Origin of the sequence: Ferrimonas futtsuensis DSM 18154 (assembly GCF_000422645.1) — a bacterium.
In the GTDB taxonomy this organism is placed as follows: domain Bacteria; phylum Pseudomonadota; class Gammaproteobacteria; order Enterobacterales; family Shewanellaceae; genus Ferrimonas; species Ferrimonas futtsuensis.
Genome location: NZ_AUGL01000021.1, coordinates 1 through 56312, shown reverse-complemented (window position 1 = coordinate 56312; position 56312 = coordinate 1). Strand labels below are relative to the sequence as shown.

Sequence of the window (56312 nt, the reverse complement as noted above, 5' to 3'; positions counted from 1 at the left end):
TCATGCCATGTTGATGTTCCACATGGCCGATTTCATGGAGCAGCACCGCCGTCAGGGCGTTGGGCGCCGGCTCCATCAGAGTGACAATCTCGTCGGTGACGACCACGGTGCCGTCCGGCAAAGCAAAGGCATTGGCGCCCATTTTGCTGCTGCGAAACAACAGCTGATAGCCACTGCCGTCTAATGACAACTGCTGCAACGCGTGTTGCCACTGACCTCGTACCCGTTCTTGTTGCGTCTCACTGAGCTCACTGGGGTCCATCAGGGTCTTGTCCAGCAGATAGAGTGTCTGCTCGCCTAGCTGGCGCGGCACCGCATCGGGCAACAGCGACACTGAGGCATCGGCCGCGGCCGGAAGAGCCTTGGTGACCATCACCCACAAAAACAGGGGCACCACCAGTACCCCGGCCAACACTGCGCTCCAGTGTCCCTCCAGCCAATGCAAGGCTCGCTGACCGCCGGAGGTTTGTGGCCAGCGAAACCGGACGTCGTCCGGGGTAAACAGGCCACCGTCGGCAAAGCGCAGCTCCACCGCCAACCCGGCCAGCACTTCCCCCTGCTCACAATCATCGAGGTCGCAGCACCTGTGTGGGGCACTGCTGCCCTCAAGGTAGAGACTCAACTCTTCCTGAACCAGTTCGACCCGCCCCTTCTGGCTTTGACTGCTTCCGGGGGCCAGGTAGACCCCCTCTATCTGAAGGCTCATTGACCAGGCCTATCAGGTGATGGACAGATCAAGGTCAAACAGACCCGCCGCCTCTTCACCGAAGGCGGAGTCCCCTTCGCCAACGGTGTTGGTGAGGGCATCGGCACCAGGCAGCAGCATGACGCCAATGGCGTTGGTCATGTACTTGAGCTTGCGCACCTGGGTAACCGGATAGGCCAGCCCCAGGGTGCAGGCCAGCATCAGCGCATTGATGGTCATCATTCTCATATAACTGCCGGTCTTAATCTCGGGCTTGAAGGTGACCACACCCTCAATCTGAGTCTCGCCAATCAGGTGATTCAGCACAATGCTCTGATACAGGGCACGCACCATAAAGCTGACCAGGAAGGCGCCGGCGTAAAACATCAGAATGGGTATCAGCTGGAAGTCCGGCTCGCCTTCGGCGTTGAAGCTAGCAAAACCCTCGCCCACTCCCAGCACGGTAAAGAGGGCAATGAACAGCACAAAGCCCAACCCCAGACCGGCGAAGGAGGCTTTGTAGTAGCTGCCGCTGGAGGTGTTCACTTCGAAACGCTTGCCGCCATAGGTGGTGTGGCTGTAGAGATACTGGTCCATCTTCTTGAACACCCAGGGCATCGCCAGATACAGGGTAAAGGCGCCAACGATGGGCAGAAGCACAAAGGTCGCCAACAGGCCGAAATAGCTGCCCTCGAAGGAGAAGCGCACGTTCTTGTAGGCGGTCATCCGCATGGAAAAACGCATCCCCTGCAAAATCAGCCAGGGGGTTGCGACCAGCAGAGCCAAACTGAACAGCATGCCGGCGATGGGGAAAAACTGAGACAGGACGGAAAAGGCGATCAGCACCGCGACGGCTATCAATCGCCCTTTGAGGATCTGCATCGGCTTGGCCAGGTATCGGAAGCTGTGCCCCTCCAGTTTGGTGTGTCCCAACAGGTACTGATTATTTCGAACCTTGGCCCAGGCGCTGTAGATCCCCAAGGTGACGATGCTCAGCAGCAGATTGACGATCCAAAGCTTAAAATAGTCGCCACCGTTACCGGAAAACTCAAACGGGGCCTTCTTGGCTTGTTTGCTCAGGGTTGACTCTCTCTCGGCAACCAGCTGGCTCTGCTGCCGATGTTTCTCGCCGATCAGCTGCTGGAGGCGGGCGGCCCGTTGCGGAAAAGCGTTCTCATCCAGCTGGCTCAAGGCATCGATCAGTTCGTCCAGGCTGTAGTTGTCGTAGTTAGGTTCCATCTGGCCTCTCGTATCCCTTCTCCAAATTTGGAGACAATAAATTTCTGCGCCCTAATCTACCTGCATCCACTAGTGAGATAAAGGGGAGGTGATCTCAATATATTTAATTAAATCAGTGTATTTGTCACATGAGAGAAACCACGGCAATGGCGGTCAGTGCAAACAGGGGGATGTTGGACAGCAGATAGACCGCGAACCGAAGCTCTATCTTGTTGTTCAGGGCCTGCACCAGGCTGTGTACTATTCGCAGCACCACATAACTCCAGGCGAGTGCCAGCACCAATCCGCCCTGCTGCTCCATCAACACCAGGGCGATCACCAGGGGATAGAACAGGGTCGGCTGTTCCATCAGGTGGTTGTAATTGTCGGCCTTCCAGCGGACCGACGGTGGCAGTTGGTCCATCTGCTCCCCCCTGGGGACATTGGGATCGAGGGTCATGCCGGTTTGGAGGATGGCGGGGATTCGGGTGAAGTACATCCACAGCCACATCATCAGGGACCAGGAGATCAGCGCCACGATAGGGCCAAGCAGAGGAAAAGGTTGGGACATATCGACGTCCTGTCGAACTAGTAAACTGAAGGACTCAGTAACTCACAGCTCAACACAGGTTTCAACCTGACCGCCGTATAAAGCGTTATCTGGCCGTCGACACCACCGCCAGCCCTTCAAACTCGATCCTGTCTTCCCTGATAAGACGCTGTTCAACCAGATAGTGTTCCAGCTCATGAAGCATCTGCATCACCAGGTCCGACTGGCGAGACAGCTTTCGCATCAGGTCCACCAGGGGTTTGCCCGTTTGCCCGGCGTCCACCGCCACCATCAGCTCAGACAGTGTCTGATGAAGATCCTTATGACTCTGGTGCAGTTTGTTAAACCAGATGGTGTTTGAAAAGCAGCGACCCGGGCCATAAAGCCACTTTCCCAGGCGGCATTGGGTGTGGTGGGCTTCGGGCCAACTCAACGTACTCGTATCACTGATGAAACCCAGGTTGTAGACGCTGTCAATGACCGCTTTACGCCACTGAATATGGTCCAGTTGGGCCATGTGCAACATCCCCAGCAGCTGAGATGGCCAATGACGCCCTTCCTGCAGAAAGGTGAGAAAGTGGTTCAGTGGCAGAGGTGGGCTGATCCAGTAGCCCTGGGCCACACTGCAGCCGGTATTTTGCAAGAGCCGATAGCACGACTCGGTCTCCACCCCTTCTGCAACGATCTCCAGATCCAGGTTATGGGCCATCTGTATGCTGGACTGAACGATAGAGAGTTCCTTCTCGGACGCCTCTACCTGGCTGATGATCGACTTGTCGATCTTGATGGTGCTGAAAGGCCAGCGTGCCAACGTCCCCAAGTTGGAAAAACCACGACAGTAGTCGTCCATCACCAGGCGAATACCCATGCTTTTGAGCTTGTTCAGATTCTCTATCACTACCGGACACTCATTGAGCACCACGGTTTCCGTCAGCTCAATCTCCAGCTGTTCCGGGATGATCTCTCCCCGTTCAATCCCTTCCAAAAGCACTTTCACCAGCTTTCGGTTCTGAAAGTCATGGGCGGAAACATTAAAGGAGATGGGAAGCGGTTTGTTTTCCCTGTTGATCTGACCAATATCGTCGATGATACGTTTGACCATAGACAGGGTCAGCCGGTTAATAAATCCGTTGGATTCGGCCTGGGGAATGAAGGCCCCGGGAAGAACCACCGTGCCGTCCGATTTGATCCAGCGGATCAAGGCTTCGGCACCGCAGATCTCGCCAGTAACCATGGAAACCTTTGGCTGGTAGTAGAACTCAAACTCCCGCTTGTGCAGCGCGCTTTCCAGATCGCGTCTTGTTGTTGCCCTGGCGCTCATATAGATGTCCGGTGGTTGGTGACAAAGAAAACAGAACTGATCTTGTTGCTATGCCCAATATCCTTGGCATCTGAACTGAAGAGCACCTTCAATTGTTACCTATCACGTGCAACTTCAATGAGTTGCAATCTGCTCTACCAAGCTCATGTGAAACTCTAATTTCTGAATTCTGCAATCGAAAGTACGAAGATCTCAGTTTTAAGCCAAACTAATATAAAAAGTGACAAGGAAGGTAATATTCCCCATTATTACCAGTCACAGCACACAAATAGGGTTCAAGCACATTCCATCAAGCTTGAATAAAAAAGGGACCCTGTGGGTCCCTGAACTCAGTCTTGAGTGACGGCGGGTTTGTACGCCTTGGTGCCCCACAGAGGCACGGTGGAGAGCGAGTGCTTATAACTGCCCTTGGTCTCTTTGGTGCTGTAGGCGATGTAGAGCAAAGTTTGCGTCTTCTGATCCAAAATGCGCCTGATCTTCAAGCTCTTGAACAACACACTCTTAGACTTTTTAAACACCACCTCGCCAGACTTGCCGGTATCGATGGCCGCGATCATCTGAGCTGTGATCTCCCCGGTCTGTCGACAGGCGATGCCCATATCGCTGGGATCGGCAAAATCCAGGTCCGCTTCGATGTTGGAGATGTGACAGGTGACACCGGTCACTACCGGGTCCTGCAGCACCTCGACCTTGATGTCCTTGGTGGTGAACAGCCCCAGGGAGACATCCCCCACCTCGTTGTTGTCGCAACCCGACAAGGCCAGGGCCGTCAGGGCGAGAATCCAGGCTCTCATGGTTTACTCCGGTTTAAGGCGGGTGATCTGATTGTCATCAAACTGATGCTTCAGGACATCTTTGGAGAGGTGGTTGATCTCCCCATCCTTTCCCACAGTCAGATGCTGATTCTCATGGTTATGATTGGACTGCCACAGGATCAGCGCCTGCATGGCCGACTCACGCTGTTCATCGGTCACCAGGGTGCCATCAGGCCATTTGCCGATCTCTACGGCGGTTTGCAGCTTCTGCGCCAGTTCTGCGTCCATATTCGCTGCCAGTTTTTGCCACTCCATGCCTATCCCCTTTTGTTCAGCGCGATTCTGACCCGGGTCACCAGGTAGCCGACAAAACCCACGGCCATCATGCCGATACCCACAGGCTTGCGCCAGTTCGCCGCCTGCTCTCCACCCCAAAACCATAGGGCAAAGCCGCCGACGAAGGCCAGCAGGGCCAGGAAGCTGTGATTCATCAGTTGGGTTTTCTTGTTGATGGTCGCGATGCGCTGGGCAGATTCAATCTTGTCGCTGTCACCATCCAGCACCACCTGGCAATGACTGCAGGTTTTCGCCTTGTCTGAGATGCGTTTGCCACAGGCGGGGCAATCAATTAACGCCATTTCCACTCCTTGTCATCTATCCCCTGACCGGCGCGGGCCGGGGCTGTCTTGCGCCGCCCACTATTACAGAGCCAACCTCCAAGGTAAAGGGTTTCGTCGGCCGGGACCAAAGCGTTTAGCCTGACAAACAGAAACGCCGCCTGCGGGAGGCGGCGCTTCACTCCGACAGAGGCACTATTCTGTCGGTGTCTGAGCCTTGTCCTCAGCCTGCCCCTTTACATCGGGGGAGGTAGACCAGTAATTGGCCACCGTCTGCTTCATCTCCCTGGAGAGCAGCAGGATGCCGAACAGGTTGGGCAGGGTCATCAAGACAATGGAGACTGCGGCCAGGTTCCAGACAATGGTGGTGTCTGCCACCGCCGCAATCATAAAACCGGCTACGTAAAACACCCGGTAGGTGAGAATCCAGCGACTGCCGAACAGGTAGGTCACCGCGCGGTCACCATAATAGGACCAGGCGATGGCCGTGGAGAAGGCAAACAGCAGCAAGCCAATGGAGACCACATACTGCCCATACTCTCCGAAGTAGCCTCGGGTAAAGGCCTTGGTGGTCAACTCCGCCGAGTGAATCAACGAGCGCCCCTCGATGGTCACATCCAGATCCATCGGCTTACCCTTGGCAATCTCCAGGTTGCCACTGAAGGGGAAGCCTTTCACGGTATAGCGCACGTCTTCGGCCACAGAGCGGGCAGCAATCAATGTGAAGTCCTGATTTACCGCCACACCGTCACGAACAACGATGACGCCGTTGTAGGCACTGACCTTGGAATCCTGACCGGTGAGGTAGTGAAACAGCTCGGTCTTGTCGCCGTCGACGCCATCGCTGTAGTGGCCCTGTACATACTCGACGTCGGCGGTCTGGAAGCTGTTGTGGTGCTTCTCGGTCCAGACCCCTGAGGAGAGGATCACCATGCCGGTAAGGGTACAGACGATGATGGTGTCGATGAAGGGCTCCAGGATGGACACCATGCCCTCGGACACCGGCTCATCGGCCCGGGCGGCGGCGTGAGCAATGGGCGCACTACCCTGACCCGCTTCGTTGGAGAACAGGCCCCGGTTTACCCCTCGGTTAAAGGCGTAAGCGAAGGTGGCACCCAGGAAGCCACCGGTGGCGGCGGAACCGGTGAACGCGTCTTTGAACACCGACACAAAAGAAGGCACCAGGTTTTCGATGTTGTAGAAGATCACCGCCAACGCCCCGATGACGTAAATCACCGACATGAAAGGCACCAGGGTGGAGGTCACCTTGGCGATGCGGCTGATGCCGCCGAGGATCACCAGCGCCAGCAGGATGGAGAGTACGCCGCCGGTGACCACCGGAGCGATGCCAAACGTGGCCTCCATGGATACGGCGATGTTGTTCACCTGGGGCATGTTGCCGGTGCCGAAGGAGCTGACAATGGTGGCCAGGGCGAAGATCACCGCCAGCCACTTCATGTTCAGCGCCTTATCCATGAAGTACATGGGACCGCCAGCCATGGTGCCGTCGTCGGTTTTTTCCCGGTACTTGTGGGACAGGGTCACTTCCACGAACTTGGTGGTCATACCCAGGAAGGCGGTCATCCACATCCAGAACAGCGCCGCCGGACCCCCTAAGAAGATGGCCAGACCCACACCGCCGATGTTACCTGTTCCCACGGTACCGGACAGCGCGGTGGAAAGAGCCTGAAAGTGGCTGGTGTCGCCAGCCATTTTGGAGTGGTCATGTTTACCCCGCACGATACTCCAGGCACGGCCGAAATAGCGGATCTGGGGGAACCCAAGGTAGAGGGTAAAGAACAGGCCGACGCCCAGCAACACCCAGGGGAACCAGGCTGCGGAACCGAGAAACCCGTCCAAGGTCAACAGAAAGTTATTGATTGCCTGCAAAACGATTTCCTTATTATTGTGCGGGGCCACTTCCGGGGCCCGATCTGTTTTGTCCCTCCCTACCCTATCAACAAGGCTCCTCAGGGCTCAAGGCACCCGATTTTTGTCCTAAACAGCGGTATTTCCCAGTTAAACAGCCATTCAGCAGCAGAGGATCCTAGCCTGATGTCGGCGTTGAAAATTTGTGCGTTGATGAACTGATATTCACCGCCGGATCCTCCGGCGGCAAATGTAAAGAAAAAGTAGGCAGGGAAGGAGGTTGCTGCGAATTCTGGTGAAGATATAACCGAAGACACTCTGTTGGCTCGTTCAGAAACCGTCAGGGTTCAACCGGTTATGCTGAAGCCAGTCCCGATTTCGTCACCAAGCCAAGGAGTACTCATGAGTAAGCTCAGATACATGCCCCGCCCCATTCCCTGGGCCGTGGTCCTATCGATACCCCTGATATTGGCGGCGCTGATTGCTGTTCCGCCTGTCTTCGCCAACGACGCCGAGTGTCAAAGCTGCCATACCACAGAGGATATGGCCGAAGCTGAACACATGGACACCGAAGGCATGAGCTGTCTGAGCTGTCACGAGGCTCACGACTAAAGGTTGTCGGCGGCGGCCTGCAGGGTATAGCCCCCTGTCGGCGAGGTAGCAGACAGCCTGGTCTGCACCCGAAGGATCCCATCCAGCAATGGCGAGTCCCGACGGTAGGCCAGGTATATCTCCCGCTCCATCAGGCTGCCCTTACTCAGTCTGAACAGCTGACCATTCTCCAGGAAAGGCTCCACCATGGAGAGTGGCAGGTAGGCGGCGCCGCCCCTTTTCAGAAGTATGTCCAGGGCGATGCGCGCACTGCTGGTGCGCATCGCCGGTGGCACAGAGCCCAGATGCAACTCTGCGTGGGCCTGGGCAAACTGCACCCCCCAGTCCACGAAGATGTATTCCCCGCTGAGCGCCTGATCCGCAGACTCCTGGCAAGTGCTCACCAGCACCAGCTCCAACCTGGCCACTTCGCAGCATTCAAGCAGTTCAGACTTTATCGGTTCAAACAGGATCCCCATGTCCAGGGTGCGCTGCAACAGCGCCCGGTTCACCTGCTCCTGGCTTAGGGTATCGGCACTGAAGGCGTAGCCGCTCATTGACTCGGTGATCAGCCCAAGGCAATGCTGCAGGTAGGCATCCCAGATATTGGGGCTCCCCGCCAGAGTCAGCTGCGCCTGCTCCCCCTTGGCCAGCTTCAGGTCATCCTTAGCCTGCTGCAGGGTACTGACCATCACCTCGGCATAGCGAACCAGCCTCTCTCCGGTGGAGGTGAGATGGATGTTGTTGCGTTGTCGTACGAACAGAGAAGCATCGAAAAACTCCTCCAGTTGCTTGATGCGGGCACTGACCGCCGCCTGGGTGATATTCAGGCTGTCGGCGGCACGGCCAAAATGGCGCTCTTTGGCCACTTCCAGAAAGGTTCTAAAGACTTTGACGTCCATGGCGACTCCAACGGGTTTCTGCGCCGATGTTAACAATGAATTTTTGTCGAGACGATAGAAATTTATCGTTTTTCTTTATCGAGTTTCAGATCTATCTTTCGCGCGATCTCATGCCTTGAGTGAACACCATCAATACGTTGAAATATTTAATCTTTATTGGGATTTGTTATGTCTGATGTCGATTTTCGCTTCGGTAGCAAACTGTTTGTGGATAACAACAGATATGCCAGAGGATTTAATCGCTCCGGTGACTTCACCATTGGAGAAAGCCACCTGCTCACCAGCTTTGGTACCACCATGCAGGGGTTAGCAGCCGGTCACCTTGAGCCCCAATCTGACACAGAGCACCATTTTCAGCAGGTGTGTCAGGCCAAGGCGGATCCCGAAACACCTCTGGAACGTGTATGGCTGAAGTACCAGAGATTGGCTAATGGCAAGCCAAAGATCTACACGCTGCACGACAGTAACGTCAGCATGGATCTGAACAGCCCTATTGATGACGACTAATTTTGGACAGGCTTAATGAACATCTGTTTCCTCATGTACCCATGGCAGCGTATCGACCCTGCCTTTGACTCCACTCTGCGCCTTATTCATGAATGCGCCATTCGGGGCCATACCGTGGCGATCACAACGCCCAACAGCCTGACCATGCGCGATTCCACCGTGTATGGCTTTTGCGATGTCATCATAAAGAACCGAGCAGTGTCTGAAAAAGTAGAGCGTTTCTATGCGACTGCTGAGATGCGCAGGGTAAAGCTACCCATGGCCGGGTTTGACTGCATCTTTATGCGAGCCAACCCTCCTCTGGATACCCTGGCACTGAACTTCCTGGACTCCATTAAGCAAGACACTCTGATCATCAATGATCTGGAGGGACTGCGCATCGCCAACAACAAGCTGTACACCGCGGGTTGGTCCGGTCCTGCAGGTCGATTTATTCCCAACACCCATGTCTCCAAGAACAAGGAGTACCTGATGCAGGTGTTGGAAGAGAACGACGCAGGCAAAATGATCCTCAAGCCGCTGAACGGCTACGGTGGACACGGGGTCATCGTAATCGAAAAAAGTGCACAACAGAGTGTCAGCTCCCTGCTGGACTACTACATCGGAAGCGGCGACAAAAGCAACTATGTGATCCTGCAAGATTACATTGAGGGCGCTGAAGAGGGCGACAAAAGAATCCTGATGCTCAATGGCGAGCCCATCGGCGCCATGCGCAGGGTTCCAGCCAAGGGGGATGTACGGTCCAACATCCATGCCGGTGGCAAGGAGGTCAAACATACCCTGACCCGCCAAGAAAAGCAGCTGTGTGCCACCGTCGGCCCCAAGCTGGTTCGGGACGGACTCTATTTCGTTGGCCTGGATGTGATTGGTGACAAACTGTTGGAGGTCAATGTCCTGAGTCCCGGAGGCATTACCCGGATCAACAAACTCAATCGAGCCCGTCTGCAGAGACAGGTGATCGACTGGGTGGAGAACATCATCGACAGCCGCGAACTGTTGCTGCAACGTAAATCCGATTACCGTCAGGCGATCCTCGATGCAAACATTATCCCTGACTGAAGCCATTGAGCTCATCGAAGCCGCAACGCCCTTCACCGCCGTGGTGGAGGGATGCCTGGAAGTCAAAATTGATGCCTACCTGCCCGTGGTGGCCACAGCCATCCACGCGGGGGGACAATTACGACGGGAGCTTCTGGACAACTGTCTGTTGTCGGACAAAGAGCGTTTTTACGAAGAAGATCCGGCGACTGACCAGTTCATCTCTTCTCAGCCGATCACTCTGGTGGGCCGAGATTCCAGGTTTGAGTATGACCTCAACCGCCCCAGGGCACTGAGCACCTATTATCGCTCAGCCTGGAGCAGGCAGGTGTGGCAAAGACCGTTAAGCAGCAGGCAACGGGTGCGGAGTCACCTGAAACACCAGTGTTTCTATAGGCTGTATGACGCCTTGTTGGGCAAGCTAGAGGGGCTGTTCCCCAATGTGCTGGTGTTTGACATTCACAGCTACAACCACAAGCGTATTGAGCGCCAGGTGCCCCTGTTCAATGTCGGCACCGCCCAGATCGACATGGAACGCTGGGGTACGGTCGTCGAGCGCTTCAACCGTGAACTTAATCGGATTCAACTCTCGGACATCAAGGTGGAATCAAAGCTCGATGAGGTGTTCCAGGGGCGCGGATACCTGATCGCGCACACCAACGCCCGATTTGATCGCACCCTGGTATTGCCCACAGAGGTAAAGAAGGTCTACATGGACGAAGATTGTGGCACGATGTTTCCACTCATTGTTCAGGACCTGAGCCTGGGGATGAAGGAAGCCTTCGCCCAGACTGCGGCCTACTTTGCCAGACGCCACAATAAAAGGACCAAGACCAGTAAGAACCAGATGCTGAGTCAGTTTATTGATCAGGATGTACTGGATTTGGACAGGCAGTTGGCTTCGATAGGAAAGGGACTGGAAACCCTACCCTACTTGAATCCGTTGAACATTGAACAGGAGCGCCGCCGTTTCCGCAGCGGCTGCCGCCGGTTCAGCCCCAGATTTAAGTACAAACCGCTGGCGGTGGACCCTTTCCTGCTGAAAGAGAAGCTCTATCAGCTTCCTTTCGAGAAGATATCGGACCCGGCCATACGCACCCTGTATCAGGGCATTGCCGACAACCTGTCCCGCAGGGTGGATATGCTGACCTCTGTTGGCAAGGAGGAGTTTCGTTACGCGAGCTTGCGCTACTATGGCAGGCCGGATGTCGAAGCGGTGCAAAAAGCCCGTTTTCTCCTTCAGGCCGCCCCCCTTATGGAGGAGGAACAACCACAGCCAGCGATCAACGCAGAGCAGGCGGTACATCGCCTCCAGTTATGCGCCGATGCCTGGGGATTGAAGTGTCGGGTACAAATGAGCAGTCGCCTTGCCGCCAAAGCGATGGTGGTGTCGGGCCGGGGCAAACCTACGCTGCTGATCAACAGGAACCGCAGCTATACCGACCGCGAGTTGTCAGCGCTGGAGCTTCATGAACTGGGCATCCATGTCGCGACCACCCTGAATGGACGCCGACAGCCCTTGCAGGTTCTGAATCTGGGTCTGCCAGGCAGCAATCAGACCCAGGAAGGCCTGGCTATCATGGCCGAGTATTGTGGAGGGACCCTGACCCTGGAAAGGCTCAAAATACTGGCCAGCAGGGTTCTCGCCGTCGATTCGATGCTGGTGGAAGATGACTTTGATCAGACCATGCAACGGCTTATTGAAGAAGCCAGATTGAGCACCGACGCCGCCTTCGATGTGGCTGTCAGGGTATACCGTTCAGGCGGCCTGACCAAAGATTATCAGTATCTGACAGGGTTCCTGAAGACTCTGATGCTGTCCGGCAACCGCGCTATGGAGCCCTTGCTTGCAGGTAAGGCGTCGATGGAAAACCTTGACCTGCTAGAGGAACTTTGCCAACGAAACTGGATCACAGCGCCAACCTCGTTGGTCGCGTTGCATCCAGAGGGTGACGAGGATCCTATTATCAAGTATCTGGTCAGAAGCCTGCTCCACTGATGGGATAAAAATAAAGGGTGCCCTCGGGTGCCCTTTTTCTATGCGCGAGCCAATGGGATGCAGTATGCTGGAGCCCTGGCCTCCACAGGAGCAGAAAGTGAACATAGAAAACAACAGCGTTGTATCCATCGCTTACACCCTTCGACTGGTAACCGGTGAGAAGGTGGATGTCGTCTCACGCAATGATCCCCTGGTGTATGTTCATGGCAAGGGCGATCTGGCAGAGGGGCTGGAAGAGGTGCTTCTGGGGCACAAAGCCGGCGATCACCTTACCGTCACCCTGACACCCGATCTGGCTTTCGGTGACCACGACCCCGCCATGGTCAGACAGGTGGACGCCGCCATCATTAAGGGCGCCGAGCAGCTTAAGGTAGGCATGCAAATTCATGCCGAGACCGATCACGGTCCCATGGAGCTGACACTGACCGAGATCAACGGCGACACCCTGACTCTGGACGCGAATCATCCTCTTGCGGGAAAAACCGTTATCTTCGACGTCTACATCTGCAAAGTCGCGCCGTCGGATGAGGCGACGACCAACCCGCTTAACTGAAGGATGTGCTGCTGCGTTCCTCCCGGAACAGCAGCTTTGACTACGGACCCACCAGCTCTGGTATACACTTTAAGGGAGACCCAATACCAAGGAGGTTCCTATGGGCGCCGCCATCAAAGTCATTGACTACCTTGATTCACTTGGGGTGCAGTATCAGTTAGTTCCCCATGCTCACAGCCAGTCATCCATTCAGTCCGCCACCAACGCCGGTGTTCCCGCCAGACAAACTGCCAAGTCTGTTGTTCTCGAGGACAACGAAGGTCGCCGTATTCTGGCCGTGGTTCCGGCCGCCAACCGGGTGGTGATTCAAAAACTCAGCGAACAGCTTAAGCGGGAGCTGCACCTGATCCCCGAATCCAAATTGAAGGGTCAGTTCAGTGACTGTGAGCTGGGTGCGGTGCCCCCCGTGGGCAAACCGTACAACCTGATGGCCGTCTACGAAGATGACCTGTGCAAAGAGGACCACATCTATCTCGAATCAGGCGATCACGAACACCTGATTCGCATCAGCCGCAACGGCATGCAGGCCCTGATGGCCAATCAGGCCCACGGCCACTTCAGTGCCACTTCCGTGGCCAATGAAAAGCCCAGACGAGCCTGGGACTGGCAGTAGCACTTTAGCGTGATCAAAAAGGGCGCCGCTTGGCGCCCTTCTGTTTACTGTTTCTTTATTCCAGCCAGCATTGACAGGAAAAACTCCGCGCCACGCTTGCGGGCAAAGGCCACATTGCGCTCGGGAATCTCCTCCGGATTGTCATAGGCCGCCAATGCCCTGGCCATGCTCTCTTCCCGGATCAGGTGGATGGTTGGCCAGGGAGAGCGGTTGGTGAAGTTGGCCGGGTCGGCTTCCGGCTCCCCGGCAAAACAGTAATCCGGGTGGAAACTGGCTAGCTGATACACACCCTCATAACCTTGCATCTGCAGCAGAGCATTGGCCAGCTCCACCAGCTCCAGATACTGGTCAAAATCTGCGAACCCCTGGGTCAGGACACACAGCGTGGTGGCCACATTCGGGTGTTGATCCAGGTATTGGCACTCCAGAAACAACGTTTCCAGTGCGCTGGGCAGTTCCTCTGAGTCGATCTCGGCGTAACGGATGGTATCCGCTTCCACCTCCCGCCGGGCAAAGGGGCACAGGTTGTACTTCATGATGACCCGCTCCACCCAGGCGCGGGTCTGGCTCAGGGCATGGTGTTCCTTCACAGACGGTCTCCTCCATCACTTCCCCTCATTAGGGAGCGCGAAGGGTAGCACAGACTCGGGGCCGATGCCGCTGCTAAGCCAACCAGAAGCTCAGGTGCATGATCAGGGCGACGGCGGTCAGCCCCTGGCGCAGTCCTCCATAGCCCTGGGGCTGGCCCTCTATCCAGCGATCGCTGACCAGCATCAGCAGGTAGCCCACCGCCAACCAGGGCAAAGCCCCCACTGGGCCCAGCCCCACCAGGGCCACCCAGGCCAGAATGCTTGGTATCATTGCCAGATAGGTTTGCCAGGGACGCGCTTTGGCGATGACACTCTGATACCAGTGGATTCCTCCCAAAAAGGAGAGAATGATGGCGCTGTACTGAGAAAAGCCCACGAGCGCCGTGTCCGCAGAAATAGCGCCCAGCACCATCATCATGGGCAGGGCTATAAAGGGGATCAGCCCGGCGGCGCCGAGCCAGTAGGCGTGTATGTGCATGGGACCTCCGGAAGCAGCTCAAGACAAGGTGCTACGCAGAGGTCCACAAAAGGGATCTATCTGGTGACCATTTTAGCGATCGCTTCGGCGCGCTCCTCATCGGTCATCTCTGACGGCGGGGGCACCAGAATCCCCTGCTGGCAAGCGGGACGCTCAGCCAGTTCATCGAGCCAGCGCTTCAGGTTGGGCAGACCGTCGATGGGGATGCCGCTCCACTCATGGGTGCGCACCCAGGGCCAGGTGGCCATGTCGGCGATGGAGTACTCGTCAGTCAGGTAACGGGTCTTGGCCAGTTGAGTGTCGATGACTTCAAACAACCGACGCCCCTCCTTCTGATAGCGCTCGATGGCCGCCGGGATCTTCTCCGGAAAGTAGCGATAGAACACATTGGCCTGGCCCATCATCGGACCAACGCCCCCCATCTGGAACATCAGCCATTGAATGACCCTGGAGCGCGCCTTCGGGTCCTTGGGCAGAAACTGACCGGTCTTCTCTGCCAGGTAGAGTAGGATGGCACCAGACTCAAACACGGCAAAATCATCGTTATCCCGATCCACGATGGCGGGAATGCGGCCATTGGGGTTGATACTGACAAACTCAGGCTGCTTCTGATCCAGAGCCATCAGGTCCAGAGGATGGACCCGATACTCCAGTCCCATCTCCTCGAGGGCGATGGACACTTTGTGGCCATTTGGGGTCGCGGCGGTATACAGATCAATCATGATTACTCCTGGTTAACGGAATGCGGGACGGGCGGCCACCAGAGCACGCCAGCGTTCAATGTTGGGGTACGAGTGCGCCATGGAGAACTTCACCCTCTCCATAAAGGCCAACAGCGACCAGGCGGTGATGTCGGCCACCGAGAAGCGATCGCCAGCCAGGTAGACACTCTCACCCAAACGCGCCTCCAACCTGGGTAGAAATTCATCCAACCGCTTTCTGGATTCCTCACCCCAGGCCTCGACGCACCGCTCTCTGTCGGCATAGACGCCACTGAGGTTACGAAACGCCTGAAACGCCGGAACCAGCCCCTGAAATTCAACGATTCGAGTCCACATCTCCACCCTGCCCTGCTCCAGTGGTGACCTGCCGAACAGGCCCGTGGGGTTCAGGGCATCAACATAACGGCAGATGGCCAGGCTTTCACAGATGGCCTCGCCGTCATCCAGTTCCAGAACCGGCACATGGCCATTGGCGCTGAGTCGTCGAAACTCAGGCGAGAGATTTTCCCCATCGCGAATGTTCACCTCCTGACGAGGCACCTCCATGCCGGCTTCCGCCAGAAACAACGACACTCTCAGGCAGTTTGGGGTGGGGGCAGTTTGATGGATCTTCATTGACACTCCTTTTCCGGAACGATCGTTTAGATTAGAATCTATCCATATCAGAACGAACGGTCAAGAATTTTGGAGACGCTATGGCAAGGCAATGTTGCTTCGACAGGGAGGAGGTGCTGGAGAAGGCGATGGGCCTGTTCTGGCAGCGGGGCTTCGAAGCGACCTCGGTGGCCAACCTGGTGGAACACCTGGGTATCAACCGCTTCAGCCTCTACAACAGTTTTGGTGACAAACACCAGCTCTATCACCTGTGCCTCAAGCATTATCAGGAAACCTACGCCAAACCCAGGCTGCAGCCCTTATTGACCAACAACGCGGGACTGAAAGAGATCGAAACCCTGCTGGCTCAGATGTGCCAGGAGGTTGAGCCGGGTTATGGCTGCTTCCTGCAAAGTGCCCTGCTGGAACGCAGGCAGCTGGATCAACAGGTGGCCGCCCTGTCGGATCAAGTCTTTGACGGGCTGTTCGCGGCGCTGAAGCACAGCCTGGAGGGAGCCAAATTGCAACAGGATCTCAGCGCCGACGCCGACACGGATCTACTGGCGCACTGGCTGGTGCTGCAGATTCAGGGGATTCGCGCCCTGCTCAGAGCCGGTCAGCCCGACAGGGTTACTCCCGCCCTGACGCAAATTGTTACCTTCCTCCGAAGCCAATAAGCCACCCTTGCCATCGCCATACAGCCCCGGTTAAGCCATTGACAGGCTATTATACCAATTGCATTGATTTTAATCGGGGTATCTATCCATGAAACACTTCGGCTTGGCTCTGGTAGCCAGTGCCCTTCTGGTCACCGGTTGCGCCAACCACGCACAGTCAGACAACGTCTCCGGCAGCGTCAGCTATCGCGAGCGCATCGCCTTGCCTCCAGGCTCGGTGGTCAAGGTTGCGCTGCAGGATACCTCCAAACAGGATGTTGCCGCCGACACTCTGGCTGAAGCGGTCTACACCATCAATGGTGCGCCTCCCTACCCCTTCGAACTGACCTATGATGCGGACCAGTTGAAGCCGGGACACAGCTACACCCTCAGTGCCCGCATCGAAGGTCCGCACGGCCAGCTGATGTTCATCAATACCACAGTTGAAAACGCCTTTGACGGGGATGGCAACAACATGACGTTGCAGTTGGTGGCCCACGAACAGGCACCGGATCTGCCTCTGAAAGACACCCACTGGATACTGTCCCATATTCAAGGGCAGCCTGCTCCCCTGGGGATGCAGGACAAAGCGGCCAATCTGGTGGTCAATCAGGATGGCGTTGCAGCGGGATTCTCCGGGTGTAACCGCTTCCACGGCAGATACCTGGACGACAGCGGTATGATCGCCGCAGGTCCCATGGCCGCCACCATGATGGCCTGTCCACAGGGAATGGAGCTGGAGAGGGAGTACCTGGCCCACCTGTCCCAGACCACCACTTATGAGATCAAGGGCAACACCCTCAGCCTAATGGACAACAACGGTACCGAACTGCTTCGCTTCATCTCTCAATAGAGTTTCATCGCTGTCGCCGTTTCCACTGCCTGGCGGCAGCGATGCTTTTACACTGGCGTATATATTTCAATTCCCCCAAGCCAGTTGAAAGCCGGAAAATATCCCTCTTCCACGTCCTCAGTAATTTATTTCACAATTATAAAGTTACGTAACGATCTTACGCGGCGACATTAAATTGACGCCACCAAATTAGTTTGACGTCTCGCCAAAAATGTCTTTCAGACCACTAAGATAGCCGAAAATAATAGATATTATCGGAAATTATTCACCTAAATTATCGAGTCGGGCGTGTTCTCCGTTTGAAACCACTCAACGCCCCCCGGCATCAAATCGAGTCAAATTTAACAACCAGCATCCCCGGAAACCCCTATAACCAAAGGTTTTTTAGAAATCAGAAAACATTCTTTCAACATTTGCGTTTGTGACAAAAGTCACTGAATATCCTTTATTAACCGCTATGTTAGATATAACTAAATTAGGTTGTTCAAATAATCTGATTAAAAGGAGATCGACAAACAGAAAAAATCAATAAGAAACAGACACACCAACGAAACGATTGCTGCCCCAAAGGAGTTGGCGCACAGATTCAAAAAACTGAGGAAGAAAAAGGAAAAACATTCGTTTCGGACAAAATAAAAATTTCTGGAGAATATGATGAACTCTAAAACTCTAATATCTTTAGCGGGTTTATTCGCTGTCGCGCTCGCCTTACCAAGTTATGCGGCTAAGCCCGTCGACTTGGATGGGGACGGCGTCAAGGCCGCTCAGGACTGTAACGACAACGATGCCAATGTCTGGCAACTGAACTCTTGTGGCGTCTGCGAAGTGGAGCCCGTCAACGGCTGCGCCGTCGGCCCTCATGACGGCCTTGCCTGGGCAGACTACCCCAGCGCCTGCATGAACTGTCACGATGGTGGCGAAGGCGGCAGCCAGTACCAGGAGATGTTCGGTTCCACCCACTACCAGTGGACAGGTGAAACCCCGGACATGACCAACCAGGGCGGGACCCTGCAAGGTAAGCTGACCAACGCGGTCAACAGCTACTGCATTAACATCGAAGGCGACTGGCCTGTGTGCGGCTCCTGCCACGCAGGTCGGGGCACCAAGCCCGGTGAAGGCGATACCGTAGCCAACGTAGATTGCCTGATGTGCCACAACAAAGACTACGCCCTCAATCGAGTGCGCAAGTCAGACGGCTCCTTAGGCCCGGCGGACGGCACTGCCCAGGCCGATCTCGACGGTTATGTACAGAACATCGCTGCCCCTGAGCGCACCAACTGCCTGAAGTGTCACGCCTACGCCGGTGGCGGCGATGGTGTGAAGCGGGGTGATCTCTCCTCCGCCCTGATGGCCAACGGCGATGCGCACTTTGACGTGCACATGAACGTCACCGGTGCCAACCTGCAGTGCCAGGATTGCCACAAGTTTGAGAGCCACCGAGTGATCGGTAAAGGCTCCGACCTGCGTCCCACTGATGACATCGTGCGTGGTGCCGAGATCACCTGTGCCAACAGCTCCTGCCACGTAGGTATGGACTCAGGCACCGGTCACGCCAGCTCCGGCCGTCGCGGCGAGCCCGATCGCCACGTGCCTCGCGTAGCCTGTCAGTCCTGCCACATCCCGACTTACGCCAAGGATCTGGGCGCCGCCAATCACATGCCCACAGAGATGCACCGCGACTGGCAGTTCCACCACGACGGTACCCCAGCAGACGGCGTATCCGGCCCCGGCCACCCTCACACCGATAAGCTGGCGAACCAGGTACCAGAGATTCGCTTCTGGAACCGTAAGAGCGACAACTACCTGTTGGGCGACCTGGCCAAGGTGGATCCGGAGACCGGCCTCTACCCGACCTCCCGTCCCCTGGGCAACGTCAATGACGGCAAGCTGACCCCCTTCAAGTACAAGACCGCGAACCAGCCGATGACCAGCGCCGACAGCCGCATGATCGCCCTGGACACCTTCGAGTACCTCAAGGGTTCCGGTGATGCCGTCAAGGCGATTGAAAATGGTTTGGCCAACATGGGTTATGCAACTAACGAACCCTACGAGTGGATCGAGACCGATACCTACCAGATGATCAACCACGGGGTGAATCCCGCCAGCGACGTAGCGGACTGTACCCAGTGTCACTCTACCGATCTGGACCTGGCCACCGAGTCGAAAATGGACGCCATGGGTTACAAGCTCAAAGGACCCAAAGAGCAGGTATGTGCCCAGTGTCACGATGGCAGCAAGAACCTGCCCCGCACCCACGAGCGGATGCACAACCACGTAGAGAAGGGCTCCGGCATCGGCTGCTACTTCTGTCACGACGTGCAGCGCCCCGAACGCAACCTGTGCAGCCCCTGTGACGCCAGCTGCCCGGCGGAGTTCGTGGACAACCAGCCCTACCCCCATCAGTGCGGTAACTGACTTTCCCTGTAGTAGTGTGTCAAGCGGCCTTCGGGCCGCTTTTTTGTTCAATCACCAACAATTCGAGCAATTACGTTAACAAACTGCTGTCGTTTCGGGTTAACCTGTGACTCTGATCTTTACTACCTGTTTGGGATTGACCATGAAAAAGATTTTTGCCGCTCTGGCACTGCTGTCACTGATCACCGCCTGTTCCCCTGAAGTGGGCAGTGAAGCCTGGTGCAAGAAGATGGACGAGAAGCCTAAGGGCGAATGGACCGCCAATGAGGCGACCGATTACGCCAAGCACTGCGTATTCTAGAAAGAGGCGGCGATAGCCGCCTTTTCATTCTCTTAACACATTGGACATTTCCTTATAACTCAGTGACAATCATCCTAGGTCTTCACTCAGGAGCCTTGGATGGCGGGCCTTGTTCTATTCCTCATCATTACCCTCGCCCTGTTGGCGATTCAGCTGTTCCGTTACCAACAACGGCTGGACAGCGCCCGTCTGCAGCAAAAGCGACTGATGCAGATTCTCGATCACGCCGGCGCCCTCATCTACACCAAAAATCGATACCAACACTACACCTACGCCAACAAGCCCTGCCTCGACCTGTTTCAAATCGATGAAACCCAGATCCCGGAATTCAGCGACGGCCACTACTTCCCCATCGAAACCCAGCAACAACTGAAAGCGATCGACATGAAAGTGTTGGGCGGTGAGGCCAACCAGGAGGAGGTGATCGTCGAACGAGAGTTTGGCAAACCGACGGTGTACCTTGAAACCAAACACCCGCTGCGGGACGAACAGGGCAACATCGATGAACTGGTGGGGATCTCCACGGACGTCACCGAACTGTGGCGGCTGAAGAAAGCCCTGGAGATGCAGGCCAACATCGACCCGCTCACCGGCATCGCCAACCGGCTCAAACTGGATGAAACCTTCCAGACCGAAATCGATCGTGCCCGCCGCTACCAGACCCCCTTGTGCATTCTGTTGGGCGACGTCGACCACTTCAAAGAGGTCAATGATCACTTCGGCCACCAGGTCGGTGACCGGGTGCTGATCACCATCGCCGAACTGATTCAGTCCAGCCTTCGTAGCTCGGATCATGCGGGACGTTGGGGGGGCGAAGAGTTTCTGATCATCTGCCCACAGACCGAGCTGAACCAGGCCACCAAACTGGCGGAGCGGATGCGGCAACAGGTGGTGGCCCATCAGTTTGAAACCAGCAAACAGCTTAGCATCAGCTTCGGCGTTGCTGCCTTTAGCGACAGCGACAGCGTCAGCTCACTCACCACCAAGGCGGACCGTGCCCTGTACCGGGCCAAAGCCGGTGGTCGCAATCAGGTATGCCATACCAGCTGAGTTGACCAACGGTGCCGCTGCCGTTCCACCAAACTAATGACTCTTGGGAATATGATGAGATATCTGCCACTGTTGATTCTGCTTGCCCCCGCAGCCCTTGCCCGCCCTTTCGACAGTGGATTCAGCCTGCGCGCGGGCGGATTCTGGGCCGATGTTGACTCCAGCTTTGGTGCCAGGACCGTCATCGGCGACACCCCCATCCGCGTGGATTTCGAGTCCGATCTGGCGCTCGACGAATCCAAGTTCAGCCCCTTCGTGGAGCTCACCTATCGCTTCGACGAGAAGAACGTGCTCGCTCTGAATTACCTGACGCTTCACCGCACGGCTCAAAGTCGCTCCCTGAATAAGAGCTTCGAATTTGAATGGGAGGGCAGCCAGTACAGGGTGGAGTCAGGCGCCAACCTGAAGACGAAACTGGATGTGGATATTTATCAGCTGGTGTATGGCCGTACCCTGATCCAGGGCGACAGCTACGCCCTGCTCAGCACTCTCGGGATACACGTTATGGATGTCTATGCGTCCCTCGACGGCGACGTCACCCTGATTGGGGAGGCCGGCAACGAGATGGAGTTTGCTGACCGGGCTCTGGCCGACGTTACCGCCCCATTGCCGGACATCGGCCTGGTTTTCGGTTGGCAGCCCATGGAGCGATGGCTGGTGACCCTCCACGCCCAGTATCTCAAGCTCGCCATCGACGACGTGGACGGACGGCTGCTTGACTGGCGTCTGCAGGCACTCTGGTACCTGACACCCAGCCTGGCCCTGGGGCTGGCCTGGCAGAACTACGAGCTGGAAGTTAAAGAGAAACGGCGCTTCTCTGACATCGATGTGCAGTTTGATTATGAAGGGCCGTCGGTGATGCTGCATTACGAGTTCTAATGCCTGCCAGTACCCGCCGGCCTGGGTCCGGGACGGGCGGTTTGCTGACTCAGGATCGGGGCCATGCGTTCACGGCCAGTTAAAGACGGCGGCTCAAACCGCCGCCCGAGACTGGATGGATCACCCAGCGGGCCGTTGCGGCCACGAAGCGCATTAATCGCTTAGCCCGTCGAATCGCCGGCAACCGGCTCAGATTTGGTAGTAGTCCAGATACAATCCCAGCATCCATTCCGGCAGATAACCGACACGGCTGGAAAGTATGGTGCCAGTGTCATCGACAATGAGATAGGTCGGAAACGCCAGCACATCAAGCTGCTGAGCCAGGGCGCTGTTGCCCATCAACACCTGCTCGGTGGCCCCGGGAAAGCTCTCGAGAAAGTCAGTCAGCTCCTGGGGGCTCTGATAGCTCAGCGCCACCGGAGTCACCGCCCTGCCCTGCTCCTGCCACTCTTTCAGGTGAGGAAACGTCAATTTGCAGATGGTACACCAGGGGGCGAACAGATAGACCAGCCGATTGCCACCGCCGACCGGTGGTGAATACGCACCGTTAACAAACCAGTCGTTGTGGAGCTGGGTCATCACCGGCAATGGGGTGTCCGGCACGCTGCCCTGGGCTGGACTCATCATCATTCCCCGAACCCAGCTGCCCAGCCACAGCGCCGCCAGCAGCACCACGGTGAACTGAATGCCCTGCTTAATCCACGTCATTTTGCCTTCCTAAAAAAAACGGCCTACCAAACAGACCGTTTGACCTAAGACTTTGTTGCCACTCAGCCCTGTTTCGCCAGACCAAAGTGGAGGAAGGTCCTGTCTGTGGCGATGCGGCCGCGATGGGTGCGCTGAATAAACCCCTGCTGGATCAGGAAGGGCTCAATCACATCTTCGATGGTCTCTTTTTCCTCCCCGATGGCGGCCGCCAGGTTGTCCAGCCCAACGGGGCCACCGCCAAACTTCTCGATGATGGTCAGCAGCAGTTTGCGGTCAAGGAAATCAAAGCCTTGACTGTCGACATCCAACACGCCCAGGGCCTCACCGGCCACGGTCTTATCGATGCGACCCTCAAACTTCACCTCGGCAAAATCCCGCACCCGGCGCAGCAGCCGGTTGGCGATACGGGGGGTGCCTCGGCTGCGACGAGCGACCTCAACGGCCCCTTCACCGTCGATCTCCAGATTGAGCACCTGGGCACTGCGGCTGACGATGCTGGTGAGATCGGCGGTGTTGTAGAACTCCAGCCTCAGCGGAATGCCAAAGCGTGCCCGCAGCGGCGAGGTCAGCGCCCCGGCACGGGTGGTGGCACCAATCAGGGTAAAGGGAGGCAGGTCCAGCTTGATGGAGCGGGCCGCAGGGCCCTCGCCGATCATGATGTCCAGCTGGTAGTCTTCCATGGCGGAGTAGAGGATCTCCTCCACCGCCGGGCTCAGCCGATGGATCTCATCGATAAAGAGCACATCATTGGCTTCCAGGTTGGTCAGCATCGCCGCCAGATCGCCGGCTTTCTCCAGCACCGGCCCCGAGGTGGATTTGATGTCGGCGTCCATCTCGTTGGCGATGATGTTGGCCAGGGTGGTTTTCCCCAGGCCGGGGGGACCGAAGATCAGGGTATGATCCAGTGCCTCGCCCCGGTTGCGGGCGGCGGCGATGAAGATCTCCAGCTGGCTGCACGCCTCTTTCTGGCCGGTGTAGTCGGTCAGTTTCTTGGGGCGCATGGCCCGGTCGATGACCGATTCCTCACTGGTCTGCTCCTGGGGGGCTATCAGGCGATCCGCTTCAATCATCCGTCACTCCTACATCATCGCCTTGAGGGCGTCTTTGATCAGCTGCTCGGAGCTGGCTCCCGGTGAACGCACCTTCTCCACCGCCTTCTTGGCCACGGTCGCCTTATACCCCAAGGCTTCCAGGGCGGCGATGGCGTCCTCCGCCGCATCCGGCGCAGTAATGAAGGTGTTCTCCACCTGATTCTCCAGGGCGAAGGCGTCGGCGTGGGGGGTTGCCAGGCTGGCAGCAAACCCCTTCATCCGGTCGCGCATCTCCACCACCAGACGCTCGGCGGTTTTCTTGCCGACCCCGGGCACCTTGGTGATGCCGGTGATGTCTTCCCGCTGCACCGCGGCCACGAACTGCTCGGCGGACATGCCTGAGAGGATCGCCAGGGCCATCTTGGGACCGATGCCATTGGTCTTGATGAGCTCCCGGAACAGGGCTCGTTCAGAGCGGGTGGCAAAGCCATACAGCAGCTGGGCATCTTCCCTCACCACAAAGTGAGTCACCAGAGTGCAGGGCTGGCCTACATCGGGCAGCTGGTAAAAACTGGTCATGGGCAGTTGCACCTCATAGCCCACACCACCGCAGTCGATCAGCACCTCTGGTGCCTGCTTCTCAATCAGGGTTCCCTGTAATCGTCCAATCACGTTCTCTTTCTCATCGTAATCGACCGCGCACCCGCGCAGTCACCTTGCCTGCCATGGCTACCATACTCTCACGGGTATGGCTGTGGCAAAGGGCAATGGCCAGGGCATCGGCGGCATCCGCCTGTGGCGTGGCCGGCAGCTTGAGGATGCTCTTCACCATATGCTGCACCTGACTCTTGTCGGCACCGCCGGTGCCCACCACCGCCTTCTTGATCTCTGTGGGGCTGTATTCGAACACCGGCAGACCGGCATTGGCGGCCGCCACCACCGCCACACCCCGGGCCTGACCCAACTTCAGGGCCGAGTCCGCGTTGCGGGCCATGAACACCCGTTCGATGGCAAACTCATCCGGCTGAAACTGTCGAATCAGCTCACTGACGCCGTCGTACACCACCTTGAGTCGCGCAGGCAACTCCCCGTCGGGCGTACGGATGCAGCCGCTCCCCAGGTAGGTGTGCTGTCGACCCACTTTGCGGATGACGCCGTAGCCGGTCAGGCGGGAGCCCGGGTCTATGCCCAGGATAATGGTCATATCAGCCCAACTGCTCCATGATCTCGTCGGCGATGTCGGCGTTGTGATACACCTCCTGAACGTCGTCGTGATCCTCCAGGGTGTCAATCAGACGCAGGAACTTGGGCGCGGTGGCCGCATCCAGTTCCGCCTTGGTGGAGGGGATCTGAGTCACTTCGGCGTTCACCGCTTCCAGCCCGGCCGCATCCAGGGCGTCCTTCACCGCACCGAACTCTTCCGGAGTGGTGTAGACATCGATGCTGCCATCGTCGTTGGTTTCCACGTCGTCGGCGCCGGATTCCAGGGCCACATCCATCACCTGCTCTTCGTCGGTGCCCTCGGCGTAGGAGATCACCCCTTTCTTGTCGAACAGGTAGGAGACGGAGCCATCGGTACCCAGGTTGCCGCCGGCCTTGGTAAAGGCGCTGCGCACACCGGAGACGGTGCGGTTGCGGTTGTCGGTCATGGTTTCCACCATCACCGCGGTGCCGCCGGGGCCATAACCTTCGTAGATGATGGTTTCCAGCACCTGACCGTCCAGCTCACCGGAGCCACGCTTTACCGCGCGGTCGACGGTGTCGCGGGTCATGTTGTTGGACAGGGCCTTGTCGATGGCAGCACGCAGACGGGGGTTGGAACCAGGATCGGAGCCACCTTCACGGGAGGCGACGGTCAGCTCCCGAATCAGCTTGGTGAAGATCTTGCCGCGCTTGGCATCCTGAGCCGCCTTGCGGTGTTTGATGTTGGACCACTTACTGTGACCTGCCATTACTCTTTCTCCTTCAGACCCGTCCTCGAAACGGGTCTTAAAACAATAAAGCTGCCCGCAGGCAGCTTTGACAATCTTGGCGATTAGGCGTTGTCGTCTTCGCCTTTCTCCTGCTTCACCAGGTTGATCGCCAGTTCCTCCAGCACATCCGGGTTCGCCGGGCTGGGGGCATCGGTCAGCGGACAGGCCGCGGTGGTGGTCTTGGGGAAGGCCATCACGTCACGGATGGACGCCGCACCGGTCATCAGCATCACCAGGCGGTCCAGGCCGAAGGCCAGGCCGGCGTGCGGTGGCGCACCGTAGCGCAGGGCTTCCAGCAGGAAGCCAAACTTCTGCTGGGCCTCTTCATCGCTGATGCCCAGAATGCGGAAGGCAGTGGCCTGCATCTCCTGGTCGTGGATACGCACGGAACCGCCGCCCAGCTCCACGCCGTTCAGCACCATATCGTAGGCGTCGGACAGGGCGGTGGCCGGGTTGGCTTCCAACTCCTCGGGGGTCATGTCGCGAGGGGCGGTGAAGGGGTGGTGAAGCGCGTGGAAGCGGCCATCCACCTTCTCGAACATGGGGAAGTCCACCACCCACAGCGGCTTCCACTCGTCGGTGGTCAGGCCGAAGTCGTCACCGGCCTTCAGACGCAGGGCGCCCATGGCGTCAGTGACCACGGAGTAGCTGTCGGCACCAAACAGGAGGATGTCGCCGGCCTCGGCACCGTTGCGCTCAACGATGGCGTTGATGATCTCGTCGGAGAGGAACTTGGCCACCGGGGATTGCACGCCCTCGATGCCCTTGCCCGCTTCGTTTACCTTCACCCAGGCCAGGCCCTTGGCACCGTAGATGCCCACGAACTTGGTGTAGTCGTCGATCTGCTTGCGGGACAGGCTGGCACCGCCTGGAATGCGCAGAGTGGCCACACGGCCTTCCGGATCGTTGGCCGGGCCGTTGAAGACCTTGAATTCCACCTCGGTCATCAGGTCTGCCACGTCCACCAGCTCCAGCGGGTTACGCAGGTCCGGCTTGTCAGAGCCGTAACGCTGCATCGCCTCGGCGTAGCTCATGTGGGGGAACTCAGGCAGGTCCACGTCCAGCATCTTCTTGAACAGGGTGCGGATCATCGACTCGGTGGTCGCCATCACCTGTTCGGCGCTCATGAAGGAGGTTTCGATATCGATCTGAGTGAACTCAGGCTGACGGTCGGCGCGCAGGTCCTCGTCACGGAAGCACTTCACGATCTGATAGTACTTGTCCATGCCGGACATCATCAGCAGCTGCTTGAAAATCTGAGGAGACTGAGGCAGCGCGAAGAACTCACCCTTGTGGGTACGGCTGGGCACCAGGTAGTCACGGGCACCCTCTGGGGTGGCCTTGGTCAGGATGGGGGTTTCGATATCCAGGAAACCGGCGTCATCCATGAAGCGGCGCACTTCGGAGGTCACCTTGGAGCGGAACAGCATGCGTTCGGTCATCTCGGGACGACGCAGGTCCAGGTAACGGTACTTCAGACGCTGCTCTTCGCTGACGTCGGTGTTGAAGTCGATAGGCAGAGGCGCAGCCTTGTTAAGGATGGTCAGTTCCTTGCCCAGTACCTCGATGGCACCTGTGGTCATGTTGGCGTTGACCTGGCTCTCAGGGCGGGCACGCACCAGACCTTTCACCTGTACACAGAACTCACCACGCAGGCTGGAGGCGGTTTCGAACACCTCGGGCAGATCCGGATCGTACACCACCTGGACAATGCCTTCGCGATCGCGAAGGTCGAGGAAGATCACCCCACCCAGGTCACGGCGGCGGTTAACCCAACCGACCAGGGTAACTTCTTGGCCCACCAGGGCTTCAGTAACGAGTCCACTATAATGGCTGCGCATCGACAGATCCTATCTAAGTTGCTGGTTGTGCGGCGCCTTTGCCTCTGGGGCAGGCCGTCACAAGGTTGATTCGGCAAAACCGGGATTATAAAGAAAAGTTGCCGCCATAAGAAGGCTGACAGCGAGAAGCGCCTCTCCGGTTGGTCAGTTCTGCGTCACCTGAACAGAAACTGGACAAGCCCGCCGCCTCGAAGCCGCTGAACTTGCCGCAGAAAGGCCTCGGCACTACAATCGGCGGGTTATACCCAACGAGCCCTGTCACTATGACACATCACGACAAAATTTTTGCCAAACCTCAGCCAAATATACCGGATTTCAGTTTTAACGATCAGGTGGCGTCGGTCTTCCCCGACATGATCTCGCGTTCGGTGCCCGGATACGCCGCCATAGTCGACGGCATCGGCAACCTCTGCGCCCGAGTGGCCCAGCCCGGCACCCGCATCTATGATCTGGGGTGCTCCCTGGGCGCCGCCACCCTCTCAATGCGACGTCAGTTGGACGATCGCGGCTGCACCCTGGTGGCCGTGGACAACTCCGAAGCGATGATCAACCGGGCCGCCGAGCATCTCAATGCCTTTGTCAGTCCCACTCCGGTGGAGCTGGTGTGCGCCGACATTCGCGACATCGACATTGAAGACGCCTCCATGGTGGTGCTTAACTTCACCCTGCAGTTCCTGCCGCCCCAGGACAGGGCCGAGCTGATGGCGAAGATCTACCGGGGACTGGTGCCCGGCGGCGTGGTGGTGGTGTCAGAAAAACTGCGATTTGAAGGCGACAGGGTTCATCAGTTGCTGGATGAGATGCACCTGGACTTCAAGCGGGCCAATGGCTACAGCGAGCTGGAGATCAGCCAGAAGCGGACTGCCCTGGAGAACGTCATGAAACCGGACAGCAAGCTGCAGCACTATCAGCGCTTCAGTGACGCCGGCTTCAGCGAATACAGCAGCTGGTTCCAACACCTTAACTTTGCGTCCCTGATGGCCATCAAATGATCGAGTTCAAACAGTTTTATCAGCGCATCGCCGACTCCAAACTCAGCCACTGGCTGGAGTCCTGTCCTTCTCAACTGAGCCAGTGGCGCAAGCTGCACGCCCACGGCGATTTTCCGAAGTGGGAAAAAGTCGTGGCCAAGATGCCCAGCATCGAGCTGGACGTCAGTGACATCAACACCCAGGTGAGGTTCGGCAGTGGCGACCAGCTGGATGAGGGACTGAAAGCCAAGATGGGCAACCTGCTCAAGTTCCTCCATCCCTGGCGCAAGGGCCCCTACCACCTGCACGGCATCCACATCGACACCGAGTGGCGCAGTGACTGGAAGTGGGATCGCCTGCTGCCCCACATCAGCCCGCTCAAGGGGCGCACCGTACTGGATGTGGGCTGCGGCAGCGGCTACCACATGTGGCGCATGCTGGGTGAGGACGCGGAGCTGGTGGTGGGCATTGATCCTTCGGACCTGTTCCTGGCGCAGTTCTCTGCGGTCAAGCGCATCGCCGGGGATCCGAACAGCATTCACCTGCTGCCCCTGGGCATTCAGCAGCTTCCGCCTCTGCGCGCCTTCGACACCGTGTTCTCCATGGGGGTGCTCTATCACCGCACCTCCCCCATTGATCACCTGATTCAACTGCGTAACCAATTGAATAAAGGCGGGGAACTCATTTTGGAAACCCTGGTCGTAGAGGGTGACGAGAATACCGTCCTGGTGCCCCCCGGCCGCTACGGCAAAATGAACAACTGTTGGTTTATCCCCTCCTCCAAGGCCTTGAAATTATGGCTGGAAAAGTGCGATTTTAGAGATGTACGCATCGTGGACGAAAGCGACACCGAGCTAGGTGAACAACGGCGCACCGAGTGGATGACCCATCAGTCACTGGAAGACTATCTCGATCCAGCGGACCCCACCCAGACAGTGGAGGGGCACCCTGCGCCAAGACGCGCCATACTGGTTGCCACCAAATAACCCAAAGTTCGACCTTTCCAAGGCTAAGGAAAACAGATGAAGATGATCCGATCTGCAGTGGCCATTGCGACTCTGTCGCTGATGGCCGGTTGTGCCAACCTTCAGGGCCAGCCCCAGACCCCAGGCCCCGATGTGGAGCAGCTGCTGAACAACCAGACTCAGGCTCTGACCGCCGCCCTGGAGCAGCAGTGCTTGGGTTACGAGGATCAGACTCAGGCGATCACCACGCTCTCTGCTCAGGTTGAAGAGCTTCAAGGACAGGTTCAGGGCCTTCGCAACAAGCCTCGCCCTGCCAAGGTGGAGTGCCCCAAGGTGAATCCTGCCTCTCCCATCGGAGACAAGATGGTTCTGGGTGAAGTGGAGCGGGTCTTCGTTCAGGAGAGTGGCATGGCGTTCGAGACTCGGGTCGATACCGGCGCCGAGTCCTCCTCCATCGATGCCCAGAACATCACCCTGTTCGAACGTGATGGCAAACAGTGGGTGCGGTTCGACGTCTCCAACCGCGAAGGCGACAAGGCGGGAGCCAAGACCGTCGAAGCCAGGGTGGTGCGCATCGCTCAGATCAAAAAAGGCGCCGCCGACGGCATGCAGGATCGTCCGGTGATCCTGGCCCGCCTCAAACTGGGCAACTATGTGGCAGAAACCGAACTCAACCTCAATGACCGCAGCCACCTGGATTATCCTCTGCTGCTGGGGCGCAAGTTCATCAAGGACATCGCAGTGGTGGACGTCAGCCGTAAACACGTGCAAGCCCCCTCTGAACCCAAAGGAACCAAGTGATCATGGCGTCGAAAAAAGCCTTCTACTTTCTCATTGCTGTATTGCTGAGTATTGGCATCGGCTCCGCCGTCTACCGTCATAGCGTCGACGGCATTCCCCTGGTTCCCGGCAGCCAAACCGTCAACTGGACCGTCGAGGCCAGGGTTACCTTCCAGGCCCAGGGACAACCCATTGAAGCCGCCCTGACCCTGCCAGAAGACCCCGGCTTCGCCACTCTGTCCGAGAGCGCCGCCTCACCGGGTTATGGCCTGACTCTGGCCCGCCAGGACGGCGCCCGCAAGGCGGTGTGGACCAAGCGGGAAGCCGCCGGTGCCCAGGAGCTCTACTTCACCGCCAACCTGGTGCAAAAGGCTGGCGCCACCCTGCTAGAGGCCAACGAACCCACCGCCCCTGAGCCGGTGGTGTGGGCGGAAGGGGTGGACACCGCCGCCCAGACTCTGGTGGATCTCGCCTGGGATCGCAGCGCCGGCAATCTCTCCTACGCCCAACAGGTGGCGAAGATGATCTTCGACAAGGAACAGGGGCAGAACGTCGAACTGCTGCTGGGCCATTATCAGCCCGCCGAACTGATGGTGCAGCTGATGCGCGCCGCCGCCATTCCAGCCCGGGTCAGTCACGCGCTGATGCTGGAGGACGGTCGTCGCCGTCAGAATCTGGTCTCCGTGGTCGAGGTCTATGACAACGATCAGTGGCACCTGTTTGACCCGGCGACGGGCCAGAGTGGGCGACCCGACAATATGCTGCTGTGGCAGCGCGCCAGTGCCTCGGTGCTGGACATCACCGGGGCCACCGATTCCAGGGTGACCTTCTCCATCATCAAGGACACCCGCCCTGCCCTGGCTACCGCGGTGGATATGATGACCGCCAAGGGCCTGGCGTCCTTCTCCCTCTACTCCCTCCCTCTGGAGGAGCAAAGCCTGATCCGTGGCCTGCTGCTGGTGCCCATCGGTGTACTGGTGGTGGTGTTCCTGCGGGTGATTGTCGGCCTCAAGACCTCAGGCACCTTCATGCCGGTGCTGATCGCCCTGGCCTTCATCCAGACCACCCTGCTGACCGGCCTGGTGGGCTTCCTGCTGATTGTGGCCGTGGGCCTCTACATCCGCGGCTATCTGTCCAATCTCAACCTGTTGCTGATCTCGAGAATCAGCGCGGTGGTGATCACCGTACTGGGGATCATCACCGCCTTTACCCTGTTGGCCTACAATCTGGGGCTGACCGAGGGCCTGACCATCACCTTCTTCCCGATGATCATCCTGGCCTGGACCATCGAGCGCATGTCCATCCTCTGGGAGGAGGAGGGTCCGAAGGAGGTGGCGGTTCAAGGTGGCGGCAGCCTGTTGGTGGCGGTGATCACCTACCTGTGTATGGTCAACCCCCTGGTTCAGCACTGGGTGTTCAACTTCCTTGGGGTGCACCTGGTGATCCTGGCTCTGGTGCTGATGCTGGGTCAATACACAGGTTATCGACTGCTTGAACTGCGCCGTTTCAGGCCTCTGGCGGGAGATAGCTGATGCTGTTCTGTCACCCCTCCAAACTCAAATCCAAGGGGATCATGGGGATGAACCAGAGGAACATCTCCTACATCGGCCGTTACAATCCCCGTTCACTGTACAAGCTGGTGGATGACAAGCTGAAGACCAAGCAGATCGCCCTCAAGGGGAATATTGCCATCCCCGATCTCATCTCTGTGATTGGCCAGCAGCATGAAGTGGCCGAACTGACCAACCGCATCCGTGGCTTCGGCGGCTTCTGCATCAAGCCTGCCCAGGGCTCGGGCGGCAAAGGGATCCTGGTGATCACCAAGGTCGCCGACGGCCGCTTCTTTAAACCTTCAGGCAGCGAAGTCACCCTGCCGGAGATGGAGCGTCACGTCTCCAATATCCTGGCCGGGCTGTTCAGTCTCGGCGGCAAAAATGACGTGGCGGTGATCGAAGCCCTGATTCAGTTCGATCCCGTCTTCGACGGCTACTCCTTCGAAGGGGTGCCCGATATCCGCCTGATCGTGTTCAAGGGCTATCCGGTGATGGGGATGCTGCGCCTCTCTACCGCCGCCTCCGATGGTAAGGCCAACCTGCACCAGGGAGCCGTTGGGGTAGGCATCGACATCGCCACCGGGCGCGCCCTGCGTGCGGTACAGTTCGACGAGCCGGTCACCCATCACCCGGACACCAATAAGGATCTGTCGATGATGCAGGTGCCCCACTGGGATCGCCTGATGACCCTGGCAGCAGGCTGTTATGAGATGTCCGGGCTGGGTTACCTGGGAACGGATATGGTGCTGGATACCGAGCGTGGCCCTTTGCTGCTGGAGCTCAACGCCCGTCCCGGCCTGGCGATTCAGATTGCCAATGGCGAAGGCCTACTGCCCAGGCTGCGCCAGGTGGAAGCGCTTCCCGCCCACCCGGTAGACGTGCAGACCCGGGTCGCACGTTCCAAGGAGTGGTTCGGCCGTGACACTCAGATGGCCTGACGGTCTGCTGATTCTGGCCCTGGTCGGCACTCATGCCCAGGGTCAGACCCTCGAACTCTGCGAACAGCTGCTGACCCCGCCCGAGGAGGCCAGCCCCCTCTCCCTCGGTCGCTACAAGGCGCAACTGGTGCAGTTGCAGGACCAGCTGAGGGCCATCCCCTACCCCGGCGAGCAGTTGGCCAACTGTCACCACAAGGTCAGCCGGGCCCTGGCCCGATACAGCGGTCAGGTGGCGCGACCGCTGTCACTGATCTCCGCCGAAGCCGCCTATCTGGCGATGACTCAGGACAACCGCCGCACCATACAGATCAATCGAGAGGCCTGTCTGCGTCAGGATGTCCAGGCGGATCAGGCGCGAACCCTGGCCCTGTCTAAGCGCTCGGTCGGACGCTATCTGTTTCAGGCGGCGGACACAGGCTGCGCCCGCTCCGTGTGGCTGGCCTGGCAAAACCGCGGAGGCACACAGGCTGACCAGCACCTGGGCACCATCCTCGCCCTGTCCCACCATCAGGCCAGAGAGCGCGGCTATGACAACGCTCTGGCGTGGAAACTGGACGGTGCCTATCTGGGCAATTATCAGCAGGTGGACCAATTCCTTCGCGGCCTGACCGCCGACTCGGCCAAGCTGCCCTGGAAGAGGCCCAACACCCCAAGGTACAGTTATGTCGACGCCCATCAACTGGCGCTGACCACCCTGGAACAGCTGGCCCGGCTGTTCGGCCTGGAGCTGGCGCCCATAGCGGCGGACCAATGGCAGCTTTGGGATGGACGGCGATTTCTGGGAACCCTCTCCCTGGCACCGGCGGATCGCAATGCCTACCAAGGGCTGCAGCGAAACCTGGTGGGCCACTTCCCGGGCATGGGCCGCATCCACTACCGCCAGAAAGAGCGCTGGCGCGGAGAGCACCTGTCTGAACTTGCGGGCAGCATCACCAGCGCCTTCTATCACCTTGCCGGTCATCACCTGACCCATTACTTGGGCGAACAGCAGGAACCGGATCTGCTCAGCCTGCCCCGAGCCATTGGCCTGGCCCTGGGCGCCGACCCCGGGTTTACTGGCCAGCTTGAGCAGGGGCCGGAGGTGGAACCACTGGGCTTTGGGCCCGGAGAGCTGCTGCGGGCCAGGTTGTCGCTGACCTTCTGGCATCAGTCTTTACACCATCCTGCAGAGCTGATCAGGCAGCAGCAACGGCTGTTCCGCCACTATTATGGTGTCGACGCCCCGACAGGCTGGCGCCCCTTGAGTGCTTACCCCAAGCTGGTCGAGCAGGGACCGCTGCTCTACGGCAATCTGCTGGCAAAAAAAACCGCCATGGATCTCGTGGATCTATGGCGGTCTGGTCGCATCTCCGGACCCCAGTTATGGGAGGAGATCTTCGTTAACAGCAATCATCAAGGGTATTCGCCCTCCCTGGCGCGCCTTACCCAATCAGGACATTAGGCCAGTTCCAGCAGTTTTGCCTTGGCCTGCGCCACGGCCTGATCGTTCATGGCCACACCGGCGGCACTGATCACCTGCACATCGGTGATACCGACAAAGCCCAGTACGGTTTGCAGGTAGGTGTCATTGTGGTTCAGGGCTGCCATAGGGGTCCCCTCGCTGTAGTCGCCGCCGCTGGACGCGACGATCACCGCTTTACGTCCACCCAGTGCGCCCTTGGGGCCCTCTTCGGTGTAGTTGAAGGTGCGTCCTACCCGGCAGATCTGATCGATCCATGCCTTCATGCCACCGCTGACGGAGAAGTTGTGCATGGGGGAGCCCAGGACCACCTCGTCGGCGGCAAACAGCTCATCCACCAGCTCGTCAGACTGGGCCACCAGGGCCTTCTGCTCATCGCTGCGCTGCTCTTCGGGCGTGTAGAATGCACCAATGGTCGCCTGGCTCAGAGGACGGACCGCATCGGCAGAAACATCTCGCAAGATCACCCGGCCTTCAGGGTTGGCGCTCTGCCATTTCTCGGCGTACGCGGCGGTCAGCCCACGGGTGTTGGAGCCTTGGTTGTTTGGGCTGGCATCAACAATCAACAGAGTTTTCATTTCGGTGTCCTTTGGAATCAGTTCGTTGTCATTGGCCTCAATATTAATTGCACAGAATGGAAATAAAACTGCATAATATCGGCTAAACCATTCTAAGGAATCGAATGATGTACCGACCCCACTCCACACTGGAGCAATGGCGGATTCTGCAGGCTGTGGTCGACTGCGGTGGTTACGCCCACGCTGCGGAAGCGCTCAACAAAAGCCAGAGTTCACTCAACCATGCGGTCGCCAAGCTGCAAACCCAGCTCGGCGTTCAGCTGCTGGAGGTAAAAGGACGTAAGGCGGAGCTGACCGACGAGGGCAAGGTGCTGCTCAGGCGTTCGCGGCAACTGACCCAGCAAATTGAGCAGCTGGAACAGTTGGCCGCCAACATGGAGCAGGGTTGGGAGCACGAATTGCTGATCTCCCGGGAAGCGATCTACCCGTCAAGCTATCTGTTTGATGCCCTCTCCCGCTTCTACCCTGAGAGTCGCGGCACCCGGGTCACGGTGATCGACAACATCATCAGCGGCTCTACCGACGCCATTACCAACAGGCGAGTGGATCTGGCGATCTCCGGCCATGTTCCTCCGGGCCACCTGGGCGTGCCCCTGGCGATGATCCGCATGGTGCTGTGCTGCCACCCCAACCACTCCCTGACCCGGGAGAGCATGGTGGAGCCCGCCCGGCTGGAGCAGGAGCTGCAGATCGTGATCCGCGATACCGGCCCCCTGGCGGCGGATCCGGACAAGGACATCGGCTGGCTCAGGGCCAAAGAGCGCTGGACCGTCAGCCTGTTTCGTGACGCCATCGACATACTCCGACGAGGCGTGGGTTTCTGCTGGATACCAGAGCATGAAGCCAGGCCCTATCTGGAGCAGGGGGATCTGGTGGAGCTTCAGTCCACCGTGTATAAGCACTTGATCCCCATTAACCTGATCATCCCGGACGAGGACAACCTCGGGCCGGCGGGGAAGCGCTTCGCCGAGCTGATTCGTGCCAGCAGCCCCATGGGCGGTGACATCGCCTGTGTCCCCTCCGCCGGCGCGCAACCGCCGCAGGATGACACCACCGAATAGCGAAAAGGCTTGGGTCATCGGCTGGCCGGGTGTCAGGGTGGTGTGCCTGAAGCGCCATTGAGAGGAACGCAAAGGGTTTGACCGATAGCCCTGCAGATGAGATCCCCTTAGCAGAGCGCCTGTTTTATCTGCTGATGCAGATCCCTCACCGCCGGGTTCAGGCTCTGTCTGTCGGTTACCAGCAGGCTAAGCGGGGCAGGCTCACCCAACCAGTGCTGAGCCAGTTGCACCAGAGCGCCGCAGGCCAGATCCGGCTGCAGGTCCAACCTGGATTTATAGGCGATGCCCCTGCCCTCCCTGGCCCATTGCTGCACCAGGGCACCGTCATCGCCCCGCCGGCGCCCGGACACCCGCACCTGATGCAACCGACCCTCTACCCAGAAACGCCACAGATCATATTGCCGCTCCCCCAACACAAAACAGAGGCACTGGTGCTCCACCAGGGCTTCCGGCGTCTCCGGCTCGCCGAAGCGTTCCAGATACTCCGGCGAGGCCACCAGAATACGTCGGTTGTCGGGCACCAGAGGCAAGGCAATAAGGCCACTGGCTGCCGAGGCGCCGTAGCGCAGGGCCAGATCCACCGGCTGACTGAAACCATCACTGAGCCTGTCGGTCAGGGACAGGTTCAGCTCCAGACCGGGATGCGCCTCCATGAAGCGATCGATCACCGCCAGCAGCCGCTCTCGACCTAGGGCAGAGGGGACTGACAGCTGCAAGGTGCCACTGTAACCGCTGTCACCTTCGGCTTTGGGTCTGGCCGCCTGCTCGATCAGGCTGATCCCTTCACTGGCCCCTTCGAGAAACCGCTCCCCCTCCGGTGTCAGCCGAATGCTTCGGGTGGAGCGGATGAACAGCCGATACCCCAATTCGGCTTCCAGCCGCTTGATGGCGGCGCTGACCGCCGCCGGCGTTAGATCCATCTGCCGGGCGCAGGCGGACAAAGAGCCAAGGCGAGCGGTGTGGATAAACAGGTGCAGATCCTGAAGCGACTTCATATTCAAATAATTTTTTAAAGTGATGTAAGAGACTGGCTGTTTTTAAACTTTCATCTACAAATTATCGTAGCTGCATCAATCAACGCAACCCCAAGTCATCCGGAGCAACTATGAAGGCCATTGGATACCGTCAGCCCCATCAACTGAGCAGTACTACCCAGCTGGAGAGCATCGAACTGCCGGTGCCCAGCGCCACAGGCGAAGACCTGCTGGTTAAGATTCACGCCATCTCCGTCAATCCGGTGGACACCAAGGTGCGTCAGCGCGCCGGGGGCGTGGAGGAGGTCAACAATGGCTATAAGATCCTGGGGTGGGACGCCGCGGGAGAAGTTGTCGCCGTCGGCGATCGGGTGACCGACTTTAAGGTGGGCGATCAGGTATGGTACGCCGGCGACCTGACCCGAGCAGGCAGCAACGCCGAGTACCAGTTGGTGGAGCAGAAGATCGTTGGCCGCAAGCCCGCCAACCTCAGTTTTGCCCAGGCGGCCGCCCTGCCCCTGACCAGCATCACCGCCTGGGAGCTGTTGTTTGATCGCCTGAAACTGGACCCCAAAGCGGACCTCAGCCAGCGCAAGCTGCTGGTGATTGGCGCCGCCGGCGGCGTCGGCTCCATCCTGTTGCAGTTGGCCAGCCACCTCACCGACATCCAGATAGTGGCCACCGCGTCACGCCCCGAGACTGCCGAGTGGGTGAAGCGTCTGGGCGCCGATGAGGTGATCGATCACCGCCAGCCGCTGTCCGAGGCGCTGGCTGACGCCGGAATCAACGGCATCACCGATGTCATCAGCCTGACTCACAGCGAACACCACTGGCCGGAGATCGCCAAGCTGATAGAGCCTCAGGGTCAACTGGCACTGATCGACGACGCCCCCAGCCTCGACATCATGCCTTTTAAACAGAAAAGCGTCTCGCTGCATTGGGAGTTCATGTTCACCCGCTCCCTGTTCAACACCCAGGACAAGGTCAAACAGCAGCAACTGCTTAACACCGTTGCCGGTTTGGTGGAATCCGGGGCGGTGATCACCACCGCCGACGCCCATTTCGGCGCCATCTCGGTAGCCAACCTGCACCGGGCCCATACCCTGCTGGAGTCTGGCACCGCCAAAGGCAAGATTGTGCTTGAGGGTTTTGAGGGCTAAGCCGTCGGCTCTGCCCTGCAAAAGAAAAGGCGCCCATGGCGCCTTTTGTTAATGGCCGGTCAGAGCCCTGTCCCAATCCTTCCACACCGGCGTCAGTCCGGCAGCCTCGACAGCTTGAGCCACCCGATATGGTGACCGGGCATCATCAATGGAAAATTGGGCAAGATCCTCGCTGGGGTCGGCATAGCCCCCGGGCCGGGTGCTGGAGCCGGCGCTCATGTTGGTGGGGCCCAGGGTCATCACATTGTCTCTGAAGTGCTCAGACTCACGGGTCGACAGGGACAACTCCAGCTCCGGTCCAAACAATCGCAGGGCACAGATCAGTTGCAGCAGCTCGCGCTCCCCCATCGGACTGACCGGCTCGACCCCGCCGGTGCAGGGCCTGAGCCTTGGGAAGGAGACCGAGAAGCGGCTGCGCCAATAGCGGCGCTGCAGATACTCCAGGTGCAACGCCACCATGGCCGCCTCCACCCGCCAGTTCGCCAGGCCGTACAGGGCACCGATTCCGATCTTGTCGATGCCCGCCTGCCCCAGACGATCCGGTGTTTCCAGCCGATAGCGGAAGTCCTGCTTGTTGCCGCGCAGGTGATGCCGGCCGTAGGTGAGTCTGTGATAACTCTCCTGATAGACCATCACCGCGTCCAGGCCCAGGGCACGAAGCTCGGCGTAGTCCGCCGCAGCTAAGGGCTGCACCTCCATCATCACCGTGGAGAAACGTGCCTTGATGACCGGCAATACCCGCCGAAAGTAGTCCATGCCGACCTTGGTTTCATGCTCTCCGGTGACCAGCAGGATGGCATCAAACCCCATCCCCTTGATGGCCTCCAACTCCCTGTCCAACTCCCCTGGGGTCAGGGTGTGACGCTTGATGCGGTTGCTCATGGCAAACCCGCAGTAGTCACACTCGTTGGCACACAGGTTGGAGAGATACAGGGGGAGATAGAGCCCCATGGTGTTACCAAAGCGCTGCCGGGTCAGCGCCTGGGAACGGCCGGCCATCTGCTCCAGGTAGGGCGCGGCCGCCGGTGAGATCAGCGCCATAAACCCCCGCCAATCCAGCTTGGGGGCCGTCAGGGCCCGCTGGACCTCGGCGTCGGTGCAGGCGTTGATGCACAGAGACAGATGATCCCAATCCTGCTGCTGCCACAGCTCATAGAAGCTCATGGCCTACCCCAGAAACCCGGTCAGAGGACTCGATGCGCTGGCCTGGGTGGAGATCTGCCCCAGGCCGGCCTCATAGGCACTGCGACCACAGGCGACCGCCTGACGGAAGGCCCCGGCCATGGCCACAGGATCGCCCGCCACGGCAATGGCGGTGTTGACCAGCACCGCATCGGCGCCGAGTTCCATCGCCTCACAGGCGTGGGAAGGGGCGCCAATGCCTGCATCCACCACCACAGGCACCGACGCCTGCTCGACGATGATCTGCAAAAACTCCCGGGTCTTGAGCCCCTGGTTGGAGCCAATCGGCGCCCCAAGGGGCATCACCGCGGCGCAACCCACCTCCTCCAGACGCTTACACAGCACGGGGTCCGCATGACAGTAAGGCAGCACCACGAAGCCTTCGGCGCACAACCGCTCGGCGGCCTTGAGGGTTTCAATGGGATCCGGCAGAAGGTAGCGGGGATCGGGATGGATCTCCAGTTTCAGCCAGTGAGTGCCCAGGGCCTCGCGAGCCAGGTGGGCGGCGTACACCGCCTCCTCGGCGCTCTTGGCTCCTGAGGTGTTGGGCAGCAGATTGACCCCCAGGTCGCGAATGGGGCCATAGATGTCCCCCCGGCTCCCTGAGAGGTCGACCCGCTTCAGCGCCAGGGTCACCAGTTGAGAGCCACTGGCCTCCAGGGACTGAATCATCAGGGCATCGGAAGCAAACTTGCCAGTGCCACTGAACAGACGGGAGTCAAAGGTTGTATCGGCGATGGTCAGCATGGCTACCCTCCTGCAATGACGCTGAACAGATCGATGGTATCCCCCTGATTCAGGGACGTTTGGGGCCACTGGCCCCTGGGCACTATGGCGCCGTTGAGTGCCAGCGCCAGGGCGTCGCCCTGTTGCTCCAGCTCCTCAAGCAACTGAGACAGGGTGTTACTGGCCACCTGCCGTGGCTCGCCATTAATGGTCAGGTGCATGATGGTCTCCACACTGGGAACAATCCGGGTTGGGAGCCAGGGTAAACCGGCTCCATTCGAAGGTGTGGCCGTCGAAGCGATGGACTTTGTTGCCATCAAGCTCTTCACCGAGCAACCACTTGAGCGCCAGGGCCGCCTGAAGGCTGCCGATGGCGGACACCACAGGCGGCGCCACACCGGCCTCACGGCAACCTTGAGGGGCCACTGGCTGCTCCTGCGGGCAGAAGCAGGCAAAACAGGGCCCGTCGGGCAGCACCGACTGCAGTTGTCCCTGCCAGCCAATGGCCGCGCCACTGATCAGCGCGGTGCGATGGCCAACACAGGCAGCATTGATCAGATGGCGGCTTGCCAGGTTGTCGGTACAGTCGAGCACCAGATCCACCTCAGCAAGCAGGGTGTCGAGCAACCGCTCGTCGGCCATCTGGGCAAGCGCCTCCACCCGGATGCCCGGGTTGAGATCCAGTGCCCAGCGCCGCGCCAGTTGCACCTTGGGCTGACCGACGTCCGCGGCGCGGTAAATCCACTGTCGGTGCAGGTTACTCAGTGACAGATCATCGCCGTCCACCAGCAGCAGGCGGCCAATGCCGCTGCCTGCCAGGTTGGCCAAGGCTGGCACCCCCAGCCCCCCGAGACCGATGATCGCCACACTCTTTTGACCCAGCTGGCTCTGGCCGCTCTCCCCCCACCCCGGCATCAGCATCTGGCGGCCGTACCGAAGAAATTCGCGGTCACGCAACATAGCTGGCCTCCCTGGCACGATGCCCGGACTCGTAGGCAGACCACAGCTGCTCCAGGGAGCGGGTCAGGTCCGCAGCCTGGGTCACAGCCCGGACCACGGCGATGCTGCCGACACCGGTTTCAGCCACCTGGGGAGCACGTTGATGGTCGATGCCGCCAATGGCGACCGTAGGCCAGCGGCCGGCCAGCAACCTGTGGTAGCGCGCCAGTCTCTCAAGCCCCTGAGGCCGGGAGGGCATCGCCTTGGTGGTGGTTGGGAAGATGTGCCCCAGGGCGATGTAGCTGGGGTGCAGGGCCGCCGCCCGCATGATCTCGAAATATCCATGGGTGGACAGTCCCAGGCGCAGGCCCGCATCGGCGATGGCAGCCAGATCTGCCGCCAGCATGTCCTCCTGACCAAAATGAACCCCATAGGCACCATGCTTCACCGCCAGTTGCCAGTAATCGTTGATGAACAACCTGGCACCACAGCGACGCCCCATGAGCGCGGCCTTGGCCACCATTGGTTCTGCCTGCTCCCGGGAGAGACCCTTTATCCTCAGCTGCAGGGTCCTGACGCCCTGAGCCAGCAACCTCTCCAGCCACTCCAGGGAATCCACCACGGGGTAGAGCCCCAGTTCCCGGGTATCACAGGGTGCAAAGGGGACGATTGACTCACCATAGGGACCGTCGAAGCCGAAGGCCTGCTCCATGGCACTGCCCGGCAGCGGCACCGACGGAAAGGCGTCAAAGCGCTCGGGCCAGCCGGTTCTGGCCAGGGGACCGGGACCCCGACCCAGTTGCTGGCTCTGCTCCAAGCCGGAGTGCAGATAGGCCCGGGTCAGCACCAGGGCGTCCTCCATCTCATAATCCTGGGCCAGGAAGGCAGCCAGGGCAGAGGAGAGGGTGCAGCCACTGCCGTGGGTGTTGGAGGTGCGGATGCGGGGGCCATCCAGCAGGAAATGCTGCTGGTCACTCAGATAGAGATCGACGCAGCGACCGTCAAACTGATCGAAGTGGCCTCCCTTGGCCAGCACCGCCCTGGCACCTCGCGCCAACAGCGTTCGCGACGCCTTGGCCACATCAGAGGCGGCTGCGATGGTGTGGCCAGTCAGGGCAGCCAGTTCATCTCCATTGGGGGTCACCAGCGCCGCCAGCGGCAGCAAGGGATCGAACCTGGGTTCGGCGCCATCACAGCCCGAGAGGCGGTCGCCCGAGGACGCCACCAGCACCGGGTCCAGAATCACCGGCACGCTTATCTGTCTCTCCTTCAGCCACTGGGCCAGAAGCCGAATCTGCGCGTCATCCACCAGCAGGCCCACCTTGATCGCCCTCGGCGGCAGATCCCGCCACAGGGCATCGAGCTGGGCGCGAAACACCGAGTCACTGACCCGCTCCACCGCGGTAACCTCCACCGAACTCTGGGCGGTCACGCTGGTGACCACCGAGCAGCCGTGACAACCGAGGTCGGCGAAAGTGTAAAGGTCCGCTTGCAGGCCCGCGCCACCGCCGGAATCTGAGCCGGCGATGGTCCAGACAATGGGCTGACTCATCAGCGGCTCTCCCCTTCCACGGCGTGATACAGCGCCCCGCCCTGGTCGCGAAACGCCCTGGACTGAGCGGCCATCCCCGCCTCGATGCTTCTCTGCACCTCAACCACCTGGGTATCCCCCTCAACCGATTCGGGGTGGGCGGCGGCGTAGTCACGCACCTCCTGGGTGATCTTCATGGAGCAGAACTTGGGGCCGCACATGGAACAGAAGTGGGCCACCTTGGCGGACTCCTGGGGCAATGACGCATCGTGATAGGCCCGGGCGGTCTCCGGGTCCAGGGAGAGATTGAACTGATCTTCCCAGCGAAACTCGAAGCGTGCCAGCGACAGGGCGTTGTCGCGGATCTGCGCACCCGGATGGCCCTTGGCAATGTCGGCGGCATGGGCGGCAATTTTGTAGGCGATCAGCCCCTGCTTCACATCCTCCTTATCCGGCAGCCCCAGGTGCTCCTTGGGAGTGACGTAACACAGCATGGCGCAGCCATACCAGCCGATCATCGCCGCACCGATGCCGGAGGTGAAGTGATCGTAGCCCGGTGCAATGTCGGTGATTTGGGGGCCCAGGGTGTAGAACGGCGCTTCGAAACACGCTTCCAGCTGCTTGTCCATGTTCACCTTCACCAGGTGCATGGGCACATGCCCCGGGCCTTCGATGATGGTCTGGACGTCGTGTTTCCAGGCCACCTTGGTCAGCTCACCCAACGTCTCGAGCTCGGCAAACTGGGCCCGATCGTTGGCGTCGGCGATGGAGCCGGGACGCATGCCGTCGCCGAGAGAGAGCGCCACATCGTAACGGGCACAGATGGCACAGATCTCGTCGAAATGGGTGTAGAGGAAGCTCTCCTTGTGGTGAGCCAGGCACCACTTGGCCATGATGGAGCCACCCCGGCTGACGATGCCGGTGACCCGCTCTGCGGTCATCGGCACATAGCGCAGCAGCACCCCGGCATGGATGGTGAAGTAATCCACCCCCTGCTCTGCCTGTTCAATCAGGGTGTCGCGGAAGATGGGCCAACTCAGGTCCTCGGCAATGCCGTTCACCTTCTCCAGGGCCTGGTAGATGGGGACGGTGCCTATGGGCACCGGACTGTTGCGGATGATCCACTCGCGGGTTTCGTGGATGTGGCGACCGGTGGACAGATCCATCACGGTATCTGCCCCCCACCGGCAACTCCACACCAGCTTCTCCACCTCCTCTTCGATGGAGGAGCTCACCGAGGAGTTGCCGATGTTGGCGTTCACCTTCACCAGGAAGTTGCGGCCGATGATCATCGGTTCCGCTTCCGGGTGGTTGATGTTGGCAGGGATGATGGCCCGTCCTGCGGCCACTTCACTGCGAACAAACTCGGGGGTAATGGCCTCAGGCAGGTTGGCACCAAAGCTTTGACCTGGATGGGCTCGGGTCAGGACCGCATCGCGGATTCGCTCCCGCCCCAGATTCTCCCGGATGGCCACATACTCCATCTCAGGGGTGATGATCCCCTGGCGGGCATAGTGCAACTGGGACACATTTTTCCCCTGGTGGGCACGACGAGGCCTGGGCAGGTGCTCGAACCGCAGGTGATCAAACCCCTCATCGGCCAGTCGCTGCTGGGTGTAATCGGAACTGGCGCCCGCCAGCTCCTCGGTGTCCGCACGCTCCAGGATCCATTGGCGGCGCAGAGGCGTCAGTCCCTTGCGCACATCCAGTTCTGACTCGGGATCGCTGTAGGCGCCGGCGGTGTCATACACGGGAATGGCATCATTATCCCGGGTGATGGGGTGGTCACGATCACCGCCGATCACCGACGGCGTCAGGTGGATCTGGCGCATGCCGACGCGAATATCGTCACGGCTGCCGCCGAGGTAGAGCTTCTCTGAATTGGGAAAGGGGTGGCCCTTGAGGGCGTCAAGGTAGGCCTGAGCCTGTTCTCTGTTGTGGCGTCTGGTCGACATCAGCAATCTCCGTTTGGATAAAGGGGAAATTGCTTGTCGGACGGGTTCCTGAAAATAAGGCAGCCTGAGCGGGGCGATCCAGGATCACTTGTAAGGCGGATCACGCCCTTCAGGCTGTTGCTTGTTTTCCTACGCAGGTTCTAACCTGTTCAGGTTCCACGGATTCCGCAGTGCGGTCTCAGCCCGAAGGCACTCCGACAAGACCGGGCCAGTATAGGTAGGAAAATTACAGGAAACAAGGGCAGGTTTTGATGACACCGACACAGCAACCGGAGCGCCCTGGTAGGCAAAGGTACTGAAACGCAACACGCTCCATACTTGAGTGTCCGGCGGCAAAGCCTTATCCTGTGCGCCCCGCAGTACGGAGTGACATCACATTGAATCCTCTTCTAGAACGCGAAGTTTTCCTGTTTGATCTGGACAACACCCTCTACCACCCTGATGCCGGAATCCTGGACCAGGTGGGCGCACGAATGAAGCATTATGTGGCCGATAAACTGGCCTTGAGCCCCGAACAGGCCAATGAGTTGTGTTTTGGCTACTACCACAGATACGGCGGCACCCTTCGCGGGCTTCAGCAACACCATCCAGAAGTGGACATCGATGATTTCAGCGTCTATGCCCATGATGTCGACACCAGCAAGCTGACTCGCCAGGATGAGCTGGCCAAGCTACTGCTTGATTTGCCACAAAAATGTTACATTTTTACCAATGCCGCCCGTCCCTACGCTGAGCGCTTGCTGAACAAGATGGGGCTGGATGGCTGCTTCGATGGCATGTTCTCCGTGGAAGAGACCGACTTTAAGATGAAACCAGACCCCTTCGCCTATGAAAGGATCTGCAAAAAGTATGGATTTAGTGGCGAACAGGCGGTGATGTTCGACGATCAGCCGGCGAACCTGGATACCGCCAGAAGCATGGGAATACGCACTGTGTTGGTCAACCGCCCCGACGTCAAAGAGCACAACGCCTGCTATGCGACCTCCTCTCTGCCCCATTTCATCCGCAAGCTGAACCAGTATCGGCAGCAATAACGGCCTCGGGCGCCGTGGATAAACTAAGAACGCACTTGAAATATCCGCCAAGCCCAACATAACATTGTATTAACATGCCAATTGAGCATGACTGCCGAGGCGCCCAGGGGAAGGGGGCCTTTCAAGGACCTGGAGCCCTGGTTGAATCGGGCAGATTCTGCGACACCTCAACTGCCAGGGTGCAAACAACAACACCCCACAGGTTCAACGGCTGGGCCAGCCCCTCTTCATGGATAAAGGATGTAATAGTGAAGGGACGTTCTATTCTCGAACAGGCATTTCTGCGCCAATTTGGACTCGATCCATCCCAGTGTTTCCTGTCGCCCCTGCAGTTGAACCTCATGGGAGAGGTGTGTGCGCTGTCGACGGGCATGATGCTCTGCTGCGCAGAGGACAGGTACAGTGGCATCGCAGTGGGATCCCGGGGCGACAATCACATCCGCATCAAGGTGTGCGACCACCGTGGTAACCCCCTGTCCTCCTCCCACCCCGTTGAGGTGCAACGATTGCTGGAGGGCGTGGTGGCCGCTCTGAAGCGCCGGGGATACCGACTGGGCGGACTGCATCTGCTGTGTACGCTTCCCGAGTCCAGCCACCCAATCCAGGCCACAGACGCCGCCATCATGGCCCTGGCCCATGCCCTGAACACCTACCTGGACCTGGGCCTGTCAGTCTCAGGTGTGGTCAAACTGTGCGATCAAGCCTATCCACCATGTCGGGGAGAAGCGGATGGAGGTGCACAAGTCGCTGCCCTGGCGGCCACCCGGGATCATCTCTCCCTGGTGGATTACAGCCGATTCAGCTGGCAGGGGGTGCCTCTGCCCAGCACACTGTCACTGTTCAGGGTGGAACTGGGCATCAACAGTGAACAGTTTGCCGGCCTGAGACAGAAGAAGCGTCAACAGGCCAGGCAGGTTGCCAATTTCTTTTCACTCTCCACGCTGCGCGACCTCACCATGGAGCAGCTGAACCGGGCACGTGGCCTCCTGACCGGAGATCTGTTTGGCTGTGCCCGTCACCTGCTCAGCGAGCAGCAAAGGGCACTCAATCTTGCCGACGCTCTGGTGGACGGACGCCTCCATGAAATTGGCCCCCTGATGCAGAGTGCCCACCTGTCTCTGAAACGGGAGTTTGGCATTGAATCGCGACCGGCGGATCTCATGGTTGGCAGCCTCAACAACCTGGTCAAAGAGGAGGGAGGCGCCAGGCTTCTTAGCTCAGGTGAGGTTATCGCGTTGATTCCAAAGGCCAGAAAAACTTCAATCGTAGAGCAAGTCACACAAGAATATGCCCAACGATTCGGGGTTTATGCTACCTTCTTCAACATCAATGCCGTATCAGGAGCACATAGTGTCCGTTAAGATCACCCCCCTCTCCTCCTGGGAACACTACCGCGTTGGCGAACTCCCCAGGTTTCAGGTGGAAAATGACCACCTGAGACTGGAAGTGCTTGCCCTTGGAGGCATCGTCCGACGGCTGGAGCTCAAGCGCCCCAACGGTGAATGGCAAAACCTGGTTCTGGGCTGCGACAGCGCCGGCGACTACCTGTCCCAAAAAGCCTGCCTGGGCTCGGTGGTGGGCCGCTGGGCCAACCGCATCGCCAACGCCCGCTGCCTGGTGGATGGCTATGAGCTGGAGCTGGATGCCAACCTCTATCCGCATCACCTGCACGGCGGTTTGGCGGGCTTCCATCACAAGGTATTTCAACTGACCCCGGTCGAAGATGGACTCAAGCTCAGTTTGTGGAGTGCCCACGGGGAAGCCGGCTTCCCCGGCAACCTGCACCTGGACGTTTATTACCGACTCAAGGGCTCGAGCTGGGTAGTCGAGATGAGCGCCGAAGTGGACAAAGCCTGCCCGGTCAATCTGACCCAGCACAGTTACTTCAATCTGGGCTGCCATCTCACCAGCTACCACCTTCAGAGCGATGCCCCCTACATCGTCATGACCGATAAAGACGGCATCCCGGTCACCCTGGAAGAAACCGGCAAACACCCCCTGTGCCTGACCAAAGCGCGCACCATTGGCGAAATGATGGACCAGCCTCTGGAAGCCCTGCGTCAAGTTGGCGGCATCGACCACTGTTACCTGTGGCCCGACGACGATGGTGCCGTCAAGACCCGTTGTGTGCTGAGAGCCGAAAAGACCGGCATTCAGCTGACCATCAACAGTGATCAGCCCGGCATGCAGATCTACACCGGCAACCATCTGGGCGGCACCCCCGCCTACGACGGCAAGTGCTACAAACACCACCAGGGTATCGCCCTGGAACCCGGCCTCTGGCCCGACGCCCCCAACCAGCCCGGCCACACCAAGGGCATTCTCCACCCCGGCGAAACCTACCATCACGTGACCGAGTTCGCCTTCGACAATCTCTGAGTCGGACGCGAGTTTCCCAGGACATTGGGGGAACACAGCTTCACCAACAAGACCTAAGCCCGCTACGCAGCGGGCTTTTTTTGGATCACTTTTTAATTCTTGTACAAAACTTGCCTTCTTGTACAACACGCGCCTAAGCTGAATTCAAGGTTGTACAAGGAGACATAGTATGTACAAGTTTGACCAGCACACCATACAGATCGGCATCAGTGCCTGCCTCATCGGCCAACAGGTTCGCTTCGATGGCGGCCACAAGCAGAGTCGCTTCTGTGTGGATGACCTTGGGCAATACGTCAGCTTCCGCCCCATCTGTCCCGAAGTGGCCATCGGCATGGGCGTGCCCCGCCCCACCATTCGCCTGGTGCAGGAGGAGATCATCCGGGTCAAGGCGTCGGACGACAGCTTCGATGTTACCGACAAGCTCACCCAATTCGCCGAAGAGACCTCTCCCGCGCTTGCCGGCCTCAGCGGCTACGTGTTCTGCGCCAAGTCTCCCACCTGTGGCATGGAAAGGGTCAGCGTCTATCTGCCGGAAAAAAACAACGCCTCTCGCGATGGCGTCGGCGTCTTTGCCGCCCGGGTGATGAAAGACCACCCCAACCTGCCCGTCGAAGAGAGCGGACGCCTGAACGATCCCAACCTGAGGGAGAACTTTGTCACCCGGATATTTGCCTATCACGACTGGAAAACCAAGTGCGCACAGGGGCTGACACCGAATGCCTTATACACCTTCCACGGACGCTATAAGTACCTGCTGATGGCTCACAACCCGGAGATCTACCGCTCCCTGGGTCAGGCACTGGGCCAGATAGAAAAGATCACCCCGGAATTTGTGGCTTACTACGAAACCGAGCTGATGGCGGCCCTGAAACGCCACGCCAGCCGCAAGAACCACACCAACGTGCTGCAGCACATCCAGGGTTACTTCAAAAAGCAGCTCGGTAGCACCGAGCGACAGGCCCTGGCAGAGAGCATCGATAAATACCGCACCGGGCTGCTGCCACTGCTGGCGCCGATCACTCTGCTGCGCCACTACCTGACCATCTACCCCAACGACTACATCGCTAATCAGGTGTACCTGAACCCGCACCCAGAAGAGATGCAACTGCGTTATGAGCACTGACACCACCCCTCGCTACCCCATCGGCGATGTTGCCGCCATCACCGGCGTCAATCCGGTTACCCTGCGCGCCTGGCAGCGTCGATTCGGACTGCTGAAACCCGGCCGCACCCCCAAGGGCCATCGCCTCTACAGCGAGGCGGACATTGACCGGGTTCGCCAAATCCTCTCCTGGCTCGACAAAGGCGTGGCCATCAGCCAGGTGCGTTCGTTGCTGGAAGATCCCAGTACCCCCACCCCGGACGATCCCTGGCTGGTCCATCAGGCAACGCTGACCCAGGCGGCTGTGGATATGAACGGAGACAAGCTGTTCCGCGAACTGGATCAGCTGACCGCCCTCTATACCTTCGAGCGGACACTGTGCAAGGCGTTGCGTCCCTGGCTGGACACCCTTGAGGCGCGATCCGGCGAGCGGGCCGACGGCCGGTTATTGCTCAACTGGACCCAGCATCAGCTGCAACTCTACCTGCAGGGCCACTGCAGCAGAGGCCAATCTCAGCTATCCGGTGACCCCGCCCTGCTGATGTTGCTCAGAACTGCCCCCGTTGAAGCTGCCATCACTGCGCTCTCTCTGACCCAACAGGGAGAGAAGTTCTCACAGCTGCCCACAGAGGACCTGGATGGCTGCCAGCTGCGTTCGCCACGCACATGGCTCCTGTGCCTGCCGGCGAAGCTGCGCAGCGACGAGCGGCAACAACTCGCCCGTCTGCAGGCTCGGGGAATCCCCCTGACTGTGGTGGGCCCCTTTGCGGCGCTCTACCACGACGATCCCCTGTTTCAGGAGAGCCGTCATGACTGAACTTATCTGGTTTCGAAAGGATCTGCGCATCGAAGATCACCCCGCGCTGACCGCGGCCTGTGCCGGTAGCAAGGCCCCGCTGGCACTGTTTATCAGTACGCCCGCTCAGTGGCAGGAACACAACATGGCGCCGATCCAGGTTGACCTGATGGAGCGGGCGGTCAACGCCCTGGCACAGCAACTGGCGCAGCTCGGCATCACGCTGCACCACCTGGCCCTGTCACGATTTGATGATGTCCCTCAGGCTCTGACGCAGTTTTGCCAGGATCATGACATCGACCAGATCCACGCCAGCGCCGAGCCCGAGCTCAACGAACAAAGGCGGGATCAGCGGGTGATTGACTCCGGCCTTGCCCTCTGTCTGCACCCCGGTCACTGCATAATGCCCCCGGGCTCGGTGGTCAAAGAGGACGGCTCCTGGTACCGGGTATTTACCCCATTTCGCCGTGCCTGGATGGCCCGGCTGCGAGGACAGGATCTGTCACCGTTGCCACCGCCCACAGGATGGCCGGCGGTAGCAACACCGGCCACAATCGAGTTTGACGCCGCCAAGGAGAGCAGCACTCTGTGGCCAGTGGCGCCCGGGACCCCGCAACGGGTACTGAACCGGTTCATCACCGAGCGAATCAACGCCTACCACCTCTACCGGGACCGGCCAGACAGGGAGGCCACCAGCGCCCTCTCCCCCTATCTCTCTCTGGGCATGATCTCTGCCAACAGCTGTTTGCATGCCGTGCTCAGCCAGGCTCCGGAAGCGATACAGGAGCAACCCGGAGGCCCCTTTACCTGGGTCAATGAACTGGCGTGGCGGGATTTTTACCGCCACCTGCTCGTCGCCTGGCCTAAACTCAGTAAAGGCGAGAATTTCAATGCGTTGGCAGACAAAGTGCATTGGGAAAACAACGACCTTGCCTTCGAGGCATGGTGCCAGGGGCGAACCGGCTTTCCCCTGGTGGATGCCGCCATGAAACAACTGACCCAGACAGGGTGGATGCACAACAGGCTAAGGATGGTCACGGCGAGTTTTCTCACCAAGAATCTTCTTATCGACTGGCGACGGGGCGAGCGCTGGTTCAGTCAACACCTGGTGGACGGTGATCTTGCGGCCAACAACGGCGGTTGGCAGTGGAGTGCCAGCACAGGGTGCGACGCCCAACCCTATTTCCGCATCTTCAACCCGGTCAGTCAGAGCAAAAAATTCGATCCGGATGGCGCCTTTATCCGTAGGTATCTACCTGAACTGAGTGACTTATCAGGCAAAGAGATCCATTTGCCGCCGGCCTCGGTCCGGCCCCGGGACTACCCGGCCCCCATAGTCGACCTGTCAGACAGCCGACGCCGGGCCTTGGAGCGCTTTGCCGTAATGAAGAGAGAGGACAGTTGATGATCAGCCCAGCCCCCACCCCAGCCCAGGAACACACCGCCACTGAACTGGTGGCGCGTTTTGTGGCCCTCTATGAGGAGTTGGACCACCGCCAACTGCACCGGTTGGGGGAGCTGTATCACCCGCAGGCCCGCTTCATCGACCCATTGCACACAGTCGACGGTCTGGACAACCTGACCCGCTATTTCGAGGGCCTGTACCGGAACCTGAAACAGTGTCGCATCACCATCCACGACCAACTCGTCACCGACACCGCGGCGGCGCTCTACTGGACGATGGAGATAGAGCACTCCAGGCTCAACGGCGGACAGAGGGTGGTGCTGGATGGCCACAGCCACCTGAAGTTCGGCACCCTAGTCCATTACCACAGAGACTACTTCGACGCCGGTCAGATGCTCTATGAACAGCTGCCCCTGCTCGGCACCCTGGTCAAAGCGGTGAAAAGGAAGGCGGCGTCATGAAAATACTCATCACCGGGGCCACCTCCGGCATAGGCAAACAGCTGGCCATGGATTACGTTGCCGCAGGACACAGGGTCATCGGCTGCGGCCGTAACCAGCAAGCCCTGGCGGAGCTGGCATCCATGGGCATCGAGTCTCTGGGGTTTGACGCGGGTGACTACGAACAGGTGCTGGCCTCTCTGGGCAACCTGGAGGATCTCGATCTGGCGATCCTCAACGCCGGCACCTGCGAATACGTCAATCATCCCCGCCAGTTTGATGGAAAGATGTTGGAGAGGGTAATGCAAACCAACGTCATCGGCGTGGGCTACTGTCTGGAGGCGCTGCTGCCCAGGATGGAGAGAGGCAGCCGGGTAGCGCTGATGGGCAGCATCGCCAGTGCACTGCCTTTGCCACGGGCCGAAGCCTACGGCGCCTCCAAGGCCGCCATCGAGTACCTGGCGAAAACCCTGGCCCTGGATCTGCGTCCACACGGCATTGGGGTAAGCCTGATCCGCCCCGGCTTTGTCCGTACGCCTCTCACCGACAAGAACGACTTTGCCATGCCCATGCGGGTAGAGGTTTCCGAAGCCAGCCGGATCATTCGTCGAGAGTTGGCCAAAGGGGTCGAGGAGATCCATTTTCCTAAAGGGTTCACCCGACTACTCAAGCTTCTGGGCAGTCTGCCAGACAGAGCCTGGCAGCAGATCGCACTCAAGGGACTGAAACGATGAACAAACGCATCGCCATCATCGGCAGCGGGATCTCAGGGCTGACCTGTGCCCACCTGCTGTCCAGAAACAACAGCATCACCCTGTTCGAAGCGGGTGACACCCTGGGGGGCCACACCGCCACCATCGATGTGGAGATGAGCGGGCGCACCTGGGCCATAGACACCGGCTTCATCGTCTTCAATGACCGCACCTACCCCAACTTCAAGCGGCTGATGGCACAACTGAAAGTGCGCAGTCACCCTACGGAGATGAGTTTCAGCGTCCACAACCCATCCACGGGCCTGGAATACAACGGCCATAACCTGGACACCCTGTTCGCCCAGAGAAAGAACCTGTTGAGCATACAGTTTCTGAGCTTTCTCAATGAGGTACTTAAGTTCAACAAACTGTGCAAACAGCATCTGGATAAAGGGTTGATCGGCGCCGACCACACCCTGGGCGACTTCCTGCACATTCACAGGTTCAGCGACTATTTCGCCCGGCATTACATTCTGCCCATGGGGGCGGCCATCTGGTCGTCCAGCATTCAGGGGATGCAGGCGTTTCCCCTGCTGTTCTTCGTGCGCTTTTTCAATCATCACGGTCTGCTCAACATCAGCAACCGTCCCCAGTGGTTCGTGATCAGCGGCGGCTCCCGTGAATACATTGCCCCCATGGTGCGGGGCATTGAAGATCGCATTCGACTGAACACGCCGGTCAAGGCGGTGCGCCGACTGGACAACAAGGTGCACCTGGAACTGGATAACGGAACCAAGGAGAGCTTCGATGAAGTGGTCCTGGCCTGCCACAGCGATCAGGCCCTGGCGATGCTCACCGACGCCACCGATCAGGAAAAACGGGTGCTCGGCGCCATCCCCTACAAAAACAACCAGGTGATCCTGCACAACGACACCAGCCTGCTGCCGGACAACCGCCGCGCCTGGGCGTCCTGGAACTACCGCCTGGACAGAGACCCCACCCTTCCGGCGCGGGTCACCTACAACATGAACATACTGCAGGGCCTGCCGGAGAGCGCACCGACCTTCTGTGTCACCCTGAACCAGGGCGACGACATCGATCCGAGCAAGGTGATTCGCACCTTCAACTACGCCCATCCGGTGTTCAACAAGGAGAGCCTGGCCGCCTGTCAGCGCCGAGACACCATCTGCGGTCACAATCACACCCACTTTGCCGGAGCATACTGGCACAACGGCTTCCACGAAGATGGCGTGCGCAGTGCCCTTGAGGTGTGCAGCCGCTTTGGAGCCACCCTGTGATCGGCGGCTGTGGTTACTACCTGGGGTCGGTACGACATCGTCGCTTCACCCCCAAGGCGCACCGGTTCTCCTACCGGATGTACAGCCTGGCCCTGGATATGGACCATCTGGATGAGCTCGACTGCGGTCCCTGGCTGGGTCACAACCGCGCGGCCCTGCTGAGCATTCGGGACGGCGATTACCTGGAGGGCAAGGGCTTTAACCGGGGGACCGTCTGGCGCAAAGTGGCCAGCCTCGGCGGCGAGGGGGAGCAGGGGCCGGTGCTGTTCGTCGGTCAGGGTCGATGCCTGGGGCTGTACTTCAGTCCGGTGAACTTCTACTACTGCTTCCGCCCGGACCGCTCTCTGGCCTATCTGCTGGCTGAAGTCAGCAACACCCCTTGGAATCAGCGTCACTACTACCTGGTGCCTGCCGATGGCGCCCGCGTGACCGACAAGGCGTTCCATGTCTCCCCCTTTATGCCAATGGCAATGCGCTACCACTGGAGGTTGGACACGCCGAATGAACGTCTGAAGCTGCACATGGAGAACCACAGCGACCACAAGGCGTTCGATGTCACCCTGGCGATGACCCACAAGCCCATCAACAACGCCACTGCCCGTGGCTTGGTGATCGCCATGCCCATGATGACCCTGAAAATTCTGTTTTCCATCTATTGGCAAGCACTGAAGCTGGTTGTCAAACGTATTCCTTTTATCCCCCACCCGGGGCAAGACACGGAGAAGCACCATGGATAACACTCTGACACGCCCTGCCCCGGCCTGGTTGGATACCCTGGCCAAACGCACCCTGTTCTCCCTTCTGCCCGGCCTCACAGGGGGCACCCTGGTGATTCAGGATGGAGAGCAGCACAGGTTCGGCGACGCCGGTCCCCTGTCCGCCGAGATCCGCATCCATCACCCCAGAGCATACCGCCGCATCCTGATGGGCGGCTCCATCGGTGCCGGGGAGGCCTTCATCCAGGGAGACTGGAGCACGCCGGATCTGGTCCCTGTGGTGCAGCTGATGTCTAAGAACCTGGCCGTACTGCAACAACTGGAAAAAAAGCTGGCCTGGGTAGGACGCATCACCGATCTGTGGCGCCACAGGCGCAACCGAAACAGCAAAGGCGGCTCCAAACGCAACATCGTCGCCCACTACGATCTGGGCAACGATCTCTACGAATTGTTTCTGGACAAGCAGTTGGTCTACTCCAGCGCCATCTTCCCCGAGGCCAACGCCACCCTGGAAGAGGCGCAGAATCACAAGCTGGAGCTCATCTGCCAACGGCTGGAACTGAAGCAGGGAGAAACCCTACTGGAGATCGGTACCGGCTGGGGCGCACTGGCCATCCACGCCGCCAAACATTACGGCGTACGGGTAACCACCACCACCATCTCTGAGGAGCAGCACGCCTACGCCGCCCGCCGCATCGCCGAGGAGGGATTATCTGACCGAATCACCCTGCTCAAACAGGATTATCGGGATCTGACCGGCCACTACGACAAACTGGTGTCCATCGAGATGATTGAAGCCGTCGGCCATGAGTACATGCGCACCTTCTTTCGCACCTGTCGCGACCGCCTCAAGCCGGACGGGCGCATGCTGATCCAGGGGATCACCATCGCCGACCAGCGCTATGACGCCTATCGGCGAGGCGTCGACTTCATCCAGAAGTACATCTTTCCGGGAGGCTGCCTGCCCTCGGTGGAGCGACTGGCCCACCACGTGGCGCGCGATACCGACATGATGATCACCGCCCTCCATGACATCGGCATTGACTATGGTCGCACCCTCGCCCACTGGACCAAGCGATTCAACCAGTCTCTGCCCCAGGTGCGGCAGCAGGGTTACGGCGAAGACTTTATCCGCATGTGGCAGTTCTATCTGGGCTACTGCGAAGGCGCCTTCTACGAGCGGGTGATCAGCACGGTGCACGTGGTGGCAGACAAACCCGGCTACCGCCCCTAGCACAACAACGTTGGGCCCGAAAAACAGAAAAGCGCCGCAATTGCGGCGCTTTTCTTAAACGGCTTGTCCGGTAGCAGCTGGGTTGCCCTGCTCGGGTTACCAATTCCAGTGGAGAGAGACTGCACGCCAATCCATGGCATGTAGAACAAAATCGGTTTGACTAAAATCGGATTGCGGTGGCTCGCTAGAGTCCGTACTCCCGCTCGACTCTGGCAATGCGCACTTTGAATGACTCATACCATTTTTCCCGGCCAACTCTCTGGGCTTGCAGATGTTCGACATTTGCCTTCCAGCTTTTTATTGATTCAATATCAGACCAATACGACACCGTTATGCCGACATCTTCTCTCGCCGACTCCATGCCTAAGAAGCCATGCTGTTGCTCCGCCAACGCGACCATTCTTTTTGCCATGTCACCGTAGCCGTGATCGCCCTCGGTTCGAATCGAGGTAAAGATAACGGCGTAGTAGGGTGGGTTCGGTGTGTCTGACAGATGGGCCATAACTCTCCTTGGCATATGGTGCTTCACTCAGCGGGAACGCTTTGACTGGCTATGATTCGCGAGGCAGGAGCGCGGACTAAAGGTGATCCTGACCCGATAAAGTGGACACGGGTTTGTTATGCCGCCAGTTTCTCAAACTGCTGTGGACTTTGGTAGCCCAAGCTCGAGTGTAATCGACGGCGGTTATAGAACTGATCAATGTAGTTAGCCAGTTCGTCTCGTAATTTCCAATGACCTCGGAACCGTGCTCCCTGGAACATTTCGCCTTTCAATGTATGGAAAAATGACTCCACCTCGGCGTTATCAGTACAGCAACCAGCTCGGTTCAAGCTGTGTCTGATTCCATGGCGCTTGTAGTAACCTTGTAGATTTTCATTCAGGTACTCAATACCTCGGTCAGAATGGAACAGCAGGCCCTCTTTCGGGCGCCGCGTGCGTAGCGCTTTCACCAAGGCACCTTCGGTCAATTTTGACGTCCGGTTATCGCTGAATGACCAACCAACAACCTTTCTGGAGTACAGGTCGATAATCACTGCCGGGTAGTACCATTTCCGTCCGTGCTTTAAGTAGGTAACGTCGCCGGACCATTGCTGATTAACAGCAGTTGGGGCGTCACTATTCAGCCTCAGGTTT

At 58.9% G+C, this 56312-nt stretch carries 60 protein-coding genes and 1 riboswitch (1 of these 61 running past the window's edge); of the genes, 31 read left to right on the top strand and 29 right to left on the bottom strand.

Going from position 1 to position 56312, the window contains the following annotated elements; translation table 11 throughout:
* The 8 genes from G505_RS21620 to G505_RS21615 all read right to left on the bottom strand — a co-directional run.
* Positions 1-706 carry the 5' portion of a M48 family metallopeptidase gene (locus G505_RS21620; protein ID WP_051216247.1) on the bottom strand. Its footprint begins 347 nt before the window's first position, so 706 of the gene's 1053 nt are visible here — the first part of the coding sequence; the start codon lies at positions 704-706; its stop codon lies off the left edge, out of view.
* A 12-nt stretch (positions 707-718) separates the two neighbouring features.
* On the bottom strand, positions 719-1924 hold the full coding sequence (locus G505_RS0114080; RefSeq protein WP_035385421.1) for a YjgN family protein: 1206 nt from the start codon (positions 1922-1924) through the stop codon (positions 719-721).
* A gap of 124 nt (positions 1925-2048) precedes the next feature.
* Positions 2049-2474 carry an MAPEG family protein gene (locus G505_RS0114075; protein WP_028110138.1) on the bottom strand — a complete coding sequence of 142 codons (426 nt, stop codon included), beginning with the start codon at positions 2472-2474 and terminating at the stop codon, positions 2049-2051.
* Between the two features lie 85 nt (positions 2475-2559).
* Positions 2560-3774: an EAL domain-containing protein gene (locus G505_RS0114070; RefSeq protein ID WP_028110137.1), complete on the bottom strand. Its 1215-nt coding sequence runs from the start codon at positions 3772-3774 to the stop codon at positions 2560-2562.
* A gap of 329 nt (positions 3775-4103) precedes the next feature.
* Entirely contained in the window at positions 4104-4568 is a 465-nt protein-coding gene (locus tag G505_RS0114065) for a CreA family protein (protein WP_028110136.1), read from the bottom strand.
* A gap of 3 nt (positions 4569-4571) precedes the next feature.
* Positions 4572-4844 carry a YeaC family protein gene (locus G505_RS0114060; protein WP_028110135.1) on the bottom strand — a complete coding sequence of 91 codons (273 nt, stop codon included), beginning with the start codon at positions 4842-4844 and terminating at the stop codon, positions 4572-4574.
* 2 nt (positions 4845-4846) lie between these two features.
* On the bottom strand, positions 4847-5167 hold the full coding sequence (locus G505_RS0114055; RefSeq protein WP_028110134.1) for a zinc ribbon domain-containing protein: 321 nt from the start codon (positions 5165-5167) through the stop codon (positions 4847-4849).
* Between the two features lie 174 nt (positions 5168-5341).
* Positions 5342-7036: an alanine/glycine:cation symporter family protein gene (locus G505_RS21615; RefSeq protein WP_035385420.1), complete on the bottom strand. Its 1695-nt coding sequence runs from the start codon at positions 7034-7036 to the stop codon at positions 5342-5344.
* Positions 7037-7417: 381 nt separating this feature from the next.
* Here G505_RS21615 and G505_RS0114045 point away from each other — a divergent pair, with 381 nt between their 5' ends.
* Entirely contained in the window at positions 7418-7627 is a 210-nt protein-coding gene (locus G505_RS0114045) for a hypothetical protein (RefSeq protein ID WP_028110133.1), read from the top strand.
* Here G505_RS0114045 and G505_RS0114040 read toward each other — a convergent pair.
* Positions 7624-8508 (bottom strand): LysR family transcriptional regulator, encoded by an 885-nt coding sequence (locus G505_RS0114040; protein WP_028110132.1) that lies wholly within the window; start codon positions 8506-8508, stop codon positions 7624-7626. The two genes, G505_RS0114045 and G505_RS0114040, sit on opposite strands and share 4 nt — an antisense overlap.
* 168 nt (positions 8509-8676) lie before the next feature.
* On the opposite strand from G505_RS0114040, the gene G505_RS0114035 reads away from it, so the two are divergent.
* The 5 genes from G505_RS0114035 (at position 8677) to G505_RS0114000 (ending at position 13218) form a co-directional block, all read left to right on the top strand.
* Complete coding sequence (locus tag G505_RS0114035) at positions 8677-9015, top strand: MaoP family protein (protein ID WP_028110131.1); 339 nt, start codon at positions 8677-8679, stop codon at positions 9013-9015.
* A 15-nt stretch (positions 9016-9030) separates the two neighbouring features.
* On the top strand, positions 9031-10074 hold the full coding sequence (gene gshB / locus G505_RS0114030) for a glutathione synthase (RefSeq protein WP_028110130.1): 1044 nt from the start codon (positions 9031-9033) through the stop codon (positions 10072-10074).
* Complete coding sequence (locus G505_RS21610; RefSeq protein WP_035385419.1) at positions 10052-12052, top strand: flavohemoglobin expression-modulating QEGLA motif protein; 2001 nt, start codon at positions 10052-10054, stop codon at positions 12050-12052. The genes gshB and G505_RS21610 overlap by 23 nt, the downstream gene beginning before the upstream one ends.
* A gap of 97 nt (positions 12053-12149) precedes the next feature.
* Positions 12150-12605, top strand: coding sequence for an FKBP-type peptidyl-prolyl cis-trans isomerase (locus G505_RS21605; protein ID WP_035385428.1), 456 nt, complete (start codon positions 12150-12152; stop codon positions 12603-12605).
* A 100-nt stretch (positions 12606-12705) separates the two neighbouring features.
* A complete protein-coding gene (locus tag G505_RS0114000; RefSeq protein ID WP_028110127.1) occupies positions 12706-13218 on the top strand; it encodes an aminoacyl-tRNA deacylase in 513 nt (170 codons plus the stop codon).
* Positions 13219-13262: 44 nt separating this feature from the next.
* Here the strand turns inward: G505_RS0114000 and G505_RS0113995 are convergent, their stop codons facing one another.
* The 4 genes from G505_RS0113995 to G505_RS0113980 all read right to left on the bottom strand — a co-directional run bounded on the left by G505_RS0113995 (position 13263) and on the right by G505_RS0113980 (position 15623).
* Complete coding sequence (locus G505_RS0113995; protein WP_028110126.1) at positions 13263-13808, bottom strand: DUF1415 domain-containing protein; 546 nt, start codon at positions 13806-13808, stop codon at positions 13263-13265.
* A 73-nt stretch (positions 13809-13881) separates the two neighbouring features.
* Positions 13882-14286: a DUF3429 domain-containing protein gene (locus tag G505_RS0113990; protein ID WP_028110125.1), complete on the bottom strand. Its 405-nt coding sequence runs from the start codon at positions 14284-14286 to the stop codon at positions 13882-13884.
* 56 nt (positions 14287-14342) lie between these two features.
* Positions 14343-15008 carry a glutathione S-transferase family protein gene (locus tag G505_RS0113985; protein WP_028110124.1) on the bottom strand — a complete coding sequence of 222 codons (666 nt, stop codon included), beginning with the start codon at positions 15006-15008 and terminating at the stop codon, positions 14343-14345.
* 12 nt (positions 15009-15020) lie between these two features.
* Positions 15021-15623, bottom strand: coding sequence for a glutathione S-transferase family protein (locus G505_RS0113980; RefSeq protein WP_028110123.1), 603 nt, complete (start codon positions 15621-15623; stop codon positions 15021-15023).
* 80 nt (positions 15624-15703) lie between these two features.
* Between G505_RS0113980 and G505_RS0113975 the strand changes: the two genes are divergently transcribed.
* The 6 genes from G505_RS0113975 to G505_RS0113950 all read left to right on the top strand — a co-directional run bounded on the left by G505_RS0113975 (position 15704) and on the right by G505_RS0113950 (position 21756).
* On the top strand, positions 15704-16279 hold the full coding sequence (locus G505_RS0113975; RefSeq protein WP_028110122.1) for a TetR/AcrR family transcriptional regulator: 576 nt from the start codon (positions 15704-15706) through the stop codon (positions 16277-16279).
* An 88-nt stretch (positions 16280-16367) separates the two neighbouring features.
* Entirely contained in the window at positions 16368-17111 is a 744-nt protein-coding gene (locus G505_RS21600) for a YbaY family lipoprotein (RefSeq protein WP_051216243.1), read from the top strand.
* Between the two features lie 654 nt (positions 17112-17765).
* Positions 17766-19526 carry a hypothetical protein gene (locus G505_RS0113965; protein ID WP_028110121.1) on the top strand — a complete coding sequence of 587 codons (1761 nt, stop codon included), beginning with the start codon at positions 17766-17768 and terminating at the stop codon, positions 19524-19526.
* Positions 19527-19668: 142 nt separating this feature from the next.
* Positions 19669-19827 (top strand): DUF3012 domain-containing protein, encoded by a 159-nt coding sequence (locus G505_RS22785; protein ID WP_084644000.1) that lies wholly within the window; start codon positions 19669-19671, stop codon positions 19825-19827.
* A 99-nt stretch (positions 19828-19926) separates the two neighbouring features.
* Positions 19927-20877 carry a sensor domain-containing diguanylate cyclase gene (locus G505_RS22510; RefSeq protein ID WP_051216241.1) on the top strand — a complete coding sequence of 317 codons (951 nt, stop codon included), beginning with the start codon at positions 19927-19929 and terminating at the stop codon, positions 20875-20877.
* Between the two features lie 54 nt (positions 20878-20931).
* Positions 20932-21756 (top strand): hypothetical protein, encoded by an 825-nt coding sequence (locus G505_RS0113950; protein ID WP_157509215.1) that lies wholly within the window; start codon positions 20932-20934, stop codon positions 21754-21756.
* A gap of 189 nt (positions 21757-21945) precedes the next feature.
* Here G505_RS0113950 and G505_RS22505 read toward each other — a convergent pair whose 3' ends face one another.
* The 6 genes from G505_RS22505 to aspS form a co-directional block, all read right to left on the bottom strand.
* Entirely contained in the window at positions 21946-22464 is a 519-nt protein-coding gene (locus G505_RS22505; RefSeq protein ID WP_051216239.1) for a TlpA family protein disulfide reductase, read from the bottom strand.
* A 62-nt stretch (positions 22465-22526) separates the two neighbouring features.
* A complete protein-coding gene (gene ruvB, locus G505_RS0113940) occupies positions 22527-23534 on the bottom strand; it encodes a Holliday junction branch migration DNA helicase RuvB (RefSeq protein ID WP_028110119.1) in 1008 nt (335 codons plus the stop codon).
* Between the two features lie 9 nt (positions 23535-23543).
* On the bottom strand, positions 23544-24167 hold the full coding sequence (gene ruvA / locus G505_RS0113935; protein ID WP_028110118.1) for a Holliday junction branch migration protein RuvA: 624 nt from the start codon (positions 24165-24167) through the stop codon (positions 23544-23546).
* Positions 24168-24177: 10 nt separating this feature from the next.
* Positions 24178-24699, bottom strand: a complete 522-nt coding sequence (gene ruvC / locus G505_RS0113930) for a crossover junction endodeoxyribonuclease RuvC (RefSeq protein WP_028110117.1) — start codon at positions 24697-24699, stop codon at positions 24178-24180.
* 1 nt (position 24700) lies between these two features.
* On the bottom strand, positions 24701-25447 hold the full coding sequence (locus tag G505_RS0113925) for a YebC/PmpR family DNA-binding transcriptional regulator (protein ID WP_028110116.1): 747 nt from the start codon (positions 25445-25447) through the stop codon (positions 24701-24703).
* A gap of 83 nt (positions 25448-25530) precedes the next feature.
* Positions 25531-27309 (bottom strand): aspartate--tRNA ligase, encoded by a 1779-nt coding sequence (aspS, locus tag G505_RS0113920; protein ID WP_028110115.1) that lies wholly within the window; start codon positions 27307-27309, stop codon positions 25531-25533.
* A 263-nt stretch (positions 27310-27572) separates the two neighbouring features.
* Here aspS and cmoA point away from each other — a divergent pair, with 263 nt between their 5' ends.
* Genes cmoA through G505_RS0113890 form a run of 6 tightly spaced genes read left to right on the top strand, consistent with a single transcriptional unit; the run spans position 27573 to position 33957 of the window.
* On the top strand, positions 27573-28301 hold the full coding sequence (gene cmoA, locus G505_RS0113915) for a carboxy-S-adenosyl-L-methionine synthase CmoA (RefSeq protein ID WP_028110114.1): 729 nt from the start codon (positions 27573-27575) through the stop codon (positions 28299-28301).
* Positions 28298-29266, top strand: coding sequence for a tRNA 5-methoxyuridine(34)/uridine 5-oxyacetic acid(34) synthase CmoB (cmoB, locus tag G505_RS0113910; protein WP_028110113.1), 969 nt, complete (start codon positions 28298-28300; stop codon positions 29264-29266). Before cmoA ends, cmoB begins: the two co-directional genes overlap by 4 nt.
* A gap of 36 nt (positions 29267-29302) precedes the next feature.
* A complete protein-coding gene (locus G505_RS0113905) occupies positions 29303-30046 on the top strand; it encodes an ATP-dependent zinc protease family protein (RefSeq protein WP_051216237.1) in 744 nt (247 codons plus the stop codon).
* 2 nt (positions 30047-30048) lie between these two features.
* On the top strand, positions 30049-31557 hold the full coding sequence (locus tag G505_RS0113900) for a UUP1 family membrane protein (protein ID WP_028110111.1): 1509 nt from the start codon (positions 30049-30051) through the stop codon (positions 31555-31557).
* A complete protein-coding gene (locus tag G505_RS0113895; RefSeq protein ID WP_028110110.1) occupies positions 31557-32516 on the top strand; it encodes an alpha-L-glutamate ligase-like protein in 960 nt (319 codons plus the stop codon). Before G505_RS0113900 ends, G505_RS0113895 begins: the two co-directional genes overlap by 1 nt.
* Positions 32497-33957 carry a hypothetical protein gene (locus G505_RS0113890; RefSeq protein ID WP_028110109.1) on the top strand — a complete coding sequence of 487 codons (1461 nt, stop codon included), beginning with the start codon at positions 32497-32499 and terminating at the stop codon, positions 33955-33957. The genes G505_RS0113895 and G505_RS0113890 overlap by 20 nt, the downstream gene beginning before the upstream one ends.
* Here the strand turns inward: G505_RS0113890 and G505_RS0113885 are convergent.
* Positions 33954-34553: an FMN-dependent NADH-azoreductase gene (locus tag G505_RS0113885; protein ID WP_028110108.1), complete on the bottom strand. Its 600-nt coding sequence runs from the start codon at positions 34551-34553 to the stop codon at positions 33954-33956. The genes G505_RS0113890 and G505_RS0113885 overlap by 4 nt on opposite strands.
* Before the next feature lie 107 nt (positions 34554-34660).
* On the opposite strand from G505_RS0113885, the gene G505_RS21585 reads away from it, so the two are divergent.
* Positions 34661-35614 carry a LysR family transcriptional regulator gene (locus tag G505_RS21585; protein ID WP_051216235.1) on the top strand — a complete coding sequence of 318 codons (954 nt, stop codon included), beginning with the start codon at positions 34661-34663 and terminating at the stop codon, positions 35612-35614.
* A gap of 107 nt (positions 35615-35721) precedes the next feature.
* On the opposite strand, the gene G505_RS0113875 is transcribed toward G505_RS21585, so the two are convergent.
* Positions 35722-36609, bottom strand: a complete 888-nt coding sequence (locus tag G505_RS0113875; RefSeq protein WP_028110107.1) for a LysR family transcriptional regulator — start codon at positions 36607-36609, stop codon at positions 35722-35724.
* Positions 36610-36719: 110 nt separating this feature from the next.
* Here G505_RS0113875 and G505_RS0113870 point away from each other — a divergent pair, with 110 nt between their 5' ends.
* Entirely contained in the window at positions 36720-37748 is a 1029-nt protein-coding gene (locus G505_RS0113870) for a zinc-binding alcohol dehydrogenase family protein (RefSeq protein WP_028110106.1), read from the top strand.
* Positions 37749-37796: 48 nt separating this feature from the next.
* Here the strand turns inward: G505_RS0113870 and thiH are convergent, their stop codons facing one another.
* The 6 genes from thiH to thiC are packed head-to-tail and all read right to left on the bottom strand — an operon-like array spanning position 37797 to position 44081.
* Entirely contained in the window at positions 37797-38912 is a 1116-nt protein-coding gene (thiH, locus tag G505_RS0113865) for a 2-iminoacetate synthase ThiH (protein ID WP_028110105.1), read from the bottom strand.
* A gap of 3 nt (positions 38913-38915) precedes the next feature.
* Positions 38916-39677: a thiazole synthase gene (locus G505_RS0113860; RefSeq protein ID WP_028110104.1), complete on the bottom strand. Its 762-nt coding sequence runs from the start codon at positions 39675-39677 to the stop codon at positions 38916-38918.
* 2 nt (positions 39678-39679) lie between these two features.
* On the bottom strand, positions 39680-39877 hold the full coding sequence (gene thiS / locus G505_RS0113855) for a sulfur carrier protein ThiS (RefSeq protein WP_028110103.1): 198 nt from the start codon (positions 39875-39877) through the stop codon (positions 39680-39682).
* On the bottom strand, positions 39861-40616 hold the full coding sequence (locus G505_RS0113850) for a HesA/MoeB/ThiF family protein (protein WP_028110102.1): 756 nt from the start codon (positions 40614-40616) through the stop codon (positions 39861-39863). The genes thiS and G505_RS0113850 overlap by 17 nt, the downstream gene beginning before the upstream one ends.
* Entirely contained in the window at positions 40606-42147 is a 1542-nt protein-coding gene (gene thiE, locus G505_RS0113845; protein ID WP_051216233.1) for a thiamine phosphate synthase, read from the bottom strand. Before thiE ends, G505_RS0113850 begins: the two co-directional genes overlap by 11 nt.
* A complete protein-coding gene (gene thiC / locus G505_RS0113840) occupies positions 42147-44081 on the bottom strand; it encodes a phosphomethylpyrimidine synthase ThiC (RefSeq protein WP_028110100.1) in 1935 nt (644 codons plus the stop codon). Before thiC ends, thiE begins: the two co-directional genes overlap by 1 nt.
* A 108-nt stretch (positions 44082-44189) precedes the next feature.
* Positions 44190-44288: riboswitch (TPP riboswitch) on the bottom strand.
* Positions 44289-44458: 170 nt separating this feature from the next.
* On the opposite strand from thiC, the gene G505_RS0113835 reads away from it, so the two are divergent.
* From G505_RS0113835 to G505_RS0113785, 11 genes are all read left to right on the top strand, one after another.
* Positions 44459-45115 carry a pyrimidine 5'-nucleotidase gene (locus G505_RS0113835; RefSeq protein ID WP_028110099.1) on the top strand — a complete coding sequence of 219 codons (657 nt, stop codon included), beginning with the start codon at positions 44459-44461 and terminating at the stop codon, positions 45113-45115.
* A gap of 248 nt (positions 45116-45363) precedes the next feature.
* The gene (locus tag G505_RS0113830; protein ID WP_028110098.1) at positions 45364-46476 is read left to right on the top strand and encodes a galactokinase; all 1113 of its coding nucleotides are present in this window, start codon (positions 45364-45366) and stop codon (positions 46474-46476) included.
* Positions 46466-47494, top strand: a complete 1029-nt coding sequence (locus G505_RS0113825) for an aldose epimerase family protein (RefSeq protein WP_051216231.1) — start codon at positions 46466-46468, stop codon at positions 47492-47494. The genes G505_RS0113830 and G505_RS0113825 overlap by 11 nt, the downstream gene beginning before the upstream one ends.
* A gap of 169 nt (positions 47495-47663) precedes the next feature.
* The gene (locus G505_RS0113820; protein WP_028110096.1) at positions 47664-48617 is read left to right on the top strand and encodes a YbgA family protein; all 954 of its coding nucleotides are present in this window, start codon (positions 47664-47666) and stop codon (positions 48615-48617) included.
* Complete coding sequence (locus G505_RS22500; protein WP_051216229.1) at positions 48607-49413, top strand: MerR family transcriptional regulator; 807 nt, start codon at positions 48607-48609, stop codon at positions 49411-49413. The genes G505_RS0113820 and G505_RS22500 overlap by 11 nt, the downstream gene beginning before the upstream one ends.
* Positions 49406-50797, top strand: a complete 1392-nt coding sequence (gene phrB, locus G505_RS0113810) for a deoxyribodipyrimidine photo-lyase (RefSeq protein WP_051216227.1) — start codon at positions 49406-49408, stop codon at positions 50795-50797. Before G505_RS22500 ends, phrB begins: the two co-directional genes overlap by 8 nt.
* Entirely contained in the window at positions 50797-51258 is a 462-nt protein-coding gene (locus G505_RS0113805) for a nuclear transport factor 2 family protein (protein WP_051216225.1), read from the top strand. Before phrB ends, G505_RS0113805 begins: the two co-directional genes overlap by 1 nt.
* Complete coding sequence (locus G505_RS0113800) at positions 51255-51971, top strand: SDR family NAD(P)-dependent oxidoreductase (protein ID WP_028110093.1); 717 nt, start codon at positions 51255-51257, stop codon at positions 51969-51971. The genes G505_RS0113805 and G505_RS0113800 overlap by 4 nt, the downstream gene beginning before the upstream one ends.
* Positions 51968-53227, top strand: a complete 1260-nt coding sequence (locus G505_RS0113795) for an NAD(P)/FAD-dependent oxidoreductase (RefSeq protein WP_028110092.1) — start codon at positions 51968-51970, stop codon at positions 53225-53227. Before G505_RS0113800 ends, G505_RS0113795 begins: the two co-directional genes overlap by 4 nt.
* Positions 53224-53964, top strand: a complete 741-nt coding sequence (locus G505_RS0113790; RefSeq protein WP_028110091.1) for a DUF1365 domain-containing protein — start codon at positions 53224-53226, stop codon at positions 53962-53964. The genes G505_RS0113795 and G505_RS0113790 overlap by 4 nt, the downstream gene beginning before the upstream one ends.
* A complete protein-coding gene (locus tag G505_RS0113785; RefSeq protein ID WP_028110090.1) occupies positions 53957-55177 on the top strand; it encodes an SAM-dependent methyltransferase in 1221 nt (406 codons plus the stop codon). The genes G505_RS0113790 and G505_RS0113785 overlap by 8 nt, the downstream gene beginning before the upstream one ends.
* A gap of 184 nt (positions 55178-55361) precedes the next feature.
* Here the strand turns inward: G505_RS0113785 and G505_RS0113780 are convergent, their stop codons facing one another.
* A complete protein-coding gene (locus G505_RS0113780) occupies positions 55362-55679 on the bottom strand; it encodes an antibiotic biosynthesis monooxygenase family protein (protein WP_028110089.1) in 318 nt (105 codons plus the stop codon).
* A 116-nt stretch (positions 55680-55795) separates the two neighbouring features.
* Positions 55796-56312: IS3 family transposase (locus tag G505_RS0113775; RefSeq protein WP_028110088.1), on the bottom strand; the 517-nt coding region annotated here is incomplete at its 5' end.

What these genes read in the sequence shown, in the direction of transcription:
- G505_RS0114080 (WP_035385421.1), bottom strand. Translation starts at nt 1,924, where the DNA reads ATGGAACCTAACTACGACAACTACAGCCTGGACGAACTGATCGATGCC.
- G505_RS0114075 (WP_028110138.1), bottom strand. Translation starts at nt 2,474, where the DNA reads ATGTCCCAACCTTTTCCTCTGCTTGGCCCTATCGTGGCGCTGATCTCC.
- G505_RS0114070 (WP_028110137.1), bottom strand. Translation starts at nt 3,774, where the DNA reads ATGAGCGCCAGGGCAACAACAAGACGCGATCTGGAAAGCGCGCTGCAC.
- G505_RS0114065 (WP_028110136.1), bottom strand. Translation starts at nt 4,568, where the DNA reads ATGAGAGCCTGGATTCTCGCCCTGACGGCCCTGGCCTTGTCGGGTTGC.
- G505_RS0114060 (WP_028110135.1), bottom strand. Translation starts at nt 4,844, where the DNA reads ATGGAGTGGCAAAAACTGGCAGCGAATATGGACGCAGAACTGGCGCAG.
- G505_RS0114055 (WP_028110134.1), bottom strand. Translation starts at nt 5,167, where the DNA reads ATGGCGTTAATTGATTGCCCCGCCTGTGGCAAACGCATCTCAGACAAG.
- G505_RS0114045 (WP_028110133.1), top strand. Translation starts at nt 7,418, where the DNA reads ATGAGTAAGCTCAGATACATGCCCCGCCCCATTCCCTGGGCCGTGGTC.
- G505_RS0114040 (WP_028110132.1), bottom strand. Translation starts at nt 8,508, where the DNA reads ATGGACGTCAAAGTCTTTAGAACCTTTCTGGAAGTGGCCAAAGAGCGC.
- G505_RS0114035 (WP_028110131.1), top strand. Translation starts at nt 8,677, where the DNA reads ATGTCTGATGTCGATTTTCGCTTCGGTAGCAAACTGTTTGTGGATAAC.
- gshB (WP_028110130.1), top strand. Translation starts at nt 9,031, where the DNA reads ATGAACATCTGTTTCCTCATGTACCCATGGCAGCGTATCGACCCTGCC.
- G505_RS21610 (WP_035385419.1), top strand. Translation starts at nt 10,052, where the DNA reads ATGCAAACATTATCCCTGACTGAAGCCATTGAGCTCATCGAAGCCGCA.
- G505_RS0114000 (WP_028110127.1), top strand. Translation starts at nt 12,706, where the DNA reads ATGGGCGCCGCCATCAAAGTCATTGACTACCTTGATTCACTTGGGGTG.
- G505_RS0113990 (WP_028110125.1), bottom strand. Translation starts at nt 14,286, where the DNA reads ATGCACATACACGCCTACTGGCTCGGCGCCGCCGGGCTGATCCCCTTT.
- G505_RS0113985 (WP_028110124.1), bottom strand. Translation starts at nt 15,008, where the DNA reads ATGATTGATCTGTATACCGCCGCGACCCCAAATGGCCACAAAGTGTCC.
- G505_RS0113980 (WP_028110123.1), bottom strand. Translation starts at nt 15,623, where the DNA reads ATGAAGATCCATCAAACTGCCCCCACCCCAAACTGCCTGAGAGTGTCG.
- G505_RS0113975 (WP_028110122.1), top strand. Translation starts at nt 15,704, where the DNA reads ATGGCAAGGCAATGTTGCTTCGACAGGGAGGAGGTGCTGGAGAAGGCG.
- G505_RS21600 (WP_051216243.1), top strand. Translation starts at nt 16,368, where the DNA reads ATGAAACACTTCGGCTTGGCTCTGGTAGCCAGTGCCCTTCTGGTCACC.
- G505_RS0113965 (WP_028110121.1), top strand. Translation starts at nt 17,766, where the DNA reads ATGAACTCTAAAACTCTAATATCTTTAGCGGGTTTATTCGCTGTCGCG.
- G505_RS22785 (WP_084644000.1), top strand. Translation starts at nt 19,669, where the DNA reads ATGAAAAAGATTTTTGCCGCTCTGGCACTGCTGTCACTGATCACCGCC.
- G505_RS22510 (WP_051216241.1), top strand. Translation starts at nt 19,927, where the DNA reads ATGGCGGGCCTTGTTCTATTCCTCATCATTACCCTCGCCCTGTTGGCG.
- G505_RS0113950 (WP_157509215.1), top strand. Translation starts at nt 20,932, where the DNA reads ATGAGATATCTGCCACTGTTGATTCTGCTTGCCCCCGCAGCCCTTGCC.
- G505_RS22505 (WP_051216239.1), bottom strand. Translation starts at nt 22,464, where the DNA reads ATGACGTGGATTAAGCAGGGCATTCAGTTCACCGTGGTGCTGCTGGCG.
- ruvB (WP_028110119.1), bottom strand. Translation starts at nt 23,534, where the DNA reads ATGATTGAAGCGGATCGCCTGATAGCCCCCCAGGAGCAGACCAGTGAG.
- ruvC (WP_028110117.1), bottom strand. Translation starts at nt 24,699, where the DNA reads ATGACCATTATCCTGGGCATAGACCCGGGCTCCCGCCTGACCGGCTAC.
- G505_RS0113925 (WP_028110116.1), bottom strand. Translation starts at nt 25,447, where the DNA reads ATGGCAGGTCACAGTAAGTGGTCCAACATCAAACACCGCAAGGCGGCT.
- aspS (WP_028110115.1), bottom strand. Translation starts at nt 27,309, where the DNA reads ATGCGCAGCCATTATAGTGGACTCGTTACTGAAGCCCTGGTGGGCCAA.
- cmoA (WP_028110114.1), top strand. Translation starts at nt 27,573, where the DNA reads ATGACACATCACGACAAAATTTTTGCCAAACCTCAGCCAAATATACCG.
- cmoB (WP_028110113.1), top strand. Translation starts at nt 28,298, where the DNA reads ATGATCGAGTTCAAACAGTTTTATCAGCGCATCGCCGACTCCAAACTC.
- G505_RS0113905 (WP_051216237.1), top strand. Translation starts at nt 29,303, where the DNA reads ATGAAGATGATCCGATCTGCAGTGGCCATTGCGACTCTGTCGCTGATG.
- G505_RS0113900 (WP_028110111.1), top strand. Translation starts at nt 30,049, where the DNA reads ATGGCGTCGAAAAAAGCCTTCTACTTTCTCATTGCTGTATTGCTGAGT.
- G505_RS0113895 (WP_028110110.1), top strand. Translation starts at nt 31,557, where the DNA reads ATGCTGTTCTGTCACCCCTCCAAACTCAAATCCAAGGGGATCATGGGG.
- G505_RS0113885 (WP_028110108.1), bottom strand. Translation starts at nt 34,553, where the DNA reads ATGAAAACTCTGTTGATTGTTGATGCCAGCCCAAACAACCAAGGCTCC.
- G505_RS21585 (WP_051216235.1), top strand. Translation starts at nt 34,661, where the DNA reads ATGTACCGACCCCACTCCACACTGGAGCAATGGCGGATTCTGCAGGCT.
- G505_RS0113875 (WP_028110107.1), bottom strand. Translation starts at nt 36,609, where the DNA reads ATGAAGTCGCTTCAGGATCTGCACCTGTTTATCCACACCGCTCGCCTT.
- G505_RS0113870 (WP_028110106.1), top strand. Translation starts at nt 36,720, where the DNA reads ATGAAGGCCATTGGATACCGTCAGCCCCATCAACTGAGCAGTACTACC.
- thiH (WP_028110105.1), bottom strand. Translation starts at nt 38,912, where the DNA reads ATGAGCTTCTATGAGCTGTGGCAGCAGCAGGATTGGGATCATCTGTCT.
- G505_RS0113860 (WP_028110104.1), bottom strand. Translation starts at nt 39,677, where the DNA reads ATGCTGACCATCGCCGATACAACCTTTGACTCCCGTCTGTTCAGTGGC.
- thiS (WP_028110103.1), bottom strand. Translation starts at nt 39,877, where the DNA reads ATGCACCTGACCATTAATGGCGAGCCACGGCAGGTGGCCAGTAACACC.
- G505_RS0113850 (WP_028110102.1), bottom strand. Translation starts at nt 40,616, where the DNA reads ATGTTGCGTGACCGCGAATTTCTTCGGTACGGCCGCCAGATGCTGATG.
- thiE (WP_051216233.1), bottom strand. Translation starts at nt 42,147, where the DNA reads ATGAGTCAGCCCATTGTCTGGACCATCGCCGGCTCAGATTCCGGCGGT.
- thiC (WP_028110100.1), bottom strand. Translation starts at nt 44,081, where the DNA reads ATGTCGACCAGACGCCACAACAGAGAACAGGCTCAGGCCTACCTTGAC.
- G505_RS0113820 (WP_028110096.1), top strand. Translation starts at nt 47,664, where the DNA reads ATGTACAAGTTTGACCAGCACACCATACAGATCGGCATCAGTGCCTGC.
- G505_RS22500 (WP_051216229.1), top strand. Translation starts at nt 48,607, where the DNA reads ATGAGCACTGACACCACCCCTCGCTACCCCATCGGCGATGTTGCCGCC.
- phrB (WP_051216227.1), top strand. Translation starts at nt 49,406, where the DNA reads ATGACTGAACTTATCTGGTTTCGAAAGGATCTGCGCATCGAAGATCAC.
- G505_RS0113805 (WP_051216225.1), top strand. Translation starts at nt 50,797, where the DNA reads ATGATCAGCCCAGCCCCCACCCCAGCCCAGGAACACACCGCCACTGAA.
- G505_RS0113800 (WP_028110093.1), top strand. Translation starts at nt 51,255, where the DNA reads ATGAAAATACTCATCACCGGGGCCACCTCCGGCATAGGCAAACAGCTG.
- G505_RS0113795 (WP_028110092.1), top strand. Translation starts at nt 51,968, where the DNA reads ATGAACAAACGCATCGCCATCATCGGCAGCGGGATCTCAGGGCTGACC.
- G505_RS0113785 (WP_028110090.1), top strand. Translation starts at nt 53,957, where the DNA reads ATGGATAACACTCTGACACGCCCTGCCCCGGCCTGGTTGGATACCCTG.
- G505_RS0113780 (WP_028110089.1), bottom strand. Translation starts at nt 55,679, where the DNA reads ATGGCCCATCTGTCAGACACACCGAACCCACCCTACTACGCCGTTATC.